Origin of the sequence: Azospira sp. I09 (assembly GCF_009177135.1) — a bacterium.
Classification (GTDB): Bacteria; Pseudomonadota; Gammaproteobacteria; order Burkholderiales; family Rhodocyclaceae; genus Azospira; species Azospira oryzae.
The window spans coordinates 3,027,118-3,083,755 of the sequence record NZ_AP021844.1; the positions used below are offsets into that span (position 1 = coordinate 3,027,118).

Here is a 56,638-nt window from a genome sequence, read left to right on the forward strand (position 1 = left end):
CGGCTCCTCGAAGCCCGGCTCGGTACAGGAGATGCAGGGGTAGCCGCCGCGCAGGCAGGAGCCGACGCCGTTCCACACCCGGGTATTGCAGTCGGCGTGGGCCTGGGTGCCTTTGCAGCCCAGGTTCTCCATGAGGCAACCCAGCTCCGATGGCTTGTGGGCGCTGGCCTTGAATTCGTAGAACTCGTTGCGCGGGCAGCCGTGGTGCACCAGCTGGTCCGAATAGAAACGGGGGCGCTGCAGGGCGTCCAGGTCCCTGGCCTGCAACTGGCCCAGGGCCAGGGCCATCAGGCTGTCCACCACCCAGCCCGGGTGGGTCGGGCAGCCGGCCACATTCACCACCGGCAGGCCGGCGGCGCTCTGCCACTCGGCGCCGAGGATGCCGCCCTTCTCGTCGCCCTCGAACTGCAGGCCGCAGGCGTCGGTGCTGTTCTCCCCCGCCGCCGGCACGCCGCCGAAGGCGGTACAGGAGCCGATGGCGAAGACGTGGCGGGCCTGGTTCGCCAGGCGCTGGACCCAGTCCAGCATGGGAATGCCGGTGCCGGCGAGGATGTGGAAACGTCCGCTACCGTTGGGCCCCCGCAGCACGGCGCCCTCGACGCAGAGGATGTCCACCGGCACCTTGCCGCTGGCGGCGTCTTCGAGGATGGCCAGGGCTTCGGGGCCGGAAGCTTCGGAGAGGGCCGGGTGAAAGAGCACATGGATGCCCACGTCCTCCAGCTGCCGCAGCAGGTCCCGGGCGTCGGCGCCGAGCAGGGAGAGGGTGCAGCCGCCGCAACCGCCGGCCTGGAGCCAGAGTAGGTTCATGAAAATCTTTTAGCCACAGAGGACACAGAGAGCACAGAGGGTGTCCTCTGGAATTTGCCGTTCCTCACGCTTGAAGCAGGCGCCGACCGTTGCACAGCCCGGAAAAACTCTGTGTCCTCTGTGCCCTCTGTGGCAACGATCTTAAGCATCACCCCTTCTCCAGCCCGTAGCGCACCAGCTTGTTGCGCAGGCCGACGCGGGAGAGGCCCAGGTCGGCGGCGGCCTTGGATTTGTTCCAGCGGTGGCGGATCAGGGCCTCCTTCACCACCTTGGCTTCCAACTGCTCCATGCGCTCCTTGAGGCCGCCGGAAAGGTCGGCGAGGAAGGACAGTTCCGCATCCTCATGGACCCCCACTGGGGCCCGCAGCACCCGGGGCGAGAGCAGCTCGGCGCCCAGTTGCTTGCCTTCGCACAGGGCCAGCATGCGCAGGATCTCGTTCTGCAGTTCCCGCACGTTGCCAGGCCAGCGGTAGGCGGCGATGCAGGCCAGGGTCTCGGTGGTGAAACCCTGCACGGTCTTGCCCAGGGCCTTCTGGGAGGCTTCCAGCAGGCGCTGGGCCAAGAGGGGAATGTCCATGGGCCGTTCCCGCAGGGGCGGCACGTGCAGGGTGACGGTGGCCAGGCGGTAGTAGAGGTCCTCGCGGAAGCGGCCTTCCCGCACCTCGGCCTCCAGGTCCCGGTTGGTGGCGGCGATCACCCGCACATTGACGCTCACCGGCCGGGGGCTGCCGAGGGGGCGGAATTCGCCCTCCTGCAGCACCCGCAAGAGCTTCACCTGGAAGGCCGGGGAGGTCTCGCCGATTTCGTCGAGGAAGATGGTGCCGCCGTCGGCCTGCTGGAAGAGGCCGATGCGGTCCTCGTAGGCGCCGGTGAAGGCGCCTCGCTTGTAGCCGAAGAGTTCCGCTTCCAGCAGCTGGTCCGGCAGGGCGCCGCAGTTTTCCACGACGAAGGCCTGGCGGTCGCGGCGGCTCTGGTAGTGGATGGCCCGGGCCAGCATTTCCTTGCCGGTGCCCGATTCGCCCATGAGCAGCACCGAGAGGTCGTAGGGGGCGATGCGCTGCACCATGTCGCAGACCGGGTTCATGGGGCTGCCGGCGCTGCGGGTGAGGCCGTCCAGGCCCAGCTCCCGCTTCACCCGCTCGTACTTCATCTCCACCTTGCTCGCCAGCACCGGCTCGGCGGCGCGCAGTTCCAGGGAGAGGCGCTGGTTGTCCTGCTGCAGGCGCCACACGTTGGCGGCGCTCTTCAGGGTCAGCAGCAGCTGTTCCGGCTGCCAGGGTTTCAGCAGGTACTGGTAGATGCCGGCCTCGTTGATGCCGGCAATGATGTCGCCAGCCTCGGTGTAGCCGGAGAGGACGATGCGCACCACGTCGGGCCAGCGCTGGCGCACCTCGGTGAGGAAAGCGACGCCGGAGGTGCCGGGCATGCGCTGGTCGCACAGCACCACCTGCACGCCCTTGCCGCCGCTAGCGCCCTGCTCCCGCTCCATGATGGCCATGGCCTCGTCGGCGCCGGAGGCGGTGAAGACGGTGAAGTCTTCCTCCAGGGTGCGGCGCAGGGCCTCCTGGGAGCGGACTTCATCGTCCACCACGAGGACGGCAGGCAGGGCGGGGACGTTTTTCATGGCGCTTCAGTTCGTCTCGGGGACGCTCCAGCCCAGGTCCCGGTGCTTCGCCAGGTGGCGCGGCGTCCAGGACTGGGGCGACTTGTGCACGAAGTGGTAACGGGCCACATGATAGCTGGGGTCGAAGCCGTAGAAGTTGCGCTGCATGTGGGCCAGCTCCTCGGCGCGCCAGGCAGAGAGCGGCTTCTCGGCCTCGTCGGAGGCCCGCCGGGCGGCCTTCTCGGCCAGGCGCTGGGCCAGGTCCGGCGCGGCGGCCAGCTCGGCGGCGCAGCGGGCTACATCCACGCGGAAGGCCTCCGGAGTGCCGGCCAGGGCGGCGTCGAGGAAGCCCAGGGCCACGCCCTCGTCGGCGGTCATGGGCAGGCGGTGCTGCATGATGGCCCGGGCCCCGTCCGCGCCGACCCGGGGCGGCAGCAGGTAGGTCCAGAACTCGGAGCCGTAGAGGTTGCCCATGTTCTTGTAGTGGGGGTTGAGGATGACGCCCTGGCGGGCCCACAGCAGATCGGCGGCCCGGGCCAGGAAGCAGCCGCCGGCGCCGGCGTTGCCGCCCAGGGCGGCGATGGTGAGCTTGCCGGTGGCGCGGATGAGGGCCTCGGCCAGGTCGTCCATGGCGTTGATGTTGCGCCAGGATTCGTCAGCGGGGGAATCGGCGGCCTCGATCAGATTGAGGTGGATGCCGTTGGACCAGAAGTCCCGCCCGCCCATCAGCACCAGCACGGACGTTGGCCGTTCCAGGGCGAAGTGGAGGGCGGCCAGCAGGCGCTGGCAGTGGTCGGTGCCCATGGCGCCGTTGTAGAAGTCGAAATGGAGGAAACCGACGGCGCCGGCCTCCTCATAGCGGATGTCCTGCCAGGTGGCATGGTCGGCGGCGAACCAGCCGTCCAGGGGCGCTTCCGGGATCTCGGCCAGCCGCTCGGCGAAGGCCGTGGTGGCGGGCAGCTTGAAGGCGTGGGGGTAGGGCGCGCCCCGCTTTACATGGCCCAGCCACAGGGCGCCGTCCGCCGTGGCCCGGCACAGGGCGGTCTCGCGACGGGCGATGATGGCGCCGGGCGTGCCCCGCAGCCGCGCTTCCCGCCAGGCATCGTAGAGATGGCAGGGCTCGCCGAAGAGTTCGTCGAGCACGCCGGGAAAGCCGTCGGCGGCGTTGAGCTTGCGCAGCACCGTGGCGGTGTCGTCCCGGGTCCAGTCGATGGCCCGGTCCGTCTGGCGCATAAGGGGGCGCTCCCGGCCTCGTACCGCAGGATCGGCCGGGTCGGGGCGGCGGGGCGTGAAACCGCCGGCCTGGAAACGCTCAATGGCTTCCAGGGAGGCGCGGCAGGCGGCCTCGGTCACTTCCTGGCGGTACACGCTGGCCTTCTTGCCGCCGCCCAGGGGGAATTCGGCGCTGGCCCAGACCGGGCCGGCATCCATTTCCGCCTCGGCTTGCAGCACGGTGACGCCCCAGGTCTCCTCCCCGTTCTGGATGGCCCAGTCCAGGGCCGAGGGGCCCCGGTCGCCGACGATGCCCGGATGCACGATCAGGCACAGGTGCTTGGACCACAGCTCCTCGGCGATGGCCCGCTTCAGGAAGGGGGCCAGGATCAGGTCGGGGCGGAAGAGGGCGACGGCCTCGGCGGTGACCGAATCGGCAATGTCGAACTCCACCGACACCTCATGGCCCCGGGCCGTCAGTTCGGCGTGGAGGCGCTGGGTCAGGCTGTTGAAGGTGTGGGTGAGGAGGAGGATGCGCAGGGAAGCCATAGGGCCGCAATTCTAGCGGCCCCGGGGCTTTTTTGACTTGATGTAACGCAATCAGCCGAGGAAGAGGTCCACCCCCAGCATCAGGGCGATGCCGCCGGCCAGGGCTCCGGAGACCTGGGGCAGGCCGCCCCGACTCTTCAGTTCCGGCAGCATTTCGTGGAAGACCACGAAGCCCATGGCGCCGGCGGCGAAGGCCAGGCCTACCGGGTAGAGGGCCGGGTTGTCGCCCAGGACCGTGGCGGCGATCCAGGCCCCCACGGGCTCGGCCAGGCCGGTGGCGGCACCCAGCAGCACGGCTCGCCGCAGGTTCATGCCGGCAGCGCCCAGGGCCAGGGCCACCAGCAGGCCCTCGGGCACATCCTGCACGGCGATGGCCAGGGCCACCGGCACCACCGCCCCTGCGCCGCCGCTGGCGGCGATGCCTACCGCCATGCCTTCGGGAAAGTTGTGCAGGAACAGGGCTAGGGCCAGCAGCAGGCCCCGGGAGGCATGGGTGGCCGGGCCATGGACACCGCTGACGGCGTGGGCGTGGGGCAGGGCCTTGTCCAGGCCCAGCATCAGGCCGACCCCGGCGCCCAGGGCCAGCAGCACGGCCAGGGGCGAGGCGTTGCCGAAAACCGGCGCGGCGGCTTCGATGGCAGGAATGAAGAGGGAGACGATGGCGGTGGCCAGCATCACCCCGGCGGCGAAGGCCATCAGCTGGTCTTCCCGGCGGCCGTTGAGCTTGCCGAGGAAAAGCATGGCCACGGCGCCGGCGGCGGTGGCGGCCGCACCGGCCATGCCCCCCAGGAGGGCGCCGGTCATGCCGCTGCTTGCCAGGGCGTCGAGCAGGGCGGCCACACCGTGGGCCGCCAGGAGCACCGTGCCGGCCACGGCGATGGCCAGGCCGGCGCCGCGGCGCCAGGGGTGGCGGCTGTGCAGGACATGGTCGTCAAGCTGATGGATGAAGGCGGACATGATGGACTCCCGGTGTTGTTACTGCCATTTAAGCAAAGCGGGATTGATTGATCCAATGAATTGATTAAAAGATCGCAATAGCCATTGGCAATTACGATTTGGTAAATCGTCATCCTCCATCCTTAGTCCATGAGGATTTTTTTGCCGTTCCCGAAAAAGTAATTTCCAGCATTTTTAGGGGCTTAGCGGCGGATTTCAGCCAATAAGCATGTCGGTATCACCTTCGTATTATTTTTCAATGAGTTAGCTTTGGTTAGCATGGTTCCAGATTCCCGCCGCCCCGGCCGGGAACGAGCGGTTACTGTCAAAAAATTGACCGCCACCTGGGAGGTTCGCTGTATGCAACGCCACAGTCGTTCTGCTTCATCCGGCTCGCCCGCCGCCCCGGCTGCTCCTGCGTCACCGCGTCGCCCCAAGCGCCGTGCCGCGCCGTTTCTCGCCTCCGTGCGTTTTCTCGACGGCAGCCGCAATGTTTACGAGGTTTCCAACGCCAAGGATGTGGCCGATGCCCGTCGCATGATTCTCGAGGAATTGAGCAACGTGGCCGCCGCCATGATCGTCGTGCGGGACTGACCCCTTCCCGCCTGGTAAAGAAAAAGCCGGCCGGGCCCACAAGGCCCGGCCGGTTTTTTTTGCGTCCGGCTTCCTGTCGTTCCGCCGTCAGCAGATGCGCGGCAGCTGTTCCCCCGTAAGCCAGTCCACGATGCGCTTGCCACCGAAGCCGGTGGTCATCTGCACGAAGTGGTGGGGGTCCTCATGCACGCTGCCGACGATGGCGGCGCCGGTGCCCTGGGGATGGGCCTGCAGGGCGGCCAGGGCCTTGTCCTTGTCTTCACCGGCGACGATGGCGATGAGGCGGCCCTCGCAGGCGCAGTAGAGGGGGTCGAGGCCGAGGAATTCGCAGGCGGCGGCCACCGCCGGCTGTACCGGGATGCGGGCTTCCTGCAGCATCATGCCGACGCCCGACTGGCGGGCGATTTCATTGAGGGTGGTGCCCAGGCCGCCCCGGGTGGGGTCCCGCAGCACCTTCACCTGGACGCCGCTGGCCAGCAGGTCGGCCACCAGGCCGTGCAGGGCTGCGGTGTCGGAAACGATGGGGGATTCGAAGGCCAGGCTTTCCCGCTGGCTCATGATGGCCATGCCGTGGTCGCCGATGGGGCCGGAGACCAGGATGGCGTCGCCCGCCGCTGCCCGGTTGCCGGAAAGCTCGATGCCGGCGGGCAGCCAGCCGACGCCGGTGGTGCTGATGAAAACCCCGTCGCCCTTGCCCTGCTCCACCACCTTGGTGTCGCCGGTGACCACCGGCACGCCGGCTTCCCTGGCCGCCGCCGCCATGGATTCGACGATGCGCTTGAGGTCCGCCAGGGCGAAGCCCTCTTCCAGGATGAAGCTGGCCGAGAGATAGAGGGGTTTGGCGCCCATCACCGCCACGTCGTTGATGGTGCCGTGCACCGAGAGACAGCCGATGTCGCCGCCGGGGAAGAAGAGGGGCGACACCACGTGGGCGTCGGTGGCCATCACCAGCCGGCCCGGGCCTTCCGGCAGGGGCATGACCGAGCCGTCGTTGCCCTGGGCCAGATAGTCGTTGCCCAGCAGGGGGGCGAACAGTTCGTCGATGAGCTGGGCCATGGCCCGGCCGCCGCTGCCGTGGCTCATGTCCACGCGGCCGTGCTTGAGGTCCAGGGGGCGGATGTAGTTCTGTTTCATGGCGGGACTTTCGCTCAGGCCGGCAGTTCGCGAAAACGGCCGTAGGTGTAATGGGCGGCGCAGGCGCCTTCGGAACTGACCATGCAGGAGCCGACCGGGTTTTCTGGGGTGCATACGGTGCCGAACAGCTTGCAGTCCTGGGGCCGCTTCACCCCGCGCAGGATGGCGCCGCACTCGCAGGCCTTGTGGTCGGGCACGCTGACGTAGTCCTCACCGAAGCGCTGTTCCGCATCGAACTCGGCGAAGCCGCCGCGGATGCGCAAGGCCGAATAGGGTACGGTGTGCAGGCCGCGCCACTCGAAGGCCCGGCGCAGTTCAAAGACCTCGGCCACCAGGTTCTGGGCCTTGAGGTTGCCCTCCCGGCTGACGGCCCGGGAAAACTCGTTTTCCACCTCGGCCCGGCCTTCATTGACCTGGCGCACCAGCATGCGGATGGCCTGCATCACGTCCAGAGGCTCGAAGCCGGCGATGACCACGGGCTTGCGGTATTCCTCGGCGAAGAATTCGTAGGGCCGGCTGCCGATGATGGTGGAGACGTGGGCCGGGCCGATGAAGCCGTCCAGGGGCACGGTGCCCAGCTTCCTCACTTCCGGCGATTCCAGGATGTTGCTGATGGCCGAAGGGGTCAGCACGTGGCAGCACAGCACGGAGAAATTCTTCAAGCCCATCGCCTTGGCCTGCTTGATGGCCACGGCGGTGGGCGGGGTGGTGGTCTCGAAGCCGATGGCGAAGAACACCACCTGCTTCTCGGGGTTCTCCTGGGCCAGCTTGAGGGCGTCGGCGCTGGAATAGACCATGCGGATGTCCCCGCCCCGGGCCTTGGCCTTGAGCAGTGAGAGCCCGTCGGATGCCGGCACCCGCAGGCAGTCGCCGTAGGTGCACAGGATCACGTTGTGCTTGAGGGCCAGGCGGATGGCCTGGTCCACCCGGCCGATGGGCAGCACGCAGACCGGGCAGCCGGGGCCGTGGATCATGCGCACATTGGCCGGCAGCAGGTCGGTGACGCCGTAGCGGGAAATGGCGTGGGTGTGGCCGCCGCAGAATTCCATGAAGTGGTAGCGGCGCTCCGGCCGGGCCTCCTTGGCGATGGCGGCGGCCAGGCCCTGGGCCAGTTCGCCGTCCCGGTATTCGTCGACGTACTTCATGGGTAAAACCTTTTGCCACAGCGGGCACAGAGATCACAGAGGGCGGGGGCCATGGGCGGCATTGGCTGGCGCGGGGACATCAGGCCTGGGCCATGGCAGCGGCGCGGGCTTCGTCGTCCAGCTCGGCGAAGAGGGCCAGGGTCCTGGCGGCCTCTTCCGGGTCCAGCTTGGTCAGGGCGTAGCCCACGTGGATGATGACGTAGTCGCCCACGGCCACGTCTTCCACCAGGGCCAGGGAAACCTCCTTGCGCACGCCCCCCAGGTCGATGCGGGCCTGGTCGTCGGGCAGGAGTTCAACGATTTTCGCGGGGATGGCGAGACACATGGTCAGCGCTCCTTCAAAGGCAGATTCAGGGGGGCGGGAGGCAGGGCGGTGGCGTCGGGCAGCTGGTCCATGGCTTCCTGGACGCTGGCGCAGCGTTGCAGCAGGTCCTGGATGGCCGCCACCGGCTCCGGGTAGAGGCCGGGAAAATCCATCTCGCCCGGGTAGTCCAGGGCGAAGGCCAATTGCTCGTTGGGCGGAGTGAAGCGGGCCTCCACGCCGGGCTTGTTGCCCCGGGGGTCGAGGCGGTACCAGCCGTGCCCGGGCAGGTACACGGCGTTGAGGCCGTGCAGGCAGTAGCGCTCGCCGCCGGGTTCCAGGGTCAGGCGCTGGTAGCAGAGGGCGGCGGGAATGCCGTTGGCCCGTAGCAGGGCCGCCAGCAGGTGGCTCTTGGCGTAGCAATAGCCGGTGCGTTCGGCCAGCACCTGGGGCGCGGCACAGGTGAGGGGATTGCGGGCGTCGGCCCGGTAGTCCCAGCTATGGCGGATCTGGTCCCGCACGTACTCGAAGCAGCGGCGGGCGGTATCGGTGGGGCTGCCGTCGCCGGCGGCCTGCAGTTCGGCGGCCAGGCGGCGAATCTCGGGATGATTGGCAGCGACGATGGGGCCGGCGGCCAGGTAGGGGGCGAACTCGGGTGGATGGGCTGTCACGTCGTACTCCTAGCGGCCCAGGGACTGCCGGGCCACCCAGGCCTGGCCCAGGGCGATGCCGCCGTCGTTGGGCGGGGCCTGGCGGGCTTCCAGCACGGCCAGCCCTCTGGCCTGCAAGCCCATGCGCAGGTCCCGGGAAAGCAGGTGGTTGAGCAGGCAGCCGCCGCCCAGGGCGACGGTGGACAGGTTGGCCCGTTCGGCCGCCGCGGCCGCCCAATGCACCAGGCCGGCGGCCAGGGTGGCGTGGAAGCGGGCGGCGCCCAGGTCGGCGTCATCGCATTCGCCCAGCCAGGCGAGCAGGGGCAGCAGGTCGAGATGGCCGTCGTTGTTGATGTTCCAGCCATCGGTCAGGGGCGCGGCGGGGCCGTGGCGCTCTTCCCAGGCGTGGGCCCGGCCCTCCAGTTCCATGGCGGCCTGGGCCTCGAAGCGCTGGCTGGCGCGCAGGCCCAGGAGGCCGGCGGCGGCGTCGAACAGCCGGCCCAGGCTGGAGGTGGGCGGGCAGTTGAGCTGCTTGCGCAGCATCTCGGCGATCATGGCGGCGCCCTGCTGATCAGGATAACGGCGGGCGACGAAGGCCTCGATGTCGCCGTTGCGGCCCAATGCGTGGAGGGCGGCAGCGGCCAGGCGCCAGGGCTCCCGGGCGGCCCTGTCGCCGCCGGGCAATTGCAGAGACAAGAGGCCGCCGAGGCGCTGGCAGTCGGCCCCGTCCACCCGCAGCAGTTCGCCGCCCCACAGGCCGCCGTCTTCACCCAGACCGATGCCGTCCAGGGCCAGGCCGATGACCGGCTTGGGGTAGCGGGTTTCCGCCAGCACGGCGGCGATGTGGGCGTGGTGGTGGGCCACGGCGATGGCCGGAATGCCCCGCTCGGCGGCGAAGGCGGCGGCCAGCCGGGTGGAGGGGAAATCCGGGTGCAGATCGTGGGCGATGACCTGGGGTTCCACGTCCAGGATGTGCAGCAGGTGGGCCGCCGTCTCTTCCAGGAAATTCACCGTGGGCACGTTGTCCAGGTCGCCGATGTGCTGGGAGAGATAGGCCTCCCGGCCCTTGACCACGCACAGGGTGTTTTTCAGGTAGGGGCCGAAGGCCAGGACGGCCGGGCCCTCGTCCTTGAGCTTGATGGGGCGCGGCGTCTGGCCCCGGCCCCGGCGCAGGAACTGGACCCCGCCCTCGTCGCAACGGATCACCGAGTCGTCGCTGCGGATGACGATGTCCCGGTCGTGGCAGAGGAAGGCGTCGGCCATGCCGGCCAGGCGTCCCACCGCCTCGGCGTTGTCGGTGACCAGGGGCTCGCCCCCCGGGTTGGCGCTGGTCATTACCAGTACCAGATCCTGGGCTTGGGCCAGCCAGGCCAGGCCCGCCGGTTCGCCGGCGGCGGCATGGAAGAGCAGGTAGTGCAGGGGCGCGTAGGGCAGCATCAGGCCCAGCCATTGCAGGCCGGGGGCGACGCCGGGCAATTGGGTGTCGGTATTGTCCTGCTTGCGCAGCAGGACGATGCTGCGCTCGGGCAGTTCCAGCAGGCCCGCCTCGTCGCCGCCCAGGGCGCAGAGGGCATTGGCCGAGGCCACGTTGGCGGCCATCACGGCGAAGGGCTTTTCCTCCCGGTGCTTGCGTTTTCTCAGTTCGGCCACGGCGGCCCCATTGCGGGCGTCGCAGGCCAGGTGGAAGCCGCCGTAGCCCTTGAGGGCGACGATCTTGCCGGCCTGCAGCAGGCGCACCGCCTCCCGCACCGGGTCACCGGCAATGGGCTGGCCGGCGGCGTCGAGCAGGCGCAATTGGGGCCCGCAGTCCGGGCAGCAGTTGGCCTCGGCGTGGAAGCGCCGGTTGTGAGGATCGGCGTATTCCGCGGTGCAGGCCGGGCACTGGGGGAAGGGCGCCAGGCTGGTGCGGGCCCGGTCGTAGGGCAGCTCCCGGGTGATGGAATAGCGGGGGCCGCAGTGGGTGCAGTGGGTGAAGGCGTAGCGGTGGCGCCGGTCCTGGGGCGCGAACAGTTCTTCCAGGCAGTCGTGGCAGAGGGCGCTGTCGGGGCCGATGGCGGTGCTGGCGTGGCCGCCCCGGCTCTCGACGATGAGAAAGCCGGGCAGGCTGCGCTCGGGCTCGGCCTCCCGCACTTCCACCGCCTCCACCCGGGCCAGTTCCGGCGCTTCGGCCCGCAGCCTGGCGATGAAGCGCTCCACCAGCGGGGCCGGGCCCCGGGCTTCGATATCCACCCCTTCGGCGTCGTTGCGCACCCAGCCGCCAAGGCCCAGCTCAAAGGCCAGGCGATAGACGAAGGGACGATAGCCGACGCCCTGCACCAGGCCGCGGACGCGGACCCGGCGGCAGAGCAGGGGAAGGGTGAGGTCGTTCATGGCAGTGGTGCAACCGGGGCGGCAGAGCCGCCCCGGGAATCAGCGGCGGGCCAGCAGGCCTTCCAGTTCGGCGATGCGGGCTTTCAGGGCGGCGACGTTTTCCTGGCGGGCTGCTTTGGCGGCGGCCAGGCCCTTTTCCACCCAGGCCAGCCACTCGGCGAAGCCTTCTCCGCTGGTGGTGGAGACCCGGATCACTTCCAGGGCCGGATTGACCCGGCGGGCGTATTCCACCGCCTTATCCGCATCGAAAGTCAGGTGGGGCAGCAGGTCCACCTTGGAGAGCAGCATCAGGCGGGCGGCCCGGAACATGTCCGGGTACTTCAGCGGCTTGTCCTCGCCTTCGGTGACGGAGAGGATCACCACCTTGCCGGCCTCGCCCAGGTCGAAGGCGGCGGGGCACACCAGATTGCCGACGTTTTCGATCAGCAGCAGTGAGTCGTCCTGCACCTCCAGCTTTTCCAGGGCGTGGCCCACCATGTGGGCGTCCAGGTGGCAGCCCTTGCCGGTGTTGATCTGCAGGGCCGGGGCGCCGGTGGCGCGGATACGTTCGGCGTCGAAGCTGGTCTGCTGGTCGCCCTCGATCACGGCCACCCGGTATTTGGTCTTCAGTTCCTCGATGCTGCGGCAGAGCAGGGTGGTCTTGCCGGAGCCGGGGCTGGAAACCAGATTGAGGGCGAACACGCCCTTCTCGGCCAGGGCCTGGCGGTTCTTGGCGGCGTAGGCGTCGTTCTTGGAGAGAATGTCCCGCTCGATCTGCACCATGCGCTTCTGGCTCATGCCCGGGGCGTGGGCGCCGGCGGGGCCGCTGCCGTAGTCGATGCTGCCATCGCCGTGATGGTGGTGATGGCCGTGCCCGTGGTCGCCTTGGTCTCCCTCGGCGTGGGCGTGGTGGTGCTCGCCCTCGTGGGTATGGGGATGGCTGTGGCTGGTGCCGTCGGCGTGGGTATGGACGTGGCCGTGGGCCGGGGCGGCTGGCTGGGGCGTGACGCCCTGATGATCGTGATGATGCTCGCCGTCGTGGTGGTGCGGGTGGCTGTGACGGGTGCCGTCGGCGTGCACATGTTCGTGTTGGTGCTCGTCGTGGGCATGGCTGTGGCCGTGACCGTGCTCGTGGCCATGGCTGTGGGCGGTACCGTCCTCATGCACATGCCAGTGTTCGTGACCATGTTCGTGATCGTGGAGGGCGTCGCCCTCGATGCGGGTTTCGCCGGCGCCGCAGCCGCAGGTGGTACACATTTGCTCGATGCTCCTTCGATTTCCTGAATTCTGTGGTGAGGGCTGGCCCTCAATCGACTTCCAGTTCCCGCACCCGCATTTCCGTGCCGGCCGTGGGCTGTACCGGGTAGCCGCCGCATTCCGGGCAGGGGTCGTACACCTGGGCCAGGGGCACGGTCTTCTGGCAGGAGAGGCACAGCCCCTCGCCGGGGACGCTGACGATTTCCAGCTTGGCGCCATCGGCCACCGTGCCCTTGCTCACCGCCTCGAAACAGAAGGCCATGGCTTCCGGTTCCACCGAGGAGAGCTGGCCGATTTCGAGGAAGACGGTCTTTACCCGGGCAAAGCCCTGGGGGCCTTGGGCGGCGTCTTCGACGATTTGCAGCACGCCCTCTGCCAGGGACATCTCATGCATGGTGATGCGTATCCAGGGTGATGCCCACGGCGACGCAGGGGTCCAGGGACAGGGCGATGCAGCGGGCCATGTGCCGGGCGGCTTCCGGGGTCGGGGCGGGCAGGCCGGTGGTGTCTTGGACGAAGGCACCGGCCGGGTGAAAGTTCCATTCCGTGGGGGCAACAATAACATAGCGCTGCACCGTGCCGGCAGCCAGCGCCACCAGATGCAGCAAGGGCCCTCGGGCTGTTTCCACCCGCGCCAGGCCGATGCCGGGGGCTGGGCTGCAGGCATCCACCCAGGCCGGGTCCCAGTGGCCGTCGAGCAGGGCTTCCAGCTCCAGGCAGCGGGCCTGGAGGCGGGCGGCGACACGGCGGCCGGCCTGCCACCGGGCGGCCACCTCGGGCTGCCGGCGGCAGCGGGCGGCGGCGCCGGTTTCCCGGGGCTGGCCGGCCAGGGTCGGGGCCAGGGCATGGGCGGCGAGGCAGTCCCAGTCCCGCTCTCCGGGGAGGGATTGCCACCAGGCGGATGCATCCAGGTGTTCCAGCAGGTCCGTGCCGGAAGCCGCGCAGCGCGGCAGTTCCAGGGCATGGGCGGCGAAGCTGCGCCATTGGGGCCGATCGGCGGCGGGCAGGCCCTTGCGCCAGGCCACCAGGGCCTCCTTGCGCGGCGGCAGGCCCAGCAGGGGCGGCCAGTCCAGGCCCAGGCGCCACAGGTGTTCGCCGATCATCTCCCGGCTCAGGCGCTGCCGTTCGGCCCCATCCGGCTCGGCCATCGGGGCGCCGGCGGCAGCGGCCAGGGCCCGGCGGGCGGCGCTGCCCTGGGCGGCGGCACAGAGGGTGAACAGGCGCGGCGCCAGTTCACCGGCCTCGGCGGCAGGACGGCCCTGCAGCAGGCGGGCGGCCAGGGGGCGGGGGCTGGCGACGCGGGCCGCGGCAATGCCCTGGCCGTCCCATTCCAGGGCCAGTTGCAGTGCGCCGTCGTTTCCCTCGTGCTGGCCCATGCTGGCCTGCCCCCCGCAAAAAAGCCGCTACCCTAGGGGATCGGGGCCGCCGTCGCCTTGATTACCGTCAAGTGGGCGGGAGATAGGGGCGGGCGAGGGCCGTACGGCCCGTCCGGTGTGGCGATGAGGGCCGGCTTCCCGGGGAGGCGGCGGCGGGGCCGCCGATTGCTCCGGAATCCCCGGCCAATACAGGCGTTGAAGGCCGGCGGCGGATGTTGTCCGAGGACCGCCGCCGTAAGGGTGTATAGGCGAAAGCTATAGGATGTATAGCCAAAAACCATTGAAAAACATTGACTTACGTCAACAAGACCCTGCTCGCGGGATGGACAATGGCGGCACAATATTTCCATAACCCGAAGGGAGTGACACATGTTCCAACTCAAGATCACGCCGACCGCCATCGTCCTGGCGGCCACCCTGGGCCTTGCCGGCCTGGCGCAAGCCGCCGGCAACGAGCCCATCCAGCCGATCAAGCCCGCCAAGGTGGCCAACCCGGCCCTGGTGGAACTGGGCAAGAAGCTGTATTTCGATCCCCGGCTGTCCATGTCCGGCTTCATTTCCTGCAATTCCTGCCACAACCTGTCCATGGGCGGCACGGACAACATCAAGACCTCCATCGGCCACAACTGGAACGAAGGTCCCATCAACGCGCCCACCGTGCTCAATTCCAGCCTCAACGTGGCCCAGTTCTGGGACGGCCGTGCGGCCGACCTCAAGGCCCAGGCCGGCGGCCCCATCGCCAACCCGGGTGAAATGGCCTCCAACCACACCCTGGCGGTGGACGTGGTGAAGTCCATCCCCGGCTACGTGGCCGAGTTCAAGAAGGCCTTCGGCTCCGACAAGGTGGATATCGACGGCATCACCAAGGCCATCGCCGCCTTCGAGGAAACCCTGGCGACCCCCAATTCCCGCTTCGACAAGTGGCTGAAGGGCGACCAGAAGGCCCTGAGCAAGAACGAACTGGAAGGCTACAAGCTGTTCAAGGACAGCGGCTGCGTCGCCTGCCACAACGGTCCGGCCGTGGGCGGCAACTCCTTCCAGAAGATGGGCGTGGTGGAACCGTACAAGGCTTCCAGCGCCGCCGAAGGCCGGGTCGCCGTGACCGGCAAGGATGCGGACCGCTTCAACTTCAAGGTGCCGACCCTGCGCAACGTGGAAATGACCTACCCCTACTTCCACGACGGCGCCGCCAACACCCTGAAGGAAGCGGTGGACACCATGGGCCGCATCCAGCTGGGCAAGAAGTTCACGGACGAGGAAAACGCCAAGATCGTGGCCTTCCTGAAGACCCTGACCGGCGACCAGCCCAGCTTCAAGCTGCCGATCCTGCCGCCGTCTGCCGACGCCACCCCGCGTCCCCAGCCCTTCGGCAAGAAGTAAGCAGCGCCTCTCGACTTGGAACGGGGGCCGTGGCCCCCGTTTTTTTCTGCACCTAAATGCTTCCGGCTATTGGGAACAGGTGCCGGATAGCCCATAATCCGGGCTGCCGGGAATAATTTGCACCGGTTTTGTTTCCCATCAAAGAGCCGCTACACTCTCGCCTCCATAATCCCGCCCAGATTGCCTGGACGCCCTCATCAATGCTGGAAGCCTCCCAACTGGAATGCGTACGCGGTGACCGTCGCCTGTTCGCCGGGGTGAGCTTTCGCCTGGAAGGCGGAGAATTGCTCAACCTGCAGGGCAAAAACGGCGCCGGCAAGACCAGCCTGCTGCGCATGCTGGTGGGCCTGGCCCAGCCCGTGGCGGGCGAGATCACCTGGCGCGGCGAGCCGATCCGCAAGCTGGCCGAGGATTACCGGGCCGAGCTGTGCTACATGGGCCACCACAACGCCATCAAGGAAGAACTGACGCCCCTGGAGAACCTGCTGGCCTCGGCCCGTCTGGCCGGCGAGCCCCTCTCCGAGGAGCAGGCCCTGGAGGCCCTCTACGCCGTCGGCCTGGCCGGGCGGGAAGACCTGCAGGCCAAATACCTGTCCCAGGGCCAGAAGCGCCGCGTCGCCCTGGCCCGCCTGATCCACGAGCGCCGCGCCCTGTGGGTGCTGGACGAGCCCTTCGTGGCCCTCGACGTGGCCGCCGTGGACATGGTGGCCGGCCTCATCGGCGCCCACCTGCAGCGGGGCGGCCTGGCGGTGATGACCACGCACCAGGCGGTGACCATTCCCGCCGGCGCCGTCCGCGAATACCGGCTGGGGGCCTGATGCTCGACCTGCTCTTCGCCGTCATCGCCCGGGACCTGAAGCTGGCCCTGCGCCGCCAGGCCGATCTGGTTTCCGCCCTGTTTTTCTTCATCATCGTCGTCAGCCTCTTTCCCCTGGGGGTCGGCCCCGAGATGGACATGCTGCGCAAGATGGCCCCCGGCGTGCTGTGGGTGGCGGCCCTGCTGGCCACCATGCTGACCCTGCCGCGCCTCTTCGGCGACGACTACCGGGACGGCACCCTGGAACAGCTGGTGCTGGCGCCCCAGCCCCTGCCGGTCACCGTGCTCGGCAAGATGGCCGCCCACTGGCTCACCTCCGGGCTGCCCCTGACTTTGCTGGCGCCGGTTCTCGGCCTACAGTTCGACCTGTCCGCCGACGGCCTCCTGGTGCTGACCCTGGCCCTGCTGGTGGGCACCCCCTCCCTCTCAGCCATCGGCGCCATCGGCGCCGCCCTGACCCTGGGCCTGCGGGGCGGCGGCGTGCTGGTTTCCCTGCTGGTGCTGCCCCTGTATATTCCGGTGCTGATTTTCGGTGCCGGCGCCGTCGATGCGGCCGTTTCCGGCCTGGGCTTCGAAGCCCATCTGTCCCTGCTCGGCGCCTTGCTGGCCGGCAGCCTGTTTTTCGCGCCGTGGGCGACCGCGGCGGCCTTGAAGATATCTCTCGAATGAACAATCGACTGATCAACTGGTTCAAGTTCGCCTCCCCGGCGACCTTCTACCCCCTGGCGGGCAAGATGATCCCCTGGTTCGTCGCCCTCTCCGTCGTCTTCGGCGCGGCCGGCCTCTACCTGGGCATGTTCGTGGCCCCCACGGACTTCCAGCAGGGCGAGGGCTACCGCATCATCTTCATCCACGTGCCCGCCTCCTGGATGAGCATGTTCATCTACCTGGTGATGGCCTTCTGGGCCGCCCTGGGCCTGGCCTTCAACACCCGCCTGTCGGGCATGATGGCCACCGCCCTGGCCCCCACCGGGGCGCTGATGGCCTTCCTCTCCCTGTGGACCGGCGCCCTTTGGGGCAAGCCCATGTGGGGCACCTGGTGGGTGTGGGATGCGCGGCTGACCTCCGAGCTGATCCTGCTCTTCCTCTACATCGGCTTCATCGCCCTGCAGTCCGCCATCGACGACCCGCGCCGGGCCGACAAGGCCGGCGCCGTGCTGGCCCTGGTGGGCGTGGTGAACATCCCCATCATCTATTTCTCCGTGAAGTGGTGGAACACCCTGCACCAGGGCGCTTCCGTCTCCCTCACCAAGTCCCCCTCCATGGCCGCCACCATGCTCTGGGCCATGCTGCTGGTGGCCCTGTGCTTCTGGATGTATTCCATCGCCGTGGCCCTGGGGCGGGCCCGCAACATCATGCTGGAGCGGGAGCGGCACACCGAATGGGTGCGCCAGCTGCTGGCCGGCAAGGAGTCCTGAGATGCACTGGAACAGCGCCTCCGAGTTTTTCGCCATGGGCGGTTACGCCTTTTACGTCTGGGGTTCCTTCGGCGTCACCGCCCTCATCATGGCGGTGGAACCGATCATCGTCGCCCGGCGTCGTAAGAACCTGTTGTCCCGCCTGAAGCGGCAGATCACTGCCGAGAATCTGGCCCAAAGGAGTGAAGAAAGTTGAAAGCCCGTCACAAGCGCATCGCCCTCATCGTCGCCGGTCTGGCGGTTCTCGGCATCGGCACGGCCCTGGTGCTGAACGCCTTCAACAGCAACCTGGTGTTCTTCTTCTCCCCCACCCAGGTCCTGGCCGGTGAGGCGCCCAAGGGCAAGACCTTCCGCATCGGTGGCCTGGTCAAGGAAGGCAGCGTCGAGCGCCTGGCCGACGGCGTCAGCGTCCGTTTCGCCGTGACCGACACCGACCAGACCCTGCCGGTGCAGTACAAGGGCATCCTGCCGGACCTGTTCAAGGAAGGTAAGGGCGTCGTGGCCCAGGGCAAGCTGGATGATGCCGGCCTCTTCGTCGCCACCGAGGTGCTGGCCAAGCACGACGAGAACTACATGCCGCCGGAAGCCCAGAAGGCCGTTGCCGACGCCCATGCCAAGGCCGGCGAGAACAAGGCCGCGGCGGAAGCCGGCGAGAAGAAGGCGGCCGTCGAGGCGGCCGAAAAGGCTGCGGCCAAAACCCTGAAGTATTGAGAGCGACCCCATGATCCCCGAACTCGGGCACTTCGCCCTCATACTGGCCTTCTGCGTCGCCCTGGTGCAGGGCGTGCTGCCCCTGGTGGGCGCCCATCAGGGCCGTACCCCCTGGGTCCTCGTCGCCCGTCCGGCGGCCATGGCCCAGGCCCTGCTGGTGGCCTTCGCCTTCGGCTGCCTGACCTGGGCCTTCGTGCAGAGCGACTTCTCCGTCGTCTATGTGGCCCAGCATTCCAACACCCTGCTGCCCACCCTGTACAAGTTCTCCGCCGTGTGGGGCGGCCACGAAGGCTCCCTGCTGCTGTGGGCCCTGATGCTGTCCCTGTGGACCTTCGCCGTGGCGGCCCTGTCGCGCCAGTTGCCGGAGCCCATGGTGGCCCGGGTGCTGGGCGTCCTCGGTCTGGTGGCGGCCGGCTTCCTGCTCTTCATCCTGGTCACCTCCAACCCCTTCGAGCGCCTGCTGCCGGCAGCCCAGGAAGGCCGCGACCTGAATCCCCTGCTGCAGGACCCGGGCCTGGTCTTCCACCCGCCCATGCTCTACATGGGCTACGTCGGCTTCTCCGTGGCCTACGCCTTCGCCGTCGCCGCCCTCCTTTCCGGCCAGCTGGACGCCGCCTGGGCCCGCTGGTCCCGGCCGTGGACCACCTCCGCCTGGATCTTCCTCACCCTGGGCATCGCCCTCGGCTCCTGGTGGGCCTATTACGAGCTGGGCTGGGGCGGCTGGTGGTTCTGGGACCCGGTGGAAAACGCCTCCTTCATGCCCTGGCTGGTGGGCACCGCCCTGATCCACTCCCTGGCGGTGACCGAGAAGCGCGGCAGCTTCAAGAACTGGACGGTGATGCTGGCCATCGGCGCCTTCTCCCTGTCCCTGCTCGGCACCTTCCTGGTCCGTTCCGGCGTGCTGACCTCGGTGCACGCCTTTGCCACCGACCCGACCCGGGGCATCTTCATCCTCGCCTTCCTGGTGGTGGTGATCGGCTCCAGCCTGGTGCTGTTCGCCTGGCGCGCTCCCAAGGTGGGCCTGGGCGGGCGCTTCAGCCTGGTGTCCCGGGAATCCTTCCTGCTCACCAACAATGTCCTGCTGGTGGTGGGCTGCGGCACCGTCTTCCTCGGCACCCTCTACCCGCTGCTGATCGACGCCCTCAACGCCGGCAAGATTTCTGTCGGCCCGCCCTACTTCAACACCGTCTTCGCCCCCCTGATGGTGCCGGTGCTGTTCCTCATGGGCGTGGCCCCCTTCGCCCGCTGGAAGGAAGCCAGCCTGGCCGAGATCGCCCGCCTGCTGCGCTGGGCCTTCGCCGCCGCCGTGCTGGTGGGCGTGGCCGTGCCCTTCATCTACGGCACCTGGCATACCGCCGTGGCCGTCGGCATCCTGGTGGCCGCCTGGATCACCCTCACCGCGGTGCTCAACTTCCTGCAGCGGGTGCGCGCCACCCGGGGCGACCTTTCCTTCGCTGCCGCCGTCTTCAAGCAGCCCCGCAGCTTCTGGGGCATGCACCTGGCCCACATCGGCGTCGCCGTGTTCGTCGTCGGCGTCACCCTGGTGAAGAACTACGAGGTGGAGAAGGACGTGAAGATGGAGCCGGGCGACAGCGTCCATCTGGTGGGCTACGAATTCCGCTTCATCGGCGTGCATCAGGTGGAAGGTCCCAACTACCTGGCCCTGCGCGGCGAGGTGGAGCTGCTCAAGGACGGCAAGCTGGACAAGGTGCTGCATCCGGAAAAGCGCAACTACGCCTCCTCCGCCATGCCCATGACCGAGGCCGCCATCGACGCCGGCCTGACCCGGGACGTGTACGTCTCCCTGGGTGAGCCCATCAACAAGAGCCAGCCGGAAGGCGCCTGGGCCGTGCGGGTCTACTACAAGCCCTTCGTGGACTGGATCTGGGGCGGCTGCCTGCTGATGTCCCTGGGCGGCCTCATCGCCATCGCCGACCGCCGCTACCGGGTCAAGGCCCGGGCCGCCACGCCAACCGCCGCCGCCTCTTCCGCCGCGGCCTGAACGAGCCTGACACGACCATGAACAAGTTCCTCTGGCCCCTCATCGGTTTCATCGTCCTGGTGGTGCTGCTGGCCATCGGCCTCAACCTCAATCCCCGGGAAGTGCCCTCGCCCCTGGTGGGCAAGCCGGCTCCGGCCTTCGCCCTGCCGCGCCTGGACAACCCGGCCAAGACCTTCTCCCCCGAGGAGATGAAGGGTCAGGTGTGGCTGCTCAACGTCTGGGCCACCTGGTGCCCGTCCTGCGTGCAGGAGCACCCGGTGCTGGTGGAAATGTCCAAGCGCAACTACCTGCCCATCGTCGGCTTCAACTGGAAGGAAGTGCGCGGCGACGGTGCCCTGGACAGCAAGCCCGACACCCCGGAGAAGGAAATGACCCTGGCCATCCAGCGCTCCGGCAAGCTGCTGGCGGCCAAGGGCAATCCCTACCAGACGGTGATCATGGACCTGGACGGCCGCGTCGCCATCGACTACGGCGTCTATGGCGCTCCCGAGACCTACCTGATCGACAAGGCCGGGGTCATCCGCTTCAAGCACATCGGCCCCATCACCCCCGAGGTGCTGGAAAAGAAAATCCTGCCCCTGGTGGCGGAGCTGAACAAATGAGCCCCTTCAAGCGACTGTGCCTGGCCGCCTGCCTGGCCCTGGCGGCCCTGGCCCCCTTCGCCTCCCTGCAGGCCAAGGAAGCGGCCGACCTGGCCGCCGACCCGGTGGCGGAAAAGCGCCTCATGGAAATTTCCGCCGAGCTGCGCTGTCTGGTCTGCCAGAACCAGACCATTGCCGATTCCAACGCCGACCTGGCCCTGGACCTGCGCCGGGAAATCCGCGGCATGATCCAGCAGGGCAAGAGCGACCGGGAAATCCTCGACTTCATGGTGGCCCGCTACGGCGACTTCGTCCTCTACCGGCCGCCGGTGCAGAACAATACCGCCCTGCTGTGGTTCGGTCCCCTGCTGATCCTGGTGGTCGGCCTGGTGGCCCTGGTGCGCTACCTGCGCCGGCGTAACGTGGCCGCCACGGCCGCTGCCGGCGGCGGCCTTTCCGAGGCCGAGCGCCGCCGCGCCGAAACCCTGCTGCAGGAAGCCGCCGCCTCCGACAAGAAAGATTCCGCCCAATGACCGCCTTTGCCATCGCCGCCGCCGTCCTGGTGGCCCTCGTCGTCCTGCTCCTGCTGCCGCCCCTGCTCAGGGGCCGGGCGGTGAGCCGGGCCGACCGCCGTCAGGCCAACCTGGCCGTGTTCCGCGACCAGGAAGCCGAGCTGGAAAAGGAAAAGGCCGCCGGCACCCTGGGCGAAGCCGACTACCAGCAGGCCCGGGAAGAACTGCAGCGGCGCCTGCTGGAAGAGGTGGACGTGGCCGCCGAGGCGGTCTCGCCGCGCCAGGGGCCGAGCCGCCCCACCGCCATCGTCCTGGCCCTGCTGCTGCCTGCCGCCGCCCTGCTGGGCTACACCCTGCTGGGCAACCCCAAGGCCCTGGACCCGCGCAACCTGCAGGCCCAGCCCCAGGTGACGGCGGAGCAGATCAACGACATGGTGGGCAAGCTGGCCGCCCGCATGAAGGACAATCCGGACGACGAAAAGGGCTGGATCATGCTGGCCCGCTCCTACAAGACCCTGGGCCGCCTGCAGGAGGCCGCCGACGCCTACGCCAAGGGCGGCAAGCTGCTGCAGGAAAACGCCGCCCTGCTCACCGACTACGCCGAAACCCTGGCCAGCCTCAGCGAAGGCCGTTTCGCCGGCAAGCCGACCCAGCTCATCAACCAGGCCCTCAAGCTCAATCCGGAAGAGCCCCAGGCCCTGATCCTGGCGGGCGTCGCCGCCGGCGAGCGGGAGGACTACAAGGCCGCCATCGGCTACTGGGAACGGCTGCTGCCCATGGTGGAACCGGGCTCGGAAGAGGAGACCTCCCTCAAGGAAGCCCTGGCCCGCCTGCGGGAAAAGGCCGAGGCCCAGCCGGGGAAAAAGGCCGCCCGCAAGTAGGCGGCAGGCCTGCAAGGCAGGCGGGGTGCCACTTTCCGGTACCCCCTGCCGGAGAGGCGCATCCATCCTGCCTGGGGTGGCAGGTCCTTGTGAAATCCTTGATTTTCCAGTGTTTAAGCAGCGTCTCGGACGGCCCGCACGGGCCGTTCCGCGTTTTTGCGCGGAATTAACCCGCATCAAATATCCGGGCTTTTCGCCTCGGCTAGACTGCTTCCCACGATAGAGAGAAGTCCGGTTCGGGCATTTCAGCCCTGCTGCCGGCCTCAGGGAGAGAAAGCGCATCATGTCCGAGAATCAGAAAACCGGCCTTTGGGCCACCCTCAAGAAGCCCAGCGCCAAGTATTCCTTGTTTGCGCTGATCACCGTCGGCTTCGTCAGCGGCATCATTTTCTGGGGCGGCTTCAACACCGCCATGGAAGCCACCAACACCCTGGAGTTCTGCATCTCCTGCCACGAGATGCGGGACAACGTGTACCAGGAATACAAGCAGACCATCCACTACTCCAACCGCACCGGCGTGCGTGCCGTCTGCTCCGACTGCCACGTGCCGAAGGACTGGGTGCACAAGATGAAGCGGAAGATCCAGGCCAGCCAGGAAGTCTGGGGCAAGCTCACCGGCACCATCGACACCAAGGAAAAGTTCGAGGCCAAGCGCCTGGAACTGGCCACCCACGAGTGGGAGCGGATGAAGAAGAGCGATTCCCGCGAGTGCCGCAACTGCCACAGCTTCGACGGCATGAACACGGACAAGCAGAAGCCCCGCGCCAAGAAGATGCACGAGCTGGCCCAGAAGGACAACAAGACCTGCATCGACTGCCACAAGGGTATTGCCCACCACAAACCCCAGAACATGCCTGAGGACGACGACGAGTAATCTGCGTCGAATCCCACGGCAGGCCGTAACCGGCGGGGCGCAGCAAGGCCCCGCCCCTGAACCAAGCAGCCGGCTCCCCGAGCCCAAATCAAGAATGGAGAGTTACACCATGTTCAAGCAAACCGCCATCGCCTCCGCCGTCGGCCTCATGCTGGCCCTGGGCAGCCAGGCCGCTTTCGCCGCTCCCGACTGGTCCAAGGTCCCCGCCAAGAAGATCACCGTGTTCTACCCGGGCACCTCCGGCATCGAGTGGATCACCAAGGGCACCGACCACAGCGGCGCCAAGGGCATCCGCAAGGGCGAGGCCTGCACCGGCTGCCACGAAGAGGAAATCGCCGACATCGGCAAGAAGGTGGTCTCCGGCGAGAAGCTGGAACCGAACCCGCCCAAGGGCAAGGCCGGCTCCATCCCGGTCAACGTCCAGGCCGCCTACGACAAGGACAACGTGTACTTCCGCTTCTCCTGGAAGCAGCCCGCCAGCGGCGGCGAGAAGCTGGACAAGGACAACGAGGTCAAGCTGACCGTGCTGCTGGCCGGCGACAAGGTGCCCCTGGCCGACCAGGTCGGCTGCTGGCAGAGCTGCCACACCGACGCCCGCACCATGCCCGGCGCCGACGACAAGAAGACCAAGTACGTCAAGGACGGCAATGTGGCCGGCGGCGTCTATTACGATCTGATCCAGTGGAAGAGCGGTAAGGGCGCCAAGCCGGTGGACGGCTACATCGCCGACAAGCGCGTCATGGAAGGCGGCAAGGCTCTGGTGGATGCCAAGGGCGAGAAGAAGGGCGACACCTGGACCGTCACCTTCACCCGCAAGCTCACCGGCGGCGAAGGCGACGTGGCCCTGGCCGAAGGCAAGACCGTGCCCTTCGGCTTCGCCATCCACGACGACCACGCCGGCGGCCGCTTCCACCACGTTTCCTTCGGCTACAGCCTGGGCGTCGGTGCCAAGGCCGACGTGACCGCCGCCAAGCAGTAACGATCTCTCGGGCCGCAAATCTTCGCGAGTTGGCTTTGCGGCCAATTGGGGCGGGGCAGTTGCCCCGCCTTTTTCTTTGCTACTGCCGCGGAGCACGCCGTCTTGAGCCATCCCCCTGCCAACCTATCCCGGCGCGGCTTTTTCCGCGGCCGCAGCGCCCCGGCGGCGCCCCTGCGGCCGCCCTGGGCCGTGGACGAGGCGGCCTTCCTGCAGCAATGCACCGGCTGCGGCGACTGCATCCAGGTCTGTCCCACCGGCATCCTGACGGCGCTGGCCCCAGGCCAGCCGCCGGTGGTGGATTTCCGCCAGGGGGAATGCACCTTCTGCGGCCAGTGCGCCAGCGCCTGCCGGCCCCGGGCCCTGCGCCGGGAGGATGACCGGCAACCCTGGCCCTACAAGGCCGCCGCCGGCGAGGCCTGTCTTGCCCGGCAGCAGGTGGAGTGCCGCAGCTGCGGCGATTTCTGTCCCGAGGGCGCCCTGCGCTTTCCCGCCCGGGCCGGCGGCCCGGCCCTGCCGGTATTGCTGGAAGACCGCTGCACCGGCTGCGGCGCTTGCCTGGCGCCCTGCCCGACGGCGGCCATCAGCATCGGCCGTCCGGATTAGCCGGCGAAGCGGTCCAGGCGGCGCCGGTCCCGCTTGGTCGGGCGGCCCCGGCTGTCCTGGCCGGGGGAGGGGGTCAGGGCCCGTTGTTCCTGCTCGGTGGCCCGGCGCGCCACGGATTCCGCACTTTCCTCATACAGCAGCCGGGCTTCCGGCGCCGGCCGCCGCTGGCCGTTGACCGCCAGCACCGTCACTTCCCAGCGTTCCTGGCCCGTCCCGATGTCGAGGCGGTCGCCGGCCTTGACCTCCCGGGAGGCCTTCACCGTCTGGCCGTTGAGCTTGACCTTGTTGCCCTCCACCGCGTCCTGGGCCAGGGCCCGGGTCTTGAAGAAACGGGCGGCCCACAGCCATTTGTCCAGCCGCAGGCGGCCGTCGCGGCTGAGTCCGGGAATGTAGGGCAGGGGGGTGTCGTCGACCATGGGGGGAGATAAGGCGGGTTGGGTTGCGGCTTGGTTCGGGGTTGGTTGCCGGAAAGTGGGCCGGCCGCAGTCTAGCGCGCTCCCGGGTCTATGCCCATCCTGCCGTGGTGCCGGCCGTCCCACTGGCTGTTGGGGCCAGTGTCCCGTCGGGAATGGACGGCTGTGGATGCCTGGCCTGGAATGCCCGTGCTGCTTGCATCTCCGGGGTGTCACCCCGAAAAGTGGCGTCCTTTCTGCCTCTCGGAGGGGCGGGGCGTGCCCCTGGTGATGGTCTGGGGGGCTGCCCCTATTCCCTTACCGGACGCTTGCCCAGTTTGCGCTGCAGGGTGCGGCGGTGCATTTTCAGGGCCCGGGCAGTGGCGGAGACGTTGCCGCCGTGTTCCGCCAGCACCTTCTGGATGTGTTCCCATTCGAGCCGGTCCACCGACAGGGGCGAGTCGGCCACCGGCGTGGTGGCGTCGCCGGCGGTGCGCTGCAGGGCGGCGACGATCTCGTCGGCGTCCGCCGGCTTGGCCAGGTAGTGGGTGGCGCCCAGCTTGATGGCTTCCACCGCCGTGGCGATGCTGGCGTAGCCGGTGAGCATGACGATGCGCGTGCCGGCCTCCAGGGCGGCCAGTTTTTCGATCAGCACCAGGCCCGAGTCGCCGGGCATCTTCAGGTCCACCACCGCGTACTCGGGTGGATTGGCGCTGGCCAGGGCGTAGGCGCTCTCGGCGCTGTCCGCCGGCGTCACCAGGTAGCCGCGGCGTTCCAGGGCCCGGGTGAGGACCCGGCGGAAGACTTCGTCGTCGTCCACCAGGAGCAGGGTGGGGCAGTCGTTGTCCGGGCCGTCGAGGGCGTCGGTGCTGGCGGGAAGGGTGTCGTTCATGGCCTGTGGCGGTTCAGTGCGGCGAGGGGAAGGGTGATGCGGCAGCAGGCGCCGGAGCCTTCCGGGGCCGGCCGGTTGCACAGTTCGAGGCGGCCCCCGAAGCGCTCCAGGGTGGCCCGGGTGAGGAACAGGCCGATGCCGCTGCCGCCGGCCTGGGTCGGGTCGTCCTTGGTGCTGACGAAGGCCTGGCCCAGGCGCGGGGCCAGGGCCGGGTCCAGGCCCGGGCCCCGGTCGAGGAATTCGATGATGCAGTCCTCGCCCTGGCAGCGGCTGCGCACTTCGACCCCTTCGGGGGAGGCGTCGGCGGCGTTGTCCAGGATGTTGATGAGGGCCTGCTCCAGGCTCGGCTCCGCCTGCACCAGAGGCTCGGCGTCACCATCTGCCGACTGGTAGTCCACCCGCACCCGGGGCCGCAGCACGCGCCAGCCATCGAGCAACTCATTGAGCCACTGGCCGAGGGGCCGGGCGGGGGCGGCTTCCTGCCCTTCCCGGGCGGCGCCGGCGGAGGCCAGGACCTGGGTCAGGGTGCGCTTGCACAGGTCCACCTGTTGCCGCAGCAGGGCCAGGTCTTCTCCCAGGGCCGGGGTCTGGCCGTGTTCAAGCTCCAGTTCCCGCAGCACCACGGCCATGGTGGACAGGGGCGTGCCCAGCTTGTGGGCGGCGCCGGCGGCCAGGGTGCCCAGGGCCAGGATCTGCTCGTGGCGCAGGGCCCGCTCCTGCTCCCGCTGGCGGGCCTCGCCCAGCTCCCGTTCCCGCTCCCGCAGGGTGGCGGCCAGGCGGGAAAGGAAGAAGGCAACGATGAGGGCGCTCACCAGGAAGTTGAACCACATGCCCAGCACATGCAGGGCGAATCCACCACCATGAGCGCCGCCGTGGCCGGCGTGCTCCGGGGCAACGCCGCTGGCCCGGGCCAGGATTTCGTCCAGCCGGGCCAGGTCGCCCTGGGGCGGCGGCAGCGGCAGGTTGAAGAACATGAGGAAGGTGTAGGCCCCCAGGGTGATGCCGGCCATGGCCCAGATGTAGCGCCCGGGCAGGGTGGCGGCGGCGATGGTGAGGGGCAGCAGGAACAGGGAGACGAAGGGATTGGCCGAGCCGCCGGCGTAATAGAGCAGCAGGGTCAGTACCAGCACGTCGGGCAGGAGCTGGCAGAAATATTCCCGGTCGCCCACGGGCCGGGGGCGGCCCAGGCGCCACTGGGTGTAGAGATTGAAGAGGCCCAGGCCGATGCTGGCGGCCGCCATGGGCAGGACTTCCAGGGGAATGCGCAGCCATCCGGCAGCCAGCACCAGGACCAGGCCCTGGGCCAGGACTTCGATCCGGCGCAGCATGACCAGCCGGGCCAGGGGCTGGCCGGAGGCGACGGATGGGGTGGCGGGCAGGGAGGGCGTGGCGGCAGGCATCGCCGCCATTCTAGCGCCCGCGGGGCGGGGCGAGGGGATGCGGGGTGCCGCTGCGACATTTTGCCGCGGCACCCGCGGGGGTCAGGGCAGGGGGCTTTCCAGGGCGAACAGCTCGGCCACGGTCTCGCGGCGGCGCACCAGGTGTACCTGGTCTCCGTCCACCATGACCTCGGCCGCCCGGGGGCGGGTGTTGTAGTTGGAGCTCATGGAGAAACCGTAGGCGCCGGCGGACATCACCGCCAGCAGGTCGCCCGGCACCACCGCCAGTTCCCGCCCGTGGCCGAGGAAGTCGCCGGATTCGCAGATGGGGCCGACGATGGAGTAGCTGGCCTTGGCGGCATTGCCCGGAGCCACTTCGACGATGTCGTGGTAGGCATCGTAAAGGGCGGGGCGCATCAGGTCGTTCATGGCCGCGTCCACGATGGCGAAGTTCTTTTCCTCGCCCGGCTTCAGGTATTCGATCTTGGTCAGCAGCAGACCTGCATTGCCCACCAGACGGCGGCCCGGCTCCAGGATGACCTGCAGGCCGCGTCCTTCCAGCTTCTGCAGCAGGGGGGTGAGGTAATCGGCCACCCGGGGCGGCGCTTCGTCCAGGTAACGGATGCCGAGGCCGCCGCCCAGGTCGATGTGGTGCAGGCGGATGCCGGCTGCGGCCAGCTGGTCCACCAGGGCCAGCACCTTGTCCAGGGCTTCGGCAAAGGGGGAAGCGTCGAGCAGCTGGGAGCCGATGTGGCAGTCGATGCCGGTGACCTCGATGCCGGGCAGGCTGGCGGCGCGGCGGTAGAGGGCCAGGGCATCCTCGTAGGCGACGCCGAACTTGTTCTGCTTGAGGCCGGTGGAAATATAGGGGTGGGTCTTGGCATCCACATTGGGATTGACCCGCAGGCTCAGGGGGGCCTTCTTGCCCAGGCGCACGGCGACGGCGTTGAGGCGGTCCAGTTCGGGCACGGACTCGACGTTGAAGCAGCGGATGCCCACTTCCAGGGCCCGGGCCATTTCCGCTTCGGTCTTGCCGACGCCGGAGAAGACCACCTTGCCGGCCTCGGCGCCGGCTGCCAGGACGCGTTCCAGTTCGCCGCCGGAAACGATGTCGAAACCGGCGCCAAGGCGGGCGAAGAGGCTGAGAATGCCCAGGTTGGAGTTGGCCTTGACGGCGTAGCAGACCAGGCCGCCGGCACCGGCGGGATGGGCGGCCAGGGCATCGCGGAACTCGCCGTAGGCGGCTTCCAGGGCGGCCCGGGAATAGACGTAGGTGGGCGTGCCGAACCGGGCGGCGATGCTGCTCAGGGCAACGGCTTCGGCGTGCAGGACGCCGTTTTTGCGGGAGAAGAAGGTCATTGCGGCTGTATCTGGGAAGGGGAGGGGGACTGCATGTTAGGATTGGCGCCGGTGTTCGGTGCCGGCCGGGCCTGCCCGTCGGCAGGCGGCGGATAGACCAGGGGGCCCTTGCTGCCGCAGGCGGTCAGCGTCAGGGCCAGCAGGCCGGCAATCAGATAACGTGGGTGCATGGCTTACGGCTCACTTGGAATTCGGGCGCAAGGAGAGGGCCCCAGGAGGCCGCCCTTGTCGTGACCGGTCATGGTAGCACAGGGCCCAAACCCTTGCCTTCACAGCAGAATGGATCGGAAATGGAAGAAAGCGAATTCAACGCCCTGGCGGAAAAAACCCTGGCGGCCATCGAGGCCGGCCTGGAAAACAGCGGGGCCGACGTGGATTTCGAACTGGGTGCCGGCGGCGTGCTCGAAGTGGAGTTTGCCGACGGTTCCAAGATGATCATCAACCGTCATGGCGCCGCCCGGGAAATCTGGGTGGCCGCCCGCTCCGGTGGCTTCCACTTCCGCCCCGACAACGGCAACTGGATCGACACCCGGGATGGGAGCGAACTCTTTGCCAAGCTGGAACGCCTGCTTGCCGAGCAGGCCGGGGAGCCGGTACCCCTGCGCTGAGCGCCAGGCGGCGTGGCCGCCTGAGAGGGGGGCGTCCCGTCAGAAGGTCAGGACCTTGTCTGCCTCCAGGGTCCATTGGGCCAGTTCCGGCAGGGTACCGATGGCGGTGCCGGCGATCAGGGGCAGTTCATGCACGCCCCGGGCCTGGGCGCAGGTCCGGCACAGCTTCACCGGCACGCCCTGGGCCACCAGGGCCTCGATCATCTCCCGCAGGCCGCCGCCGGCGGCCGCATCCACCTGATTGGCCAGACCGGCCACCACCGCATCGGACATGAGAAAGAGGCGCACCGCCGTCCGGGCTTCGTTGCCGGCCAGGGCCGTGGCCAGGCGCAGGGCGGAGAGCACCCGCTCGCTGCCGTAGGGCGGCGCGTGCACGATGATGAGTACGTTCTGCATGGCGGTTCCCGCTCAATCCACCGGCTTGCTGCCGTCGTCCTTGGGTTCGGGCGGCACTTCAGCGGGCACGTTTTCGCTGTAGAAGAATTCCTTGGCAGTGCCGGTCTTGGAGCGTTCGCTCGGCACATCCACGGACACCAGGCCTTCGGGCGCCGGCTGGAAGCTCTCCGGCACGTCCTTGAGGGCCGTGTGCATGTAATTGATCCAGATGGGCAGGGACACCAGGCCGCCGGTCTCGCCGCTGCCCAGCTTCTTCGGCTGGTCGAAACCAACCCAGGCGCAGCCCACCACGGTGGCCTGGTAGCCGCAGAACCAGGCGTCGATGTAGTCGTTGGTGGTGCCGGTCTTGCCGGCCAGGTCGCGGCGCTTGAGCTGCACCGAGGCCTTGGCGGCGGTGCCGAAGATGGCCACGTCGCGCAGCATGGAATCCATCAGGTAGGCATTGCGCGGGTCGATGGCCCGGTTGCCCTCGTCGCCCACCGGCACCGGCTGGGCCTGGGCCAGGATGTTGCCCTTGTCGTCCCGGATGTCCCGCACCACGTAGGGCTGGATGCGGTAGCCGCCATTGGCGAAGACGGCGTAGGCGCTGACCATCTGCCAGGGGGTGACGGAGCCGGCGCCCAGGGCCATGGTCAGGTAGGGCGGGTGCTTCTCGGCGTCGAAACCGAAGCGGGTGGCGTAGTCCTGGGCGTACTGGGTGCCGATGGCCTGCAGCACGCGGATGGAGACCATGTTCTTGGACTTGGCCAGGGCCGTGCGCAGCTTCATCGGGCCTTCATACTTGCCGTCGTAGTTATGTGGCTCCCACGGGGTGCTGCCGGTGGCGCTGGCGGGAATGACGATGGGCGAATCCTGGACGATGGTGGCCGGGGTGTAGCCTTTTTCCAGGGCGGCCGAGTAGATGAAGGGCTTGAAGCTGGAGCCGGGCTGGCGCCAGGCCTGGGTGACGTGGTTGTACTTGTTGCGGCTGAAGTCGAAGCCGCCCACTAGGGCGCGGATGGCGCCGTCCCGGGGGTCGGTGGCGACGAAGGCCGATTCCACTTCCGGCAGCTGGCTGATCTGCCAGTTGCCCTTGTCGTCCTTCTGCAGGCGGATGATGGCGCCCCGCTTCAGGCGCTTGTTGGGGGGCGCCTTGTCATCCAGCATGCGGGCGGCGAACTTGAGGGAGTCGCCGGAGAGCACCACCAGCTCGCCTCCCCGTTTGTAGGCCTTGACGGTCTTGGTGTCGGCCTGCAGCACGATGGCGGCCTGCAGGTCGCCCACGTCGTTATGGTCGGAGAGCAGGTCTTCCAGGTCTTCGTCCTGGTCGGTCTGCACTTCCTTCATGTCGGCGTAGGCTTCCGCCCCCCGGTAGCCGTGGCGCCGGTCGTAGTCCATGACCCCCTTGCGCAGGGACTGGTAGGCGGCTTCCTGGTCGGCCTTGAGGATGGTGGTGTACACCCGCAGGCCGCGGGTATAGACGTCGTCGGGGAAGCGTTCGGCAGCGATCTGGCGGGCCATTTCGGCCACGTAGTCGGCGTGCACCGAGAACTCGTTGGCATCCCGCTTCACCACCAGGGTCTGCTTCAGGGCTTCCTCGTGCTGCTTGTCGTCGATGAAATGCAGTTCGTGCATGCGCCGCAATACATATTGCTGGCGCAGGCGGGCCCGCTTGGGATTGACCACCGGGTTGAAGGAAGAGGGAGCCTTGGGCAGGCCGGCCAGCATGGCCGCCTCGGCCACGGTGATGTCGTTGAGGGACTTGCCGAAATAGATCTGGGCGGCGGCGGCGAAGCCGTAGGCCCGTTGGCCCAGGTAAATCTGGTTGATGTAGAGCTGGAGAATCTCGTCCTTGCTGAGGTTGTGCTCGATCTTGAAGGAGAGCAGGGCCTCATAGAACTTGCGGGACAGGGTCTTCTCGCTGGAGAGGAAGAAGTTGCGCGCCACCTGCATGGTGATGGTGGAAGCTCCCTGGCGCTTGCCGCCGCCGGAAAGGTTGGCCACTGCCGCTCGCAACACCCCCAGGGTGTCCACGCCACCGTGCTGGTAGAAGCGCTCGTCCTCGGCCGCCAGGATGGCGTGCTTCATCACCGGGGGCACGTCCTGGATGCGCACCAGGGCCCGGCGCTCCTCGCCGAATTCGCCGATCAGGGCGCCGTCACTCGAGTAAACACGTAAGGGAATCTTCGGCCGGTAATCGGTGAGGACTTCCAGGGAAGGCAGGTTGGGATAGGCCAGGATCAGCACCATGCCCGCCAGGGCGGCACCGATGACGGCGAGTCCGGCGACGATGAAGACGGGATAGAGAATCCAGCGCAGGGCCGGGGGGAGGGAGGGCAGGGCAGGCAAAGGGGCAGACCTGTAACGACGGGAAACGCGGATTATACGCCGGCCCTTTTGCCGGGGTTAATTCGCTTTACATGCTCTATAGTTGCTGCTAGCATCTAAAGTAAATTATCTGTATTGTCCCTAACTATATATATTTAAAGGGACTTTTTTGGGGAGTCCGGTTTGCAGCTCGACCTCTCGATATTCAATCCGAAGGCCAAGCCCTTGATCGGTCTGGACATAAGTTCGTCCGCCGTCAAGATGGTCGAGCTTTCCGGTAATGCCAAGGATGGTTTCCGCGTAGAGCGATATACCATCGAAGTGCTGTCCCGGGACGTCATTGCGGATGGCAATATCGTCAATCTGGAAGCCGCGGCGGAATCCGTCAAGCGGGCGTGGAAACGCATGGGTACTTCCACCCGTCAGGTAGCCATGGCCTTGCCGGCCGCGGCCGTCATCACCAAGAAGATCATCGTTCCGGCCGGACAGCGGGAAGAAGAACTGGAAGTACTCGTCGAATCCGAGGCCAACCAGTACATTCCCTTCGCCCTGGAGGAAGTGAACCTGGACTTCCAGGTTATCGGTCCCGCCCCGTCCTCGCCGGATGAGGTGGAAGTGCTGATTGCCGCCTCCCGCAAGGAAAAGGTGGAAGACCGGGTGGCCGTGGCCGAAGCAGCCGGGCTCAAGGCAGCGGTCATGGACGTGGAGTCCTATGCCGCCCTCGCCGCCTTCGAACTGATCGAGCGCCAGTTGCCGGACCAGGGAAAGAACCAGGTGGTGGCGATTGTGGATATCGGCGCCAACGTCACCAACCTGACGGTGATGCGTAATGGCCAGCAGGTCTATGCCCGGGAGCAGGCCTTCGGTGGCGCCCAGCTGACCCAGGACATCGTCCGCCAGTACGGCATGAGCTTCGAAGAGGCCGATGCAGCCAAACGCAACGGCGGCCTGCCGGAGAACTACGAAGCCGAACTGTTGCGTCCCTTCATGGAAAGCCTGGCGCTGGAAGTCTCCCGGGCCCTGCAGTTCTTTTTCACTTCCACCCAGTACAACCAGGTCAATCATCTGGTCTTGGCTGGTGGATGTGCGGCCATTCCCGGGCTGGACTGTTGACAGCGGACCTTCGCAATCACCCCGACCGATTCGACATGAGCAGTCGGCCCAGTTTGCCATGAGCAGGTCGCCCGAATATCATGAGCAGCATTCACGGTCCGGCACTGCGCACGCTCAACAAAGAAATGATGCTCACGAGCGTTGCTACGCGTGAGCATCCCTCCAAGAGAATTACTCCCCTGCCATCTTCTCCTGGGCCCGAATTTTCCGCATCGACTCCCCCTTGAGTTGAAGCTGATACGATTGATGGACGATACGATCCAATACCGCATCGGCAAGGGTCGGATCAGGGAACAGTCCGTGCCATTGCGCCCGCGGATACTGGCTGGTGATCAGCAGCGAACCGCAGCGCATGCGCCGGTCGACGATATCGAGCAGCACGTGCCCAACGGCCAGATTGATCTCCCCGTTGCCGAAATCGTCGATCAACAGCAACGCCGGTTTGACTAGCCGAGATTTGAGCGTCGAGACCGAACCGTCGGCCAACGCCATCGCAATATCGGAGAACAGTTGCGAGCACCGGTAGTAAAGAACGGAGATTCCCTGCCGGCAAGCTTGGGTGCCCAATGCACATGCCAGCCAGGTTTTTCCAACCCCTGTCGGCCCTAGGATGTTCAGATTCTGGTGGCGCAGAATCCACTGACACCCAGCCAAAGTAGCCAATAAAGCCTTATCCAGCCCTCGACCAGCCCGATCATCCAAGTCTTCCAATACCGCCGACTCCGGAAACCCGGTTCCTTTCAACAGCCGTTGGATGCGACGTGTATCGCGATTCGAGATCTCCCGATCGACCAGCATGGCCAATCGTTCGTCAAAGGATGAGGTGTTGAGTTTCGGCTGATCCAGCTGGAGTTGGTAGGCGTCGGCCATACCTCCCAATTTCAGTTGGCGCAGCCCGCTCAGGGTTTGTTGCACTGTGCTCATGCTTCCCCTCCGAAATAAGCGGCACCCCGATTGTTTTCGTGGGCTTCGCGTACGCCAGAGTGAGGTGAGGCATCCGCCTGCTGTGCCATCAGATCTGCTTTCTTCTTCAGGATAGACTCGATGCTCCGGATCGCCGTGATATTGCAGGATTGCGCGTAACGGCAGGCGGCCAGGAAACGCTCATCACCGTACTCCAGCGCCCATGTTCGCAACTTCCGTGCCGCTTTGAGCCCGTTGGTCAGATCATGGCGTTCGATGAGATGGTGCGTGAAAAGCTGCTCGATGACTGGATCTTTCGCTTTGGCCCAATTCAGCAATGCATGAGGTTCGCCTTCCTGGACGCGGCGATGCGCAACCGGCATGTGCTCTTCGTACCGGGAGATATCTCCTGGTTCCGTGAGAAGCGTATGGGTCGCCAGCCGCTTGTTGCGCCGAAAGATTTCCAGCGAGGTGCTGGTGATGCGCAAATCGACCACATCCCCCCGATGTTGCCAGGGAACCGAGTAATAGCATTTGCCATGTTCGATCAAATAGTCGTCTCCGACCCGGACGCTGTGACGCCACTCCGACAATTCGTATCGAGTAGAAGGCAGCGGACGCAAGGCCGGCGCATCCAGTGCAAGGAACCTGCTGCGCCGAGTATCTTCGCTTTTAGTCAACTTCCGATCATTCAACAATTCGTTGAGCCGGCGAATTTCGGCGTTCGCCTCATCCAAGCTGAAAAACACCCGGTCACGCAAGCGGAAGAGAACCCAGCGCTGGGCCAGTTTCACTCCGGCCTCCGCCTTTGCGTTTTGCCGAGGTGAGCGTTGCTTGGTCGGCATGGGGGCCGTACCGTAGTGCTTCAGACATTCCAGATATTGGGGGTTGAGGACAATACGATCTTTTTCACGGCGTAGCACAGCCGCCTTCAGGTTGTCGCTGACAACCCAGTTTGGCACGCCGCCAAAATACTCGAAGGCATTTGCCTGTGCTGCCAGCCAGCAGGCCGTCGTCTGTTGCCATACCAGTTCCAAATACGTGCGGCTTGAACAGCCCATGACGGCGACGAAAAGATTGGCCTCGCGAACCGGTTCGCCTGAGCAGCCCTGGATGACCACCTTGCGCCCGGCAAAATCCGTAAACATCCGGTCTCCCGGGCGGTAAATCTGGCGCATCACCACACGTTGCTGCCCCAGCCATTTCCGGTAACCTTCGTTGAACTGGGACTGACCAATCCCATCCGGGTGCTCTTCACGCCATTCCTGCCAGATTTGTTCCCGGGTGGCATCCTCTAACTGCATCTGCTCATGGACCCATGTCCAATCCGGCGACACCTTGCGTTGGGCCACTGAGCGGTTTTTAGTGCCCAGAGCCAACTCCCACTGATCGTCGTCCAGATCGACAATATCCTGCCAGTTTTTGCCACTAGCCTGGATTCGTTTGCGCAACTCGCCAACCGAGTTGGCACAGATGCCCGTGATCCGACTGATCGAACGAGCTGATTGAGGTTGATGAAAATGCAGGCGTGCAATCTCACGCTGCTGTGTTACAGGTATCCGCATGGATCTCTCCGTATCCGGCGACTCGCGCCGAAGGGTTGAATGTTCGTTCACGCGAAACGAACGGATGAGAAAGCCCACCGTCCCGGACTTGACTTATCCTGAGACGTTGCTGATACTGCTTATTCCAAGTCGCAAACTTGAATCCGCAGTACGCAACCCGAGGTCGCCACCTCGGGTTTTGCGTTTTATGGGCCGGGAATTTTGTTCGGTCCTTATTTCATGCATGCTCCTTATTACAAAGCTAGGCAACGCCTGCTGCCTAGGTCCTTTTCGTGAATGCGCTATCGTCGATAGACAGAAATTCTCGATCACATCTGAAACCGCCAACTCATCTACTCGTTGGTCGTTCTCAATTTCATGCCAATGAATTCCTGATATCGCTGATCTATTTGTTATTCAGGTCGGTTGGCGTAACTCATGTGAAGCCACCAGATTGGCTTGATATGCGTCAGCTAACCATCGGGCCACATCAAGGCCCAGTGCAAAGACTCCCCGACGGTTAGGCAAGGTGAACAGGGAAACTTCAACCTGCCCGCGCCTGCGGGCCTGACGGAATGCAGCCAAGGACCGATATCCCATCGCTTGAGCCAAATCAACTCCACCGAGGATCGGGCCATGGCGCTCCAGAAGATCTTCATACAACTGCACGACAAGCGGCCTCGACTGCAGTATTTGCTGTGTATCGAGCGCCCTTAAGGGGCTTGGGGTTTTGGGAGATGGCGAAAGGGTCATGGCAGTCAGTGTCGTCATTGGTCACGCAGTGTTCGCCAGATCGCACGCCCAATCTACCCGAACAGAAATCCGGAATTTCTGTACTCTATACAAATGCCGAAATTCCTTACCTCCAAAAAGCCGGGCCGGCCACCACGAAACTTGATTGATGTCTTGAGGACTCAGCTTTGGTTCCATGTGCTCAAGCTGCGTTCAGGTTTGCCCAGCGCCTATGCCATCGAGAAAGCCTTGGAGCCCCACCTTGTCCGCATTACTGCAGATGGGGTGAATCGTCCTAGGAAGTGGGACAGTTATGAACATGGCACCCGGGTTCCCAAGCGCAGCTATGATCTGAGCGATGCAGTTGATCTAGCCGAGCGGCACTACCCAGGAACGGCGAGTTGGTTTGACAATCCCCTTTGGGAAATTTTGAAAGGAACCAAGCCGGATCGTTGGGAATTGCAGCGCCTGCTGCAGACACTTTCCCCCGCAGTCATTGACGTATTGATCACAACAGAAGGGTCTATCAAGGGGCAAGCAGAACTCGTCCAATTGACCCATGAGCACTTTGATTGCCTTGTGGCGCTGGGGAATTTTGACGCGCTGGCAGCGGTTGCGATCCTGACCAAACTTTCAGAGGAGACCGCGTCTCACGAGTTACGCGATATGGCGCTCGACTGCTACGCTCGGCTGCAGCCCATCTTGGCGGACGCACCGGAAACTTGTGCGCACTACCCCGAGCTTTTCACCTATGTCGATAAGGTATGCCAGTATTGGGTGATGGTTTCGCCGGGAAAGCGTATGAACGTGCACGTATTCTGGCATGGCCAGGAGTGGGCAAGTGATCGAATCTCCTACTTTGGCCCGAAATTAGCCCTTCTATACCGTGCTCACGAATGGGGAAATGGTTGGGAGGAGTGGGGGAACTCAACTTAACGCCGGCAACGGTTGAACTTTCTTGCGTCGCGCAAATTCATGGGTTCAGATTTCTTCCGTCGATCCGCAAACCAGTCTGTGCAAGATGAGAGACAGTCGTTCCTCAATCAGGGGACGTTCAGGCAAAGGCAGCAACGAAGGTTAGCTTTCTCATTCGACGAATACGTGCTCCCAATCCTCAGCCGACTTTTAGCACTCAGGCAGCGCAACGGCAGCTTACTGAGTGTTGCGGACATCCAGAGCGTTTGCTGAACGCGAACTTCTCGGCCTTAGCTGCCAGTAGCATGGGTGGCATTGTCGGGCAGCAATGCTGCTGTAAGCAGTCGCTATACGCATACGAGAGGTGCTGTTAGCTCGTGCGGTTTCATTCCTGATGCGCGAACTCGTGCATGGCTTCAGGTGGCCCAGCTGAAAATTGCGGAAATCTTCTTGTTTCATGGCTGTTGTTGCCCCTAAGGGCATCACTGGATTGGCATTTTGGGATAACGGCTTCCGGGTTTTTACCTGTAACAAGCCGATCCATAGGCCGAGTGATTTGAAGGGGCAAAAGGTTCGTATTCAGTCTTCAAAGGTGGCTGAGGCGCAGATGCGTGGAATTGGTGCCATGCCGCAGGTTCTGGCGTTCGGAGAGGTCTATAACTCACTGATGACGGGGGTGGTTGACTGCCAGGAAAACCCAGCAACCAATATCTATACCCAGAAATTTTATGAAGTACAAAAGCATTTGGCAGTGACGAATCATGCTTACCATGGCTATGTGGTCATCGTGAACAAGAAGTTCTGGGACGGGTTGCCACCCGACATTCGTAGTGCCCTCGATAACGTTATGAAGAACACGACGGCTTACTACTACGATCAGGCGAAGGAAGAGGACCGGATGGCCATGGAGGGAATCAAAAAGGCCGGAAAGACCGAGATCTATACGCCAAATCCTCAAGAAATTGCTGAGTGGAAGCAGTCCTTCACCAAGGTGCACAAGGAAATGGAAGGGCGGTATGGCAAGGAAATTTTGAATGAAATTTACAAAGTGACCGGTAAAAAATAGGCTTTGTAATTTCATCTGGACTGAAATGCCTGACCTGATGTGGTCAGGCATTTTTTTGCCGTTCCAAGGGATTCGTCGGGTCTTTGGTAAGCGTACAGCGGCGCCACCTTGCTGACGGTCTCCGGGGATAGGATGAGCCTGCATGTTCTTGCCTACAACATGAACGCGTGATGAAAATTATCGGAATTGAGGGGTTGATGGCCGCGATCCAGGCCTCGCCGGGCCTTTTTGCCAGTCTTATTCCGAATTCCACCTGGCAAACCCGAAATGAGCAGCCAGAATTTCTGAATCCAACCCGTGGCGGCCGAAATTCCCGAGCGTTTCCACACAGCCTCCGGCCAGAGCCGCCAGAGATGTGTCTGGCTGGATTGGGCTGGTATCAATCACTAAGGAAACTCTGCATAAGTAACCATCATGCAGCGCAATTTGAGAAAATAGCGCCATTGTCATGGTGCTGATGAAGAAGATGAAACGGATGAAGCAACTGAGCCTGGCCGAGACGGGATTTCTGCCGAAAGCAGGTAAGCAAACCCGGAAGGCGGTGTTTCTGGCAGAGATGGAGGCGGTTGTTCCGTGGTCGCGTCTCAAAAGCTTGATCGAGCCGTTCTACCCGAAGAAGGGAAACGGTCGCCCGCCGATGCCGTTGGGTACGATGTTGCGCATTCACTTCATGCAGCAATGGTTTGGCTACTCTGATCCGGCAATGGAAGAGGCTTTGCACGATGTGCCTTTGCTTCGCCAGTTTGCCGGGCTGGATGCGTTCGAGGACGTGATGCCAGACGAAAGCACCATTCTTCGCTTCCGTCACCTGCTGGAGAAGCATGATTTGGCAGTGGCGGTGTTTGCTGAAGTCAGTGCTGTTCTGTCTGAGAAAGGCTTGTCGATGAAGCGCGGCACGGTGGTCGATGCCACGCTGATTGCGGCACCGAGTTCGACCAAGAACGAAGACAAGAAACGCGATCCCGAGATGACGCAAACCAAGAAAGGCAATCAGTGGTACTTCGGGATGAAGGCGCACATCGGTGTTGATGCCGAGAGCGGTCTGATTCATACCGTGGAATGCACAACGACCAAAGTAGCGGACATCACGATGATGGAGGCGTGCTTGCACGGGGAAGAGAAAATTGCCTTGGGTGATCGCGGCTATCACAAGACGAACCGGACGATTGAGACCTTTGAGAAAGAAGGTAGTCTGTCTGTGCTGACGCCGACCAAGAAACCCAAGGGTGGCGAATTGACCGACGAACAAAAGGGATTCAACCGGATGCTGTCGGCGGTACGAGCGATAGTTGAACACCCGTTCCGGGTGGTAAAGCGCCAGTTTGGTTTTGTGAAAGTTCGCTATCGCGGACTGGCCAAGAACACCGGGCAGATTGTGACGCTGTTTGCACTGGCCAATCTGTGGCTGGCACGCAAGCGATTGCTGCCCTTGTTGGGCGAGGTGCGCCCGTGAAACGGGAAATGCGGGTGAGAGCCCCGGAATTTCACGGTCAACGGTCGAAAATCGCCAATTTTTCATTTTTTTATGACAGCCCACGCTGAAATGGCGGGTTGTTCAGAGAATCCCTAAGCTAACTTACTCGATAGGATCGGAGCGAGGCAAAAGACGCGTACGCATTGAATTCCCGCGTTTTGCGGGAAAAGTCGCGGGCCACGTACTTTCGGAGCTCCGCATCTTTCTTCTATGCGCACGAAATATGTATTTGGATTATCTTGGATTTTTTTTAGTCATTGCGGGACAATTGCGGTGATGCAAACAGACCTACAGACAGTTATTTTCTCCCGAGAAATCAATAGCCTTATCCTTGTGATGATGCGCTGATGATGAATCGATTACTTCCTATTTTGAACATTTCGTGCAGGAAAAGGCCATTCTGGTGTCTCCAAATGTCGAGCAATCCTCGGGGAAGCTCTGACTGTTTGAGGAACGCCCGTCGCAGGGAGAAACCGATTCCTTTCACTTTTCCATCAAGCAAGTGATATTTAGGAATACCTCATGGACTCTGAAAATGATTTTCTCGATATACCCTTTCGAGGCATCGTGGAGCAATCCCTGGCCGGGGTGTATGTCATTCAGGACGAGATATTCCGTTACGTAAACAGCACATTCGCAGCTATCGCCGGATACACGCCTCAGGAAGTGATTGGTTTGCATCTCAGTGCGATCGTGCCGAAAGAGGCCGTAGACGAGGTCGTCCATAATTATTATCGACGTATCCGCGGCGAAGCCGAAAGTATTCGTTTCATTACGCAGGGGGTGCACAAGAACGGCAGCATTGTCCACCTCGAAGTACACGGTTCCCGACTTCTTTACCAAGGTCGTCTGGCCGTGGTCGGTGTGGGAATCGATGTTACTGAGCGGGTTCAACGGGAGGAGGAACTGCGAAAGTCGCATGAACGCCTGAGGGAACTGGCGGCCTACATAAACACCGTTCGCGAGGAACAGCGCTCCAGAATTGCCAGGGAGCTTCATGACGTGGTTGGTGGCATGCTGACTTCAATGAAACTGGATATACAACGTATCGCCCGGCGAGTGCAGGACAAGGAGCTCCTGCAAATGACCGAGGATTTGTTAGGGCTTGCCCAGGAAACAATCGTTCAGGTACGAGAGATTTCGGAATGCCTACGTCCGGGGTTGCTCGACCATTTTGGTCTGGTAACTGCCTTGCGCGTTGCGCTTAAAGAGTTTGCTGGTCGCACTGGCATCGTTGTGACCATGAGTCCGGACGAGTTGGAACTGCATCTTTCGCAATCGCAGGCTACAGGTGTCTACCGCATCTGCCAGGAGGCGCTGACCAACATCTCCCGGCATGCCCAAGCCAGTGAGGTTACTATTTCTCTCGAAAAATCGGAAAAATGGCTCACCGTTGAAGTTCGCGATAATGGGCGAGGCATTCAGGTTCTGACTCCAACCGGGAAGTCGATTGGCCTGGTTAGCATGGCTGAACGAGCACATGAGCTTGGCGGGAGTCTTGAAATCTGTTCGGAGCAGGGCAACGGAACTCGACTGCTACTTAGGGTGCCCTTGGAGAATGCGGCATGATCGAAATACTGATTGTTGATGATCACGCTATATTCAGGAGTGGTGTGTCTCGTCTTTTATCGGATGAACCTGATCTGCGCGTTACTGGCGAAGCCAAAAACGGTCGGGAAGCGATCGAATTGTTACGTTCGCACCAATATCAAGCCATTCTGCTTGATATTAATATGGAAGGGCGAAGTGGCCTGGAGGTTCTTGAGCGGATAAAGGCTGAATGGCCAAATCAGGCGGTGCTGATGCTCTCCATGTATCCGGAGGAGCAATTCGCGACTCAGGCCCTCAGGGCGGGAGCCTACGGCTACCTCTCGAAGGATACTGATGCGCCTGAGTTGGTGAGAGCAATTCGGACCGTGGCAAGTGGGGGGCGTTACATTTCGCCTAACGCCTTGGGTGGGCTTTTTCTAAATATTCAGGATGCCGGCACCCAACCTCCTCACCAACAACTCTCCGCTCGTGAAATGCAAATCATGTTATTGATCGTTCAGGGTGTATCCCTGACCGAGATAGGCGAGCGGATGTTTCTTAGTGTCAAAACCATCGGTACCTACCGCACTCGCATTCTCGCCAAACTGGGGCTGGAAAATAACGCAAATTTGGTGCGCTATGCGTTATCACATGGACTAAGTTAATGATGCAGTTGACTCCATGGGCAAGCCACCTCCTTGGTAAGAACTACCATCATGCTGATGCCCATTCTCGGCCTTAAGAAAATTCTTACACCAATGCCGGAAAATTCCTGCATAAGCTGAATTAGCGCGAATCTATTCTGCGTCTCCCAAGCAAACAACAAAGGAGACAAGGATGCCGTTCGAGCCAATCGAGACGACCCCTTCAGCTTATGCCTACCCGCTACTGATCAAGCAGTTACTGCATTCAGCCTGGGCCACTGCTGGCAACCAAGAGATCGTCTATCGCGATCAGTACCGCGGCAACTACCGCCAGTTTTTCGAGCGCATTGGTCGTTTGGCTAATGCGTTGTCAGGCCAGGGTGTTGGACCCGGCAATACGGTAGCGATGATGGACTGGGATAGCCATCGCTATCTTGAAGCCTTCTTTGCCGTGCCGATGATGGGGGCCGTACTGCAGACGGTGAATGTCCGCCTGTCACCGGAGCAAATCCTATACACCCTGAATCATGCCAAGGCCGACATTGTTTTGGTCAACGTCGAGTTTATTCCGATGTTGGCAATCATCAAGGATCAGCTCGAAACGGTGAAGAAATTCATCCTGATCACTGACGATGGCGGAACAATGAGTGGCTTCAAGGTTCCCTATGCCGGCGAGTATGAAGCCCTACTTGCAGCCGCATCAGCACATTACGACTTCCCGGATTTCGACGAAAACACAAGGGCAACGACTTTCTATACCACTGGCACGACGGGGGTGCCCAAGGGGGTTTATTTCAGCCACCGCCAACTTGTATTACATACATTGTCTGTGGCGGCATCACTTGGTTCTGCGGTTGGGCAAGGTCGGTTGCATCGTGACGATGTTTATATGCCGATTACCCCTATGTTCCATGTTCATGCCTGGGGCGTCCCTTACGTGGCGACCATGCTTGGCTTGAAGCAGGTTTATCCCGGTCGCTATGCCCCCGATATGCTGTTGCAACTAATTGCTCGCGAAGGGGTGACCTTCTCGCACTGCGTTCCGACGATCCTGCACATGCTACTGAACAGCAAGGCTGGCGCAAACGTTGATTTGTCACGCTGCAAGATGGTGATTGGCGGGGCGGCATTCCCCAAGGGCTTGGCTGCAGCTGCATTGGCGCGTGGGATGGATGTCTTTACCGGTTACGGTATGTCGGAAACCTGCCCGATTCTAACCATCGTTCGAGTCGGTGACGATCTTGGTAATGATCCCGATACGCAGGTCAGCGAACGCATCAAAACTGGCTACACGATTCCTCTCGTTGATCTGCGTACGGTTAACGACGAAATGCTTGATGTCGACCGGAACGGTAAGGCCACCGGCGAAATTGTCGTTCGAGCACCGTGGCTGACTCAGGGGTACCTGCACAACCCTGTCGCGTCGGAAGAGCTTTGGTCTGGTGGCTACCTGCATACGGGCGACATCGGTGTCATTGACCAGCGCGGCATGTTGACCGTAACTGACCGCTTGAAAGACGTGATCAAGACTGGAGGCGAATGGGTCTCCTCGCTCGAACTGGAAAGCATTATTTCGCAGCACCCAGCGGTGAACGAAGTCGCTGTCATCGGTATCCAAGATGACAAATGGGGGGAACGCCCGCTAGCGATGATTGTACTCAAAGCTGATCAAACGGCTACTGCTGAAGATATCAAACAGCATGTTCTACGTTGCGCCGAGGAAGGCCATATCTCCAAGTTTGCCGTCCCGGATCAGGTGCGCTTTGTCGACAACCTTGCCCGTACCAGCGTCGGCAAGCTCAACAAAAAGGCCATGCGCGAGGAACTGGCCTAAGTTTTCAGCAATTACAACAAGGAGGAGGATTTTCATGATTTGCACACAGCTTGTTACTTTGCCTTTTCGCCGTCGACCGCTTGTTGGCTTATTGGCAATGTTTGGTACCTGTCTTGGCGGACTCGCCAGTGCGGCTGAACTTGAACTGGGGGAATGGAAGGGCAGTATTAACACCACGGTGGTTGTGGGTACCCAGACTCGCATGCAGTCGCAGGACCAAAAGCTCATGTTCAAGGCTAATGGCGCTAGTCAAGGTATGGGCGGCAATGCGCTAACAGGCCAAAACGATGATGACAGCAACCTGAACTACAAAAAAGGTGACCAAGTCTCTACCGTGCTCAAGGCCTATAGCGAAATGCGTCTGAAGCGGGAGGACACGGAGGTCGTCCTCGCTGCCAAGGCCTGGTATGACTATGGTCAGTCTCACGACGACCGCCCGTGGGGCAACTACCCAAATGGCTATCGGGCTGGTGAGCCACTTTCGGACAACGGCTTTGATTCCTTGGCAAAGTTTTCCGGTGTGGCCTTGATGAATGCCTACGTGGGGCAGCGCTTCTCGATAGGGGGGCAGGCATTGGATGTGCGCCTCGGTAACCAGGTTCTGCAGCAATGGGGGGAGCGATCCAGTATCGGTGGCGGACTGGCGGCTATCAGCCCGATTGATATCGGTGCTTTTCGCCGCCCGGGAGCTTTAGCGGCGGAAAGTACCATTCCCGTACCCCAAATTACTGCTCGCTGGCAGTTTGTCGACAACCAATCGGTTGAGGCGTTTTATCAGTTCATGTTCAGGCATAGCGAACTGCCCGGCTGCGGTACCTATTTCGCCGCAAGCGATTATTTGGCCGAAGGGTGCAATGGGGTCTTTCCAGGTGGGGCACAGACCGACGGAGCCAAACTCGCTGCCGGCAATTTCGTCAAAAGGACAGGTACGGTCGAACCCGATGATGGTGGCCAGTTCGGACTTGCCTATCGCTTACGCCTGGGCCCCATCAACACCAATCTTGCCCTGTATTTTGCGCAGTATCACAATCGGCTCCCGAATCTCGATGTGGTTAAGAGTACGCGTGCAACCCCCTATATTCCGGGCGACCCTGGCGGGCTGAATGCCCAATACGGCACGGAATATGCCGACAATGTTCGCGTTTGGGGCTTGAGCTTTGATAGCAAGGTGGCAAGTGCAACCGTGTTCGGCGAATTGACCTATCGCCCGAATCAGCCACTCGGTCTGAATGGTACGGATTTGCTAAACGCCTTCCTGTCCAATACCGCACCAACGCCTTTGCGACAGGATGCTATCAATACGGCCGCCGGCGGCACTTTCCAGGCTTTCGATAGAAAGCAGATGCTGCAATTACAGCTTGGGGTGCTTCAGCCGTTCAAGGACGTGCTTGGTGCCGACACGCTGATACTGGCTGGTGAGGCAGGTTACCGACGCTACCCCAATTTGCCGGATGTTAACCAGCGTCGCTACGGCCGCTCAACGGTTTTCGGTTTGGGCCCAGTGAACGGTGTATGTACCGCCGCGACTGCGACCTGCAGTAACGATGGTTACGTTACCGAAGACTCGTGGGGTTACCGCTTGCGTGCCTCGGCGCGCTACCCGGGGTTGCTGGCCGGTGCCGACCTCGTTCCGACCATCGGTTTTGCGCATGATGTCAAGGGTTGGACGCACGACAACACCTTTAATCAGGGTCGCAAGATTCTCAATGTGTCGCTGCGCGGCGAATACCAGAAACGCTACTTTGCTGACGTGAGTTATTTCACCGTCCTGGGCAAGGGGGGCGATTTCGACAACCTGCGAGATCGCGATTACCTGAATCTCGCAGTCGGTTATAGCTTCTAAATCCATAAAAAGGAGAACAGCTTGAAAAATTTGATCATCAGGAAGGTGGCCGTTCTGGGGGCTGGGGTGATGGGGGCGCAAATTGCCGCCCATCTCGCCAATGCCAACGTACCGGTCGTGCTTTTCGATCTGCCAGCCAAAGACGGTGACAAGAACGGGGTCGTCAAAAAGGCGCTCGATGGTCTGAAGCGTCTGCAGCCGTCGCCGCTGGTCACCCGCGACAAGCTGCAATATATCGATGCCGCCAATTACGACGATAATCTGGAATTGCTAAGCGATTGCGATCTGGTCATCGAAGCCATTGCCGAACGGATGGACTGGAAAAACGACCTTTACGCCAAAATCGGCCCGTTTTTGTCGTCGACCGCAATCTTCGCTTCCAACACCTCGGGGCTGTCGATCAATGCCTTGGCCGACGCTTTGCCGGCAGCACTACGTCCTAATTTCTGCGGCATTCATTTCTTCAACCCACCGCGCTACATGCCGCTGGTAGAGATCATTGCCACCCGCAGCACTGCCGCGGCGACGCTTGACGGCCTCGAAACCTGGCTGACCTCGCGGCTGGGCAAGGGCGTTGTTCGGGCGCTGGATACGCCCAATTTCGTGGCTAACCGGATCGGCGTTTTCTCCATTCTGTCGGTGATGCATCACACCCAAGCCTTTGCCCTGGGCCTCGATACAGTCGACGCCCTGACCGGGCCAAAAGTTGGTCGTCCGAAAAGCGCGACCTACCGTACGGGCGATGTGGTTGGCCTCGACACCCTGGCGCATGTCGTCAAGACTATGCAGGACACGCTTCCGGACGATCCGTGGCATGCCCATTTTTCGGTGCCGAACTGGTTGGCAGGATTGATTGAGCAAGGCGTGCTCGGTCAGAAAACCAAGGGTGGTATCTTCCGCAAGCAGGGCAAGGAAATCCAGGTGTTCGACGTGGCCGAACTCACTTACCGCCCGTCCAGCGATGCGATTGCCGGGGAAGTGGCGGCTGCGCTGAAGATTGCCGATCCAGTCGAGCGCCTGGCGGCACTACGTACCTCGGCTCACCCGCAGGCGCAATTCCTGTGGTCCATCTTCCGCGATTTGTTCCACTACTGCGCCGTGCAACTGGAGCATGTTGCCGACAATGCCCGTGATGTGGATTTTGCGCTGCGCTGGGGCTTCGGCTGGGCGCAAGGGCCGTTCGAGTTGTGGCAGGCGGCCGGCTGGGCAGAAACAGCCGAAGCAATTGCCGCTGATATCGCGGCCGGAAAGGCCATGAGCAATGTGCCCTTGCCGGCCTGGGTGACCGATCCGGCAAGAAACGGCGTGCATGGTGCAGCGGGTTCCTGGTCGGCCAGTCGCCAGTGCTATGTGCCGCGCTCGACCCTGCCGGTCTATGACCGCCAGCTATTCCCAGAGTTGTTGCTCGGCGAAGCCGGCACCCCACCGGAAACCGCCGGTGAGACGTTGTTTGAAAATGATGGCGTGCGCTTGTGGTGCCTGCCGACGGTCGACGCCGGCATCGGCATCATTTCCTTCAAATCGAAAATGCATGCCATCGGCGACGAGGTGCTTGATGGTGTGCAGGCTGCACTGCAGCAGGCGGCCGGCAGCCTTGATGGCCTGGTCATCTGGCATGAGGCGCCGTTTGCCGTTGGCGCCAATCTCAAGCAGATCAGCGAGGCCTGCACCACTGGCGATTTTGACCGTCTGGAGCGGACCATTAACAAGTTCCAGCAAACGTCCATGGCCATCAAGTATGCCCCGGTCCCGGTGATTGCAGCGGTACAGGGCATGGCGCTGGGTGGCGGTTGCGAGTTTGCCATGCATGCCGCCAAGCGCGTACTGGCCCTGGAGAGCTATCTCGGACTGGTCGAAGTTGGTGTCGGCCTGATTCCGGCTGGCGGTGGCAGCAAGGAACTCGCCTTGCGCGCCGCCCGTTGGGCAGGCCAGTCGGGCACGCCGGGCGAGGTAATGCCTAATTTGTCGCCCACCTTCATGGCGCTGGCAATGGCCAAGGTGAGCAAGAGCGCGCATGAAGCCATTGATCTCGGGTTTGGTAATGCGAGCGACACCATCCGCTTCAATGCCCGCGAATTGCTCTTCGTCGCCCTGAAGGAAGCTCGCCTGCTGGCCGATGTCGGCTATGTGCCCCCCGTTCCCGCTCGTGGGATACCGGTTGCCGGGCGGACTGGAATTGCCACCTTGGAGATGAATCTGGTCAACATGATTGAGGGCGGAATGATCTCGGCCCATGACTATCGCGTTTCCCGCGCCGTGGCGGTTGCCCTGTGTGGCGGCGAGGTCGAGTACGGCAGTCTGGTCGATGAGGACTGGCTGCTGGCGGTTGAACGCCAGCAATTCCTCGAACTTCTTAAAACCCCGGAAACCCAGGCACGCATCAAGCACATGCTGGATACCGGCAAACCCCTGCGTAACTGAAACGGCGGAGAAAAACCATGAGCAAACAGATTCAAGACGCCTACATTGTCGCGGTGACCCGGACGCCGGTCGCCAAGCGCAAGGGCATGTTCCGCAACGTGCGGCCGGACGACCTGCTGGCCCATGCCCTGAAGGGCGTGATGGCGCAGGCGCCGGGCCTGGACCCGGCCCTGATCGGCGACGCGATCGTCGGTTGTGCCATGCCCGAAGCCGAGCAAGGCATGAATGTCGCCCGCATCGGTGTGCTGCTGGCCGGCCTGCCGAACGTCGTGCCGGGCATCACCATCAACCGCTTCTGCTCGTCCGGCCTGCAGGCCGTGGCCGATGCCGCAAACCAGATTCGTCTCGGCCTGGCTGATGTGATGATCGGTGCCGGCACCGAATCGATGACGGTGATGACCAACATGATGGGCAACAAGGTCGCGATCAATCCCGCCGTTTTCGACGAACAACGAGGCATTGCCTACGGCATGGGCCTAACGGCGGAGAAGGTTGCCCAGCAATGGCAGATCAGCCGCGAGGCACAGGATGCCTTCGCGGTCGAATCGCATCGCAAGGCCTGTGCGGCGATCACCGCCGGCCATTTCAAGGCGGAAATCACGCCCTATGCCATCAATGAACATCTGCCGGATCTGAAAACCGGGCAGGTCAAAACCCGTCAGCGCCTGGCCGAGAACGACGAAGGGGCCCGCGGCGATGTCACGGTCGACAGCCTGGGCAAGCTGAAACCGGTATTCCATGCCAAAGGCACGGTAACGGCCGGTAACGCCTCGCAAATGTCGGATGGCGCAGCGGCTGTGCTGTTGGTTTCCGAGAAGATCCTGAAGCAGTTCAACCTGACGCCGCTGGCCCGCTTCTGCAGCTTTGCCGTGGCTGGTGTGCCGCCGGAAATCATGGGCATTGGCCCGGTTGCAGCCATTCCCAAAGCCTTGCAACAGGCGGGCATTGCGCAGCACCAGCTAGACTGGATCGAACTGAACGAGGCGTTTGCCGCACAGACCCTGGCCGTGATGCACGATTTGCAGATTGACCCGAGCAAGGTCAATCCGCTGGGCGGTGCCATCGCGCTTGGTCATCCGCTTGGAGCGACCGGTGCCATCCGAACTGCCACGCTGGTCCATGGCATGCAGCGAGTCGGTGGGCAGTACGGGATGATCAGTATGTGTATCGGTACCGGCATGGGTGCGGCCGGCATTTTTGAACGTCTGTAAGGAGATAGAGCGATGAGTGATTACCGCGCACCGGTCAAGGAAATGCGATTTGTGATGGATGACCTGGCCGGATTCAAGGAGTTGAGCCAGCTTCCCTGCTTTGAAGAGGCGACGCCGGATCTGGCCGATGCCATTCTCGACGAAGCTGCCAAGTTTGCCGGCGAAGTGCTGGCCCCGCTCAACCGAATCGGTGACCAGCAAGGCTGCACGCTAACGCCGAATGGCGTGACTACGCCCCCTGGCTGGAAAGAGGCTTACAAGGCCTTCTGCGAAGCGGGCTGGAGTGGTGTTGAGTCACCGACCGAATTCGGTGGGCAAGGCTTGCCGGAAACGCTGGCGACCGTGGTCAAAGAAATGGTCTGCTCAGCCAACCTGTCCTTCTCGCTCGGCCCACTGCTCACCACTGGGGCGGTCAAGGCACTGCTGACCTGCGCTAGCGACGAGTTGAAGGCGATCTACCTGGAAAAAATGATCACCGGCGAGTGGACCGGCACGATGAATCTGACCGAACCGCAAGCCGGTTCCGATCTGGCCTTGATCCGCTCGCGGGCGGAGCCGCAAGCGGATGGCAGCTATCGCGTTTTCGGCCAGAAAATTTTCATCACCTACGGCGACCACGATATGACGGACAATATCGTCCATCTGGTGCTCGCCCGCCTGCCTGACGCACCGGCCGGGGTGCGTGGCATTTCGCTGTTCCTGGTGCCGAAGTTTCTGGTTAACACTGACGGCTCGCTCGGTGAGCGCAATGATGCGCACTGCGTTTCCATTGAACACAAGCTCGGCATCCACGCTAGCCCGACCTGTGTCCTGGCCTTCGGGGACAATGGCGGTGCCGTCGGCTATCTGCTCGGCGAGGAAAATCGCGGGCTGGAATACATGTTCATCATGATGAACGAAGCTCGCCTCGGGGTCGGCCTGCAAGGCATCGCACTTGGCGAGCGCGCCTATCAGCAGGCACTCGGCTATGCCCGAGAGCGCAAGCAGGGACGCGATGCGATTACTGGCGAAGCCTTGGTCACGATCGACAAACATCCCGACATCCGACGCATGTTGATGTTGATGAAATCGCGGATTGAGTCCTGTCGTGCTGTTGCTTATTACACCTCGGGCCTGCTTGATCGCACTCACGCTGAGGCCGATCCCGAAGAGAAGAAGCGCCTGCTGTATCTCGCCGAATTCATGATTCCCATCGTCAAGGGCGGCAGTACCGAAATGGGCATCGATGTCACTTCGCTCGGCGTCCAGATCCATGGCGGCATGGGATTCATCGAGGAAACGGGGGCAGCTCAGCACTGGCGCGACTCGCGCATCACCACTATTTACGAAGGTACTACCGGCATCCAGGCCAACGACCTGCTGTTTCGCAAGCTGATGCGCGACCAGGGAGCGACTGCCCGTGTCGTTTTCGGCGAAGTGGGGGTGACAGCCAAGGCGCTCGGCGTTTCTACTCGTCCAGAACTGCGAGCCATCGGCAAGCGTTTGGGGGAATCCCTGCAAGCCTGGATCAGCGCGACCGAATGGCTGGCCGGCAATGCAAAAACTGGCCTCTCCGGTGTGTTGACCGCAGCTGTTCCCTACCTGCATCTGGCGGTCACGGTGTCTGGTGGCTGGTTCATGGGCAAGGCGGCACTGGCCGCAGCCAGATATCTTGAACAGGGCGAAAGCGACCAGGCTTTCTATCTGGCGAAAATTGCCACGGCCCAGTTCTACGCCGACCAACTATTACCTTTGGCTGCAGCCTATGCCGAAACGGTGAAAGCAGGTGATGCCGCTTTGGCAGCGTTAGGCGACGAGCTTTTTAATTTCTGATGTGAAGTTTTTGGTGTCTCCTCTGCTGGTAAGCACCTCGACGCTACCAGTGGCTTTGGGTTTGGGGGCGGAAACCCCCCAAACCGTTTTTTACGTAATCAATAGCGAGTAATTTGATGAAAATTCTGGTTCCAGTGAAGCGAGTCGTTGATTACAACGTAAAGGTGCGCGTTAAGGCGGACGGTTCTGGCGTCGATCTGGCCAACGTCAAGATGAGCATGAACCCGTTCGACGAAATCGCCGTCGAAGAAGCCGTGCGTCTGAAGGAAGCCGGTATTGCCACCGAAGTGGTCGCTGTGTCCTGCGGCGTTGGCGCCTGCCAGGAAACCCTGCGCACCGCGATGGCGATCGGTGCCGACCGCGGCATCCTGGTCGAAACCGATGTCGACCTCCAGCCGCTGGCCGTTGCCAAGCTGCTCAAGGCCCTGTGCGACAAGGAACAACCGCAACTCGTCATCTGCGGCAAGCAAGCCATCGACGACGACGCCAACCAGACCGGCCAGATGCTCGCCGCCCTGCAAAACTGGCCGCAAGCTACCTTCGCCTCCAAGGTCGTCCTCGCCGACGGCAAGGCGACCGTGACCCGCGAAATCGACGGTGGCCTGGAAACCCTGCAGATTTCCCTGCCGGCGGTCGTTTCCACCGACCTGCGCCTGAACGAGCCGCGCTACGCCACCCTGCCCAACATCATGAAGTCCAAGAAGAAGCCGCTCGACACCGTCAAGCCGGCCGACCTCGGCGTCGATGTCGCCCCGCGCCTGACCACGGTGAAAGTCAGCGAACCGCCGAAGCGTAGTGCCGGCATCAAGGTCGCCGACGTGGCCGACCTCGTGAATAAACTGAAGAACGAAGCCAAGGTGATCTGATCATGACCATTCTCGTTATCGCTGAACACGACAACCAGAGCCTGAAGGCCGCCACCCTGAACACCGTCACCGCCGCCCAGAAAATCGGTGGCGACATCCACGTGCTGGTCGCCGGCGCCAACTGTGCCGCCGCTGCCCAGCAAGCCGCCGCGCTGCAAGGCGTCGCCAAGGTCAAGGTAGCCGATGCCGCCCAGTTCGACGCGCAGACCGCCGAGAACCTGACTGCGCTGGTTATCGCCAATGCCGCCGGCTACAGCCACATCCTGGCCCCGGCCACCACCTTCGGCAAAAACGTCGCACCGCGTGTCGCCGCTTTGCTTGATGTGGCGCAGATTTCCGAAATCACCGCCGTCGAATCGGCCGACACCTTCGTCCGCCCGATCTACGCCGGCAACGCGCTGGCTACCGTCAAGAGCGCCGATGCCGTCAAGGTCATCACCGTGCGCGGCACCGCCTTCGATGCCGCCGCCAATGGCGGCAGCGCCGCGGTTGAAGCGATTGCCGCTACCGACGACACTGCCCAGTGCGCCCTGCAAGGTCGCGAACTGACCAAGTCCGAGCGTCCGGAACTGGGTGCCGCCAAGATCATCGTTTCCGGTGGTCGTGGCCTGGGCAGCGGCGAGAACTACCACAAGCTGCTCGAGCCGCTCGCCGACAAACTGGGTGCCGCCCTTGGCGCCTCGCGTGCTGCGGTCGACGCCGGTTTCGTCCCGAACGACTACCAGGTCGGCCAGACCGGCAAGATCGTCGCGCCGCAACTGTATATCGCCGTCGGTATTTCCGGCGCTATCCAGCATCTGGCTGGCATGAAGGACTCCAAGGTCATCGTCGCCATCAACAAGGATCCGGATGCACCGATCTTCCAGGTGGCGGATTACGGGTTGGTAGCGGACTTATTCGAAACTGCTCCTGCTCTTGTTGCGGAGCTGAATTAGTCTTTTCACCTACAAGAAAGATAAAGATGACGCGTACCGATCGCGATGCAATGGAATACGACGTCGTAATCGTCGGCGGCGGCCCTTCCGGGCTGACCGCGGCGATCCGTCTCAAGCAGCTGGCTGAGCAGGCAGGCAAGGATGTTTCCGTTTGCTTGCTGGAGAAGGGCTCCGAAATCGGCGCCCATATCCTCTCCGGCGCCGTGCTGGAACCTCATGCGCTGCAGGAGCTATTCCCGGATTGGCAAGAACGCGGCGCGCCGCTCAACACGCCGGCCGGTGAAGATCGCCTGCTGTTCCTGACCGAAGGTGGCTCTTTCAAGCTGCCGACGCCGCCGCAGATGGGCAACCACGGCAACTACATCATCAGTCTGGGCAACTTCTGCCGCTGGCTGGGTGAGCAGGCCGAGGGGCTGGGTGTCGAAATCTACCCGGGTTTCGCGGCCGCCGAAGTGCTCTATCACGAGGATGGTTCGGTCAAGGGCGTTGCGACCGGCGATCTCGGCATTGGCAAGGATGGCCAACCCGGCCATAACTTCCAGCCGGGCATGGAACTGCATGCCCGCCAGATGATTTTTGCCGAAGGTTGCCGCGGTTCGCTGACCAAGGAGCTGTGGGCCAAGTTCAACCTGCGTGATGGTGTTGATCCGCAAACCTACGGTATCGGCATCAAGGAGCTGTGGGAAATCGACCCGGCCAAGCATCAGCCGGGCCTGATCGTGCACAGTGTGGGCTGGCCGTTGCAAAGCGACACCTATGGCGGTTCCTTTCTCTACCACCTGGAAAACAATCTGGTGGCGGTGGGGATGGTCGTCGGTCTGGATTACAAGAATCCCTGGCTATCGCCCTACGAGGAGTTCCAGCGCTACAAGACGCATCCGGCCATTCGCGGCTACTTCGAGTGCGCCCGTCGCATCTCCTACGGTGCCCGTGCATTGTCGGAGGGCGGTTACCAGTCGGTGCCCAAGCTGCATTTCCCGGGTGGCGTGCTGGTCGGCGATACCGCCGGCTTCCTCAACGTGCCGAAGATCAAGGGCACGCACATGGCCATGGAGTCCGGCATCGTCGCCGCCAAGGCCGTGTTCGAGCACCTGTTCAAGGAAAACGCCGGTACCGAGGTCAAGGCCTACGGTGAGCTGATCAAGCAGAGCTGGCTGTGGGAAGAGCTGTACAAGGTGCGCAACATCCGTCCGGCCTTCAAGTGGGGCCTGTTCGGTGCACTGGCGTACGGCGCGATTGATACCTACGTATTCGGCGGCAAGGCACCGTGGACCATGCATCACCACGACGATCACTCGCAGCTGGGTGACAAGAACGCTTATTCGAAAATCGACTATCCGAAGCCGGACGGCAAGATCACCTTCGATCGCCTGTCCTCGGTCTTCCTCTCGGCAACCAACCACGAGGAAAACCAGCAGTGCCATCTGCGCTTGAAGGATGAGTCGGTGGCCATCTCGGTCAATTACGCCAAGTACGGTTCGCCGGAAACGCGTTATTGCCCGGCTGGCGTGTACGAAATCCTCGGTGAGGATGAAGGCAAGCCAAGGCTCCAGATCAACGGCCAGAACTGCCTGCATTGCAAGACCTGCGACATCAAGGACCCGACCCAGAACATCAACTGGACGGTGCCGGAAGGTGGCGGTGGGCCGAACTATCCCAACATGTAGAGAACGAGCATCGCCGTGCAGATGGCGTTTCAATATCGTTTCATCATTTGCGCGACACCGCTAAAGCAGAAGCCAACCTCATGAACATTAACTATCTTGAAGATTTTGTAATCGGGCAGATTTTTCAATCCGGATCACTACGAATTGAAAAGGAAAGAATGGTTGAATTCGCTTCTGAATTTGATCCCCAAGTATTTCACCTTGACGAAGTAGCTGCGCGAGACACTATATTCGGTGGATTGACTGCGAGTGGTTGGCACACCGCTGCTATGACGATTCGGCTAATCCTCGCTAGCTATCTTAATCCGGCCGGAGGGCTAGTTGGCGCGGGGGTCGAGGAGTTACGTTGGCCACAACCGGTCAGACCTGGAGATGAGTTACATGTCGAGTGTGAGATTCTCGATACACGTCCTTCAAAATCGCGTCCGGAACGCGGTATGGTTAAGGTTCGAGTAACTACATATACCCAAAATAAAGAAGCAGTCTTGTGTTTTATAGGCAACCTAGTCGTGCAACGTCGGCAATCTGGCGCATTGCTGATGTAGCGCCTGCGGTCTTCCAACAACCGGAATGGCCGACCAGTGTGAATTGGCCCTCCGGCAGGTTCCAGAGTTGACCGGTCCCTTGAACATCCCGGGTAGAAGCTTGGCGTTTGACCGGTTCTGATCGGGACGAGTCCCTAATTTCCCCTTCCTTCGACTGCTGCCGCGCTTCGCTTGGCGCCTGGCTCGTTCGGCTTCGCCGATCCGAGACCACGGAGAGTTCATTTTATAAGTGTGCAAATAAGAATATTTTAAAATTCAAACGCATTGGTGGCGTTGTTCTGTGCATTAGCAACGCTCATGAGCAACGGACTACGTGCTCATTACGCCGGGAGGGTTGCTCATATTCACTGGCATACACAGCTGGACGAAGTGGTGGCCACTCGGACCCAGGTCAACTGCCTGGTCGCCAATCCCTTCGCCGGCATGTCCGTCTCGGACCGCGTCCGACCGCGCAACCTGGTCAATGATGCCTCTTCGCTAATGGTGGCTTGTGGCTTGGCCTTGCGGAGGTTTGAAGAATGATTCGAATAAATCTTCTTCCTCACCGCGAGGAAAAGCGCAAGGCGCGGCGGCAGCAGTTTTATGCTTTGGCGGGGCTAATCTCCGTTTTGGCATGTCTCATTATTTTCCTTGGTTATACCGTGATTGGTGGTTATATCAGCGTTCAGGAAGAAAAAAATACCTTCCTGAAAAAGGAAATTGCCAGCCTGGACAAGGATATTGATCTGATCAAGGGCTTGCGTGAGAAAACCCAGGCTTTGCTGGCTCGCAAGCAGGTTATCGAGTCCCTGCAGCGCGATCGTGCCGAGGCAGTTCGGCTTCTTTCCGAGTTGGCGATTCAGGTACCTGAGGGGGTTTATCTGAAGTCGATCAAGCAGGAGGGGGGGCAGGTAACCCTCACCGGCTTGGCCCAGTCCAATGCTCGAGTCTCGACGTTGATGCGTAACGTGGAGGCTTCCCAATGGATGGAGAAGCCCAATCTGATTGAAATCAAGTCGGTAGATGTGGCGCGTCGGCGTTTGAGCGAGTTCAGCATGACCTTGACGTTGACGCGAGAGTCTTCGGATACGGCCAAGGAGAAAAAATGAATAAGCCAAAAATCTCTTTGCCAGCGCTGAACTTTGAAAAAATCGCACAGGATTTTCGTAACCTTAACCCCAATGATATTGGAGCCTGGCCGGCTGTCCCAAGGTTTGCCGTGCTGATTGGACTTTTTGTTGGCCTGTTGGTTGCAGGTTACGTGGTCGTCTGGAGTGAGCAGTATGGTGTGCTAGATGGCCGGCGAGAGGAAGAGCTGAAGCTCAAGGACGAATATGTCAGCAAAAAGCGCCAGACAATCAACTTGAGCCTTTATGAGCAGCAGCTCAATGAAATTGACCGCTCGTTCGGCGCATTGCTGAAACAACTACCAAACAAGGCAGAAGTTGAATCCCTTCTCGTGGAAATCAATCAGTCCGGTTTGGGGCGGGGGCTTTCCTTTGAGTTATTCAAGCCTGGTCAGGAGGCGCTTAAGGAATTTTATGCGGAGCTTCCTGTTTCCGTAAAATTGACCGGGAATTACCACGATTTGGGTGCTTTT

The 56,638-nt window shown here is 63.1% G+C and carries 54 protein-coding genes and 1 pseudogene (2 of these 55 running past the window's edge); 33 read left to right on the forward strand and 22 right to left on the reverse strand.

Annotated elements, in window-relative coordinates:
* The 4 genes from AZSP09_RS14150 to AZSP09_RS14165 form a co-directional block, all read right to left on the reverse strand.
* Positions 1–807, reverse strand: the 5' portion of a protein-coding gene (locus AZSP09_RS14150; RefSeq protein WP_152090392.1) for a HupU protein. 189 nt of this gene lie to the left of the window's left edge; the window shows 807 of its 996 coding nt (coding positions 1–807); its start codon is at positions 805–807; its stop codon lies beyond the left edge, outside the window.
* 148 nt (positions 808–955) lie between these two features.
* On the reverse strand, positions 956–2,431 hold the full coding sequence (locus tag AZSP09_RS14155; RefSeq protein WP_014236257.1) for a sigma-54-dependent transcriptional regulator: 1,476 nt from the start codon (positions 2,429–2,431) through the stop codon (positions 956–958).
* 6 nt (positions 2,432–2,437) lie between these two features.
* Positions 2,438–4,171 carry an enoyl-CoA hydratase-related protein gene (locus AZSP09_RS14160; RefSeq protein ID WP_152090393.1) on the reverse strand — a complete coding sequence of 578 codons (1,734 nt, stop codon included), beginning with the start codon at positions 4,169–4,171 and terminating at the stop codon, positions 2,438–2,440.
* Positions 4,172–4,222: 51 nt separating this feature from the next.
* On the reverse strand, positions 4,223–5,128 hold the full coding sequence (locus tag AZSP09_RS14165) for a ZIP family metal transporter (RefSeq protein WP_152090394.1): 906 nt from the start codon (positions 5,126–5,128) through the stop codon (positions 4,223–4,225).
* A gap of 339 nt (positions 5,129–5,467) precedes the next feature.
* Between AZSP09_RS14165 and AZSP09_RS14170 the strand changes: the two genes are divergently transcribed.
* A complete protein-coding gene (locus AZSP09_RS14170) occupies positions 5,468–5,701 on the forward strand; it encodes a hypothetical protein (protein WP_152090395.1) in 234 nt (77 codons plus the stop codon).
* Between the two features lie 87 nt (positions 5,702–5,788).
* Here AZSP09_RS14170 and hypE read toward each other — a convergent pair whose 3' ends face one another.
* The 8 genes from hypE to AZSP09_RS14210 all read right to left on the reverse strand — a co-directional run bounded on the left by hypE (position 5,789) and on the right by AZSP09_RS14210 (position 13,913).
* A complete protein-coding gene (hypE, locus tag AZSP09_RS14175; RefSeq protein ID WP_152090396.1) occupies positions 5,789–6,835 on the reverse strand; it encodes a hydrogenase expression/formation protein HypE in 1,047 nt (348 codons plus the stop codon).
* Positions 6,836–6,849: 14 nt separating this feature from the next.
* Positions 6,850–7,980 (reverse strand): hydrogenase formation protein HypD, encoded by a 1,131-nt coding sequence (gene hypD, locus AZSP09_RS14180; protein ID WP_130459426.1) that lies wholly within the window; start codon positions 7,978–7,980, stop codon positions 6,850–6,852.
* 79 nt (positions 7,981–8,059) lie between these two features.
* Positions 8,060–8,305, reverse strand: a complete 246-nt coding sequence (locus tag AZSP09_RS14185; protein ID WP_152090397.1) for a HypC/HybG/HupF family hydrogenase formation chaperone — start codon at positions 8,303–8,305, stop codon at positions 8,060–8,062.
* Positions 8,306–8,307: 2 nt separating this feature from the next.
* Positions 8,308–8,952: a transglutaminase-like domain-containing protein gene (locus AZSP09_RS14190; RefSeq protein WP_152090398.1), complete on the reverse strand. Its 645-nt coding sequence runs from the start codon at positions 8,950–8,952 to the stop codon at positions 8,308–8,310.
* Positions 8,953–8,961: 9 nt separating this feature from the next.
* Entirely contained in the window at positions 8,962–11,301 is a 2,340-nt protein-coding gene (hypF, locus tag AZSP09_RS14195; protein ID WP_152090399.1) for a carbamoyltransferase HypF, read from the reverse strand.
* Between the two features lie 39 nt (positions 11,302–11,340).
* Positions 11,341–12,537: a hydrogenase nickel incorporation protein HypB gene (gene hypB, locus AZSP09_RS14200; protein ID WP_152090400.1), complete on the reverse strand. Its 1,197-nt coding sequence runs from the start codon at positions 12,535–12,537 to the stop codon at positions 11,341–11,343.
* Between the two features lie 49 nt (positions 12,538–12,586).
* Positions 12,587–12,931: a hydrogenase maturation nickel metallochaperone HypA gene (hypA, locus tag AZSP09_RS14205; protein WP_014236267.1), complete on the reverse strand. Its 345-nt coding sequence runs from the start codon at positions 12,929–12,931 to the stop codon at positions 12,587–12,589.
* A complete protein-coding gene (locus AZSP09_RS14210; protein ID WP_152090401.1) occupies positions 12,924–13,913 on the reverse strand; it encodes a nickel-dependent hydrogenase large subunit in 990 nt (329 codons plus the stop codon). Before AZSP09_RS14210 ends, hypA begins: the two co-directional genes overlap by 8 nt.
* A 369-nt stretch (positions 13,914–14,282) precedes the next feature.
* Between AZSP09_RS14210 and AZSP09_RS14215 the strand changes: the two genes are divergently transcribed.
* The 13 genes from AZSP09_RS14215 (at position 14,283) to napF (ending at position 24,671) form a co-directional block, all read left to right on the forward strand.
* Positions 14,283–15,293: a cytochrome-c peroxidase gene (locus AZSP09_RS14215; protein ID WP_152090402.1), complete on the forward strand. Its 1,011-nt coding sequence runs from the start codon at positions 14,283–14,285 to the stop codon at positions 15,291–15,293.
* Positions 15,294–15,493: 200 nt separating this feature from the next.
* A complete protein-coding gene (gene ccmA / locus AZSP09_RS14220) occupies positions 15,494–16,111 on the forward strand; it encodes a cytochrome c biogenesis heme-transporting ATPase CcmA (RefSeq protein WP_152090403.1) in 618 nt (205 codons plus the stop codon).
* Positions 16,111–16,779 carry a heme exporter protein CcmB gene (gene ccmB, locus AZSP09_RS14225; protein ID WP_014236271.1) on the forward strand — a complete coding sequence of 223 codons (669 nt, stop codon included), beginning with the start codon at positions 16,111–16,113 and terminating at the stop codon, positions 16,777–16,779. Before ccmA ends, ccmB begins: the two co-directional genes overlap by 1 nt.
* The gene (gene ccmC / locus AZSP09_RS14230; RefSeq protein ID WP_130459419.1) at positions 16,776–17,528 is read left to right on the forward strand and encodes a heme ABC transporter permease CcmC; all 753 of its coding nucleotides are present in this window, start codon (positions 16,776–16,778) and stop codon (positions 17,526–17,528) included. Before ccmB ends, ccmC begins: the two co-directional genes overlap by 4 nt.
* 1 nt (position 17,529) lies before the next feature.
* Positions 17,530–17,724: a heme exporter protein CcmD gene (ccmD, locus tag AZSP09_RS14235; RefSeq protein ID WP_014236273.1), complete on the forward strand. Its 195-nt coding sequence runs from the start codon at positions 17,530–17,532 to the stop codon at positions 17,722–17,724.
* Positions 17,721–18,239, forward strand: a complete 519-nt coding sequence (ccmE, locus tag AZSP09_RS14240; protein WP_014236274.1) for a cytochrome c maturation protein CcmE — start codon at positions 17,721–17,723, stop codon at positions 18,237–18,239. The genes ccmD and ccmE overlap by 4 nt, the downstream gene beginning before the upstream one ends.
* Positions 18,240–18,249: 10 nt before the next feature.
* Positions 18,250–20,241: a heme lyase CcmF/NrfE family subunit gene (locus tag AZSP09_RS14245; RefSeq protein ID WP_130459418.1), complete on the forward strand. Its 1,992-nt coding sequence runs from the start codon at positions 18,250–18,252 to the stop codon at positions 20,239–20,241.
* Between the two features lie 17 nt (positions 20,242–20,258).
* Entirely contained in the window at positions 20,259–20,843 is a 585-nt protein-coding gene (locus AZSP09_RS14250) for a DsbE family thiol:disulfide interchange protein (RefSeq protein WP_152090404.1), read from the forward strand.
* A complete protein-coding gene (locus AZSP09_RS14255) occupies positions 20,840–21,355 on the forward strand; it encodes a cytochrome c-type biogenesis protein (protein WP_152090405.1) in 516 nt (171 codons plus the stop codon). Before AZSP09_RS14250 ends, AZSP09_RS14255 begins: the two co-directional genes overlap by 4 nt.
* On the forward strand, positions 21,352–22,215 hold the full coding sequence (ccmI, locus tag AZSP09_RS14260) for a c-type cytochrome biogenesis protein CcmI (RefSeq protein WP_152090406.1): 864 nt from the start codon (positions 21,352–21,354) through the stop codon (positions 22,213–22,215). Before AZSP09_RS14255 ends, ccmI begins: the two co-directional genes overlap by 4 nt.
* Positions 22,216–22,498: 283 nt before the next feature.
* Positions 22,499–23,089 (forward strand): NapC/NirT family cytochrome c, encoded by a 591-nt coding sequence (locus AZSP09_RS14265; RefSeq protein ID WP_014236279.1) that lies wholly within the window; start codon positions 22,499–22,501, stop codon positions 23,087–23,089.
* Between the two features lie 109 nt (positions 23,090–23,198).
* Positions 23,199–24,068, forward strand: a complete 870-nt coding sequence (locus tag AZSP09_RS14270) for an ethylbenzene dehydrogenase-related protein (RefSeq protein WP_014236280.1) — start codon at positions 23,199–23,201, stop codon at positions 24,066–24,068.
* Positions 24,069–24,170: 102 nt separating this feature from the next.
* Positions 24,171–24,671 carry a ferredoxin-type protein NapF gene (napF, locus tag AZSP09_RS14275; protein ID WP_152090407.1) on the forward strand — a complete coding sequence of 167 codons (501 nt, stop codon included), beginning with the start codon at positions 24,171–24,173 and terminating at the stop codon, positions 24,669–24,671.
* On the opposite strand, the gene AZSP09_RS14280 is transcribed toward napF, so the two are convergent.
* From AZSP09_RS14280 to lptM, 5 genes are all read right to left on the reverse strand, one after another.
* Complete coding sequence (locus tag AZSP09_RS14280; RefSeq protein ID WP_152090408.1) at positions 24,668–25,087, reverse strand: RNA-binding S4 domain-containing protein; 420 nt, start codon at positions 25,085–25,087, stop codon at positions 24,668–24,670. The genes napF and AZSP09_RS14280 overlap by 4 nt on opposite strands.
* Before the next feature lie 286 nt (positions 25,088–25,373).
* On the reverse strand, positions 25,374–25,955 hold the full coding sequence (locus AZSP09_RS14285) for a response regulator transcription factor (RefSeq protein WP_014236283.1): 582 nt from the start codon (positions 25,953–25,955) through the stop codon (positions 25,374–25,376).
* Positions 25,952–27,364, reverse strand: coding sequence for an ATP-binding protein (locus tag AZSP09_RS14290; RefSeq protein ID WP_152090409.1), 1,413 nt, complete (start codon positions 27,362–27,364; stop codon positions 25,952–25,954). Before AZSP09_RS14290 ends, AZSP09_RS14285 begins: the two co-directional genes overlap by 4 nt.
* Positions 27,365–27,436: 72 nt before the next feature.
* Positions 27,437–28,693, reverse strand: coding sequence for a diaminopimelate decarboxylase (gene lysA / locus AZSP09_RS14295; protein ID WP_130459411.1), 1,257 nt, complete (start codon positions 28,691–28,693; stop codon positions 27,437–27,439).
* Positions 28,690–28,863, reverse strand: a complete 174-nt coding sequence (gene lptM / locus AZSP09_RS20005) for an LPS translocon maturation chaperone LptM (RefSeq protein WP_172974770.1) — start codon at positions 28,861–28,863, stop codon at positions 28,690–28,692. The genes lysA and lptM overlap by 4 nt, the downstream gene beginning before the upstream one ends.
* Positions 28,864–28,983: 120 nt before the next feature.
* Here lptM and cyaY point away from each other — a divergent pair, with 120 nt between their 5' ends.
* Positions 28,984–29,301 (forward strand): iron donor protein CyaY, encoded by a 318-nt coding sequence (cyaY, locus tag AZSP09_RS14300; RefSeq protein ID WP_130459410.1) that lies wholly within the window; start codon positions 28,984–28,986, stop codon positions 29,299–29,301.
* 39 nt (positions 29,302–29,340) lie between these two features.
* Here the strand turns inward: cyaY and AZSP09_RS14305 are convergent, their stop codons facing one another.
* Together AZSP09_RS14305 and AZSP09_RS14310 are read right to left on the reverse strand one after the other, a co-directional pair.
* Positions 29,341–29,697: a DsrE/DsrF/TusD sulfur relay family protein gene (locus AZSP09_RS14305; protein ID WP_152090410.1), complete on the reverse strand. Its 357-nt coding sequence runs from the start codon at positions 29,695–29,697 to the stop codon at positions 29,341–29,343.
* Between the two features lie 12 nt (positions 29,698–29,709).
* A complete protein-coding gene (locus AZSP09_RS14310) occupies positions 29,710–32,025 on the reverse strand; it encodes a penicillin-binding protein 1A (protein ID WP_130459408.1) in 2,316 nt (771 codons plus the stop codon).
* Positions 32,026–32,187: 162 nt separating this feature from the next.
* Here AZSP09_RS14310 and AZSP09_RS14315 point away from each other — a divergent pair, with 162 nt between their 5' ends.
* Positions 32,188–33,117, forward strand: a complete 930-nt coding sequence (locus tag AZSP09_RS14315) for a pilus assembly protein PilM (protein ID WP_172974771.1) — start codon at positions 32,188–32,190, stop codon at positions 33,115–33,117.
* Positions 33,118–33,288: 171 nt separating this feature from the next.
* Here AZSP09_RS14315 and istB read toward each other — a convergent pair whose 3' ends face one another.
* The 3 genes from istB to AZSP09_RS14330 form a co-directional block, all read right to left on the reverse strand.
* The gene (gene istB, locus AZSP09_RS14320) at positions 33,289–34,041 is read right to left on the reverse strand and encodes an IS21-like element helper ATPase IstB (protein ID WP_152090411.1); all 753 of its coding nucleotides are present in this window, start codon (positions 34,039–34,041) and stop codon (positions 33,289–33,291) included.
* Positions 34,038–35,585: an IS21 family transposase gene (gene istA, locus AZSP09_RS14325; protein WP_152090412.1), complete on the reverse strand. Its 1,548-nt coding sequence runs from the start codon at positions 35,583–35,585 to the stop codon at positions 34,038–34,040. The genes istB and istA overlap by 4 nt, the downstream gene beginning before the upstream one ends.
* A gap of 396 nt (positions 35,586–35,981) precedes the next feature.
* Entirely contained in the window at positions 35,982–36,335 is a 354-nt protein-coding gene (locus AZSP09_RS14330) for a hypothetical protein (RefSeq protein ID WP_197739018.1), read from the reverse strand.
* A gap of 75 nt (positions 36,336–36,410) precedes the next feature.
* Between AZSP09_RS14330 and AZSP09_RS14335 the strand changes: the two genes are divergently transcribed.
* The 17 genes and pseudogenes from AZSP09_RS14335 to AZSP09_RS14415 all read left to right on the forward strand — a co-directional run.
* A complete protein-coding gene (locus tag AZSP09_RS14335) occupies positions 36,411–37,232 on the forward strand; it encodes a hypothetical protein (RefSeq protein ID WP_152090413.1) in 822 nt (273 codons plus the stop codon).
* A 436-nt stretch (positions 37,233–37,668) separates the two neighbouring features.
* Entirely contained in the window at positions 37,669–38,277 is a 609-nt protein-coding gene (locus AZSP09_RS14340; RefSeq protein ID WP_152090414.1) for a DctP family TRAP transporter solute-binding subunit, read from the forward strand.
* A 475-nt stretch (positions 38,278–38,752) separates the two neighbouring features.
* Positions 38,753–39,730 carry an IS5 family transposase gene (locus AZSP09_RS14345; protein WP_152090826.1) on the forward strand — a complete coding sequence of 326 codons (978 nt, stop codon included), beginning with the start codon at positions 38,753–38,755 and terminating at the stop codon, positions 39,728–39,730.
* Positions 39,731–40,273: 543 nt separating this feature from the next.
* Positions 40,274–41,320 (forward strand): PAS domain-containing sensor histidine kinase, encoded by a 1,047-nt coding sequence (locus tag AZSP09_RS14350; RefSeq protein WP_152090415.1) that lies wholly within the window; start codon positions 40,274–40,276, stop codon positions 41,318–41,320.
* Positions 41,317–41,946, forward strand: coding sequence for a response regulator (locus tag AZSP09_RS14355; protein ID WP_152090416.1), 630 nt, complete (start codon positions 41,317–41,319; stop codon positions 41,944–41,946). The genes AZSP09_RS14350 and AZSP09_RS14355 overlap by 4 nt, the downstream gene beginning before the upstream one ends.
* Before the next feature lie 172 nt (positions 41,947–42,118).
* Positions 42,119–43,759, forward strand: a complete 1,641-nt coding sequence (locus AZSP09_RS14360) for a fatty acid--CoA ligase (protein WP_152090417.1) — start codon at positions 42,119–42,121, stop codon at positions 43,757–43,759.
* Positions 43,760–43,793: 34 nt separating this feature from the next.
* Entirely contained in the window at positions 43,794–45,602 is a 1,809-nt protein-coding gene (locus AZSP09_RS14365; RefSeq protein WP_152090418.1) for a DUF1302 domain-containing protein, read from the forward strand.
* Positions 45,603–45,623: 21 nt separating this feature from the next.
* Entirely contained in the window at positions 45,624–48,023 is a 2,400-nt protein-coding gene (locus tag AZSP09_RS14370; RefSeq protein ID WP_152090419.1) for a 3-hydroxyacyl-CoA dehydrogenase/enoyl-CoA hydratase family protein, read from the forward strand.
* Positions 48,024–48,040: 17 nt separating this feature from the next.
* Positions 48,041–49,234, forward strand: a complete 1,194-nt coding sequence (locus AZSP09_RS14375; protein WP_152090420.1) for an acetyl-CoA C-acyltransferase — start codon at positions 48,041–48,043, stop codon at positions 49,232–49,234.
* A gap of 12 nt (positions 49,235–49,246) precedes the next feature.
* Positions 49,247–51,046, forward strand: coding sequence for an acyl-CoA dehydrogenase (locus tag AZSP09_RS14380; RefSeq protein ID WP_152090421.1), 1,800 nt, complete (start codon positions 49,247–49,249; stop codon positions 51,044–51,046).
* 116 nt (positions 51,047–51,162) lie between these two features.
* Complete coding sequence (locus AZSP09_RS14385; protein WP_152090422.1) at positions 51,163–51,912, forward strand: electron transfer flavoprotein subunit beta/FixA family protein; 750 nt, start codon at positions 51,163–51,165, stop codon at positions 51,910–51,912.
* A gap of 2 nt (positions 51,913–51,914) precedes the next feature.
* Positions 51,915–52,847, forward strand: coding sequence for an electron transfer flavoprotein subunit alpha/FixB family protein (locus tag AZSP09_RS14390; RefSeq protein WP_152090423.1), 933 nt, complete (start codon positions 51,915–51,917; stop codon positions 52,845–52,847).
* A 26-nt stretch (positions 52,848–52,873) separates the two neighbouring features.
* A complete protein-coding gene (locus tag AZSP09_RS14395) occupies positions 52,874–54,514 on the forward strand; it encodes an electron transfer flavoprotein-ubiquinone oxidoreductase (protein ID WP_152090424.1) in 1,641 nt (546 codons plus the stop codon).
* A gap of 80 nt (positions 54,515–54,594) precedes the next feature.
* On the forward strand, positions 54,595–55,059 hold the full coding sequence (locus AZSP09_RS14400) for a MaoC family dehydratase (RefSeq protein WP_152090425.1): 465 nt from the start codon (positions 54,595–54,597) through the stop codon (positions 55,057–55,059).
* A gap of 360 nt (positions 55,060–55,419) precedes the next feature.
* A pseudogene (gene pilM, locus AZSP09_RS14405) lies at positions 55,420–55,581 on the forward strand (pilus assembly protein PilM); the annotation flags it as partial.
* Entirely contained in the window at positions 55,578–56,147 is a 570-nt protein-coding gene (locus AZSP09_RS14410) for a PilN domain-containing protein (RefSeq protein WP_152090427.1), read from the forward strand. The pseudogene pilM and the gene AZSP09_RS14410, both read left to right, overlap by 4 nt.
* A protein-coding gene (locus AZSP09_RS14415; RefSeq protein WP_014236292.1) for a type 4a pilus biogenesis protein PilO crosses the window boundary here: on the forward strand, positions 56,144–56,638 show its 5' portion. It continues 189 nt past the right edge of the window; the window shows 495 of its 684 coding nt (coding positions 1–495); its start codon is at positions 56,144–56,146; its stop codon lies off the right edge, out of view. The genes AZSP09_RS14410 and AZSP09_RS14415 overlap by 4 nt, the downstream gene beginning before the upstream one ends.

Bases quoted from the DNA above. Each gene is read 5' to 3' on its own strand.
- lptM (WP_172974770.1), bottom strand. From the start codon at position 28,863: ATGCACCCACGTTATCTGATTGCCGGCCTGCTGGCCCTGACGCTGACC.
- AZSP09_RS14335 (WP_152090413.1), top strand. From the start codon at position 36,411: ATGCCGAAATTCCTTACCTCCAAAAAGCCGGGCCGGCCACCACGAAAC.
- ccmC (WP_130459419.1), top strand. From the start codon at position 16,776: ATGAACAATCGACTGATCAACTGGTTCAAGTTCGCCTCCCCGGCGACC.
- AZSP09_RS14185 (WP_152090397.1), bottom strand. From the start codon at position 8,305: ATGTGTCTCGCCATCCCCGCGAAAATCGTTGAACTCCTGCCCGACGAC.
- ccmB (WP_014236271.1), top strand. From the start codon at position 16,111: ATGCTCGACCTGCTCTTCGCCGTCATCGCCCGGGACCTGAAGCTGGCC.
- AZSP09_RS14245 (WP_130459418.1), top strand. From the start codon at position 18,250: ATGATCCCCGAACTCGGGCACTTCGCCCTCATACTGGCCTTCTGCGTC.
- AZSP09_RS14210 (WP_152090401.1), bottom strand. From the start codon at position 13,913: ATGGGCCAGCACGAGGGAAACGACGGCGCACTGCAACTGGCCCTGGAA.
- hypF (WP_152090399.1), bottom strand. From the start codon at position 11,301: ATGAACGACCTCACCCTTCCCCTGCTCTGCCGCCGGGTCCGCGTCCGC.
- AZSP09_RS14265 (WP_014236279.1), top strand. From the start codon at position 22,499: ATGTCCGAGAATCAGAAAACCGGCCTTTGGGCCACCCTCAAGAAGCCC.
- ccmI (WP_152090406.1), top strand. From the start codon at position 21,352: ATGACCGCCTTTGCCATCGCCGCCGCCGTCCTGGTGGCCCTCGTCGTC.
- AZSP09_RS14155 (WP_014236257.1), bottom strand. From the start codon at position 2,431: ATGAAAAACGTCCCCGCCCTGCCTGCCGTCCTCGTGGTGGACGATGAA.
- ccmD (WP_014236273.1), top strand. From the start codon at position 17,530: ATGCACTGGAACAGCGCCTCCGAGTTTTTCGCCATGGGCGGTTACGCC.
- AZSP09_RS14390 (WP_152090423.1), top strand. From the start codon at position 51,915: ATGACCATTCTCGTTATCGCTGAACACGACAACCAGAGCCTGAAGGCC.
- hypB (WP_152090400.1), bottom strand. From the start codon at position 12,537: ATGTGTACCACCTGCGGCTGCGGCGCCGGCGAAACCCGCATCGAGGGC.
- cyaY (WP_130459410.1), top strand. From the start codon at position 28,984: ATGGAAGAAAGCGAATTCAACGCCCTGGCGGAAAAAACCCTGGCGGCC.
- ccmA (WP_152090403.1), top strand. From the start codon at position 15,494: ATGCTGGAAGCCTCCCAACTGGAATGCGTACGCGGTGACCGTCGCCTG.
- AZSP09_RS14290 (WP_152090409.1), bottom strand. From the start codon at position 27,364: ATGGCGGCGATGCCTGCCGCCACGCCCTCCCTGCCCGCCACCCCATCC.
- istB (WP_152090411.1), bottom strand. From the start codon at position 34,041: ATGAGCACAGTGCAACAAACCCTGAGCGGGCTGCGCCAACTGAAATTG.
- hypA (WP_014236267.1), bottom strand. From the start codon at position 12,931: ATGCATGAGATGTCCCTGGCAGAGGGCGTGCTGCAAATCGTCGAAGAC.
- AZSP09_RS14400 (WP_152090425.1), top strand. From the start codon at position 54,595: ATGAACATTAACTATCTTGAAGATTTTGTAATCGGGCAGATTTTTCAA.
- AZSP09_RS14350 (WP_152090415.1), top strand. From the start codon at position 40,274: ATGGACTCTGAAAATGATTTTCTCGATATACCCTTTCGAGGCATCGTG.
- AZSP09_RS14365 (WP_152090418.1), top strand. From the start codon at position 43,794: ATGATTTGCACACAGCTTGTTACTTTGCCTTTTCGCCGTCGACCGCTT.
- AZSP09_RS14330 (WP_197739018.1), bottom strand. From the start codon at position 36,335: ATGACGACACTGACTGCCATGACCCTTTCGCCATCTCCCAAAACCCCA.
- AZSP09_RS14255 (WP_152090405.1), top strand. From the start codon at position 20,840: ATGAGCCCCTTCAAGCGACTGTGCCTGGCCGCCTGCCTGGCCCTGGCG.
- AZSP09_RS14280 (WP_152090408.1), bottom strand. From the start codon at position 25,087: ATGGTCGACGACACCCCCCTGCCCTACATTCCCGGACTCAGCCGCGAC.
- AZSP09_RS14380 (WP_152090421.1), top strand. From the start codon at position 49,247: ATGAGTGATTACCGCGCACCGGTCAAGGAAATGCGATTTGTGATGGAT.
- AZSP09_RS14160 (WP_152090393.1), bottom strand. From the start codon at position 4,171: ATGGCTTCCCTGCGCATCCTCCTCCTCACCCACACCTTCAACAGCCTG.
- AZSP09_RS14360 (WP_152090417.1), top strand. From the start codon at position 42,119: ATGCCGTTCGAGCCAATCGAGACGACCCCTTCAGCTTATGCCTACCCG.
- lysA (WP_130459411.1), bottom strand. From the start codon at position 28,693: ATGACCTTCTTCTCCCGCAAAAACGGCGTCCTGCACGCCGAAGCCGTT.
- AZSP09_RS14305 (WP_152090410.1), bottom strand. From the start codon at position 29,697: ATGCAGAACGTACTCATCATCGTGCACGCGCCGCCCTACGGCAGCGAG.
- AZSP09_RS14410 (WP_152090427.1), top strand. From the start codon at position 55,578: ATGATTCGAATAAATCTTCTTCCTCACCGCGAGGAAAAGCGCAAGGCG.
- AZSP09_RS14345 (WP_152090826.1), top strand. From the start codon at position 38,753: ATGAAGCAACTGAGCCTGGCCGAGACGGGATTTCTGCCGAAAGCAGGT.
- AZSP09_RS14395 (WP_152090424.1), top strand. From the start codon at position 52,874: ATGACGCGTACCGATCGCGATGCAATGGAATACGACGTCGTAATCGTC.
- hypD (WP_130459426.1), bottom strand. From the start codon at position 7,980: ATGAAGTACGTCGACGAATACCGGGACGGCGAACTGGCCCAGGGCCTG.
- AZSP09_RS14250 (WP_152090404.1), top strand. From the start codon at position 20,259: ATGAACAAGTTCCTCTGGCCCCTCATCGGTTTCATCGTCCTGGTGGTG.
- AZSP09_RS14270 (WP_014236280.1), top strand. From the start codon at position 23,199: ATGTTCAAGCAAACCGCCATCGCCTCCGCCGTCGGCCTCATGCTGGCC.
- AZSP09_RS14375 (WP_152090420.1), top strand. From the start codon at position 48,041: ATGAGCAAACAGATTCAAGACGCCTACATTGTCGCGGTGACCCGGACG.
- AZSP09_RS14165 (WP_152090394.1), bottom strand. From the start codon at position 5,128: ATGTCCGCCTTCATCCATCAGCTTGACGACCATGTCCTGCACAGCCGC.
- AZSP09_RS14340 (WP_152090414.1), top strand. From the start codon at position 37,669: ATGGCTGTTGTTGCCCCTAAGGGCATCACTGGATTGGCATTTTGGGAT.
- hypE (WP_152090396.1), bottom strand. From the start codon at position 6,835: ATGAAACAGAACTACATCCGCCCCCTGGACCTCAAGCACGGCCGCGTG.
- AZSP09_RS14385 (WP_152090422.1), top strand. From the start codon at position 51,163: ATGAAAATTCTGGTTCCAGTGAAGCGAGTCGTTGATTACAACGTAAAG.
- AZSP09_RS14285 (WP_014236283.1), bottom strand. From the start codon at position 25,955: ATGAACGACACCCTTCCCGCCAGCACCGACGCCCTCGACGGCCCGGAC.
- AZSP09_RS14355 (WP_152090416.1), top strand. From the start codon at position 41,317: ATGATCGAAATACTGATTGTTGATGATCACGCTATATTCAGGAGTGGT.
- AZSP09_RS14215 (WP_152090402.1), top strand. From the start codon at position 14,283: ATGTTCCAACTCAAGATCACGCCGACCGCCATCGTCCTGGCGGCCACC.
- AZSP09_RS14170 (WP_152090395.1), top strand. From the start codon at position 5,468: ATGCAACGCCACAGTCGTTCTGCTTCATCCGGCTCGCCCGCCGCCCCG.
- istA (WP_152090412.1), bottom strand. From the start codon at position 35,585: ATGCGGATACCTGTAACACAGCAGCGTGAGATTGCACGCCTGCATTTT.